This is a genomic window from Paenibacillus filicis (assembly GCF_038070315.1).
Classification (GTDB): domain Bacteria; phylum Bacillota; class Bacilli; order Paenibacillales; family NBRC-103111; genus Paenibacillus_G; species Paenibacillus_G filicis.
The window spans coordinates 57,672-115,342 of record NZ_JBBPCC010000023.1; the positions used below are offsets into that span (position 1 = coordinate 57,672).

At 50.3% G+C, this 57,671-nt stretch carries 52 protein-coding genes (2 of these 52 cut by a window edge); 47 read left to right on the top strand and 5 right to left on the bottom strand.

The window, feature by feature from the left end:
- The 35 genes from metK to argJ all read left to right on the top strand — a co-directional run.
- Window positions 1-356, top strand: partial view of a methionine adenosyltransferase gene (metK, locus tag WMW72_RS27835; RefSeq protein WP_341418857.1) — the 3' portion only. 850 nt of this gene lie to the left of the window's left edge; only the last 356 of its 1,206 coding nucleotides appear in the window; its start codon lies beyond the left edge, outside the window; the stop codon is at window positions 354-356.
- 216 nt (window positions 357-572) lie between these two features.
- Window positions 573-3,191: a stalk domain-containing protein gene (locus WMW72_RS27840; protein WP_341418858.1), complete on the top strand. Its 2,619-nt coding sequence runs from the start codon at window positions 573-575 to the stop codon at window positions 3,189-3,191.
- An 86-nt stretch (window positions 3,192-3,277) separates the two neighbouring features.
- Complete coding sequence (locus tag WMW72_RS27845) at window positions 3,278-4,432, top strand: sensor histidine kinase (RefSeq protein ID WP_341418859.1); 1,155 nt, start codon at window positions 3,278-3,280, stop codon at window positions 4,430-4,432.
- Between the two features lie 6 nt (window positions 4,433-4,438).
- The gene (locus WMW72_RS27850) at window positions 4,439-5,164 is read left to right on the top strand and encodes a response regulator (protein ID WP_341418860.1); all 726 of its coding nucleotides are present in this window, start codon (window positions 4,439-4,441) and stop codon (window positions 5,162-5,164) included.
- An 87-nt stretch (window positions 5,165-5,251) separates the two neighbouring features.
- On the top strand, window positions 5,252-5,650 hold the full coding sequence (locus WMW72_RS27855) for a hypothetical protein (RefSeq protein ID WP_341418861.1): 399 nt from the start codon (window positions 5,252-5,254) through the stop codon (window positions 5,648-5,650).
- Window positions 5,651-5,674: 24 nt separating this feature from the next.
- Window positions 5,675-7,690, top strand: coding sequence for an ATP-dependent helicase ComFA (locus WMW72_RS27860; RefSeq protein WP_341418862.1), 2,016 nt, complete (start codon window positions 5,675-5,677; stop codon window positions 7,688-7,690).
- Entirely contained in the window at window positions 7,663-8,505 is an 843-nt protein-coding gene (locus tag WMW72_RS27865) for a ComF family protein (protein WP_341418863.1), read from the top strand. Before WMW72_RS27860 ends, WMW72_RS27865 begins: the two co-directional genes overlap by 28 nt.
- A gap of 113 nt (window positions 8,506-8,618) precedes the next feature.
- Window positions 8,619-9,044: a flagellar protein gene (locus tag WMW72_RS27870; RefSeq protein ID WP_341418864.1), complete on the top strand. Its 426-nt coding sequence runs from the start codon at window positions 8,619-8,621 to the stop codon at window positions 9,042-9,044.
- A 103-nt stretch (window positions 9,045-9,147) separates the two neighbouring features.
- The gene (gene flgM / locus WMW72_RS27875; RefSeq protein ID WP_341418865.1) at window positions 9,148-9,417 is read left to right on the top strand and encodes a flagellar biosynthesis anti-sigma factor FlgM; all 270 of its coding nucleotides are present in this window, start codon (window positions 9,148-9,150) and stop codon (window positions 9,415-9,417) included.
- 25 nt (window positions 9,418-9,442) lie between these two features.
- A complete protein-coding gene (locus tag WMW72_RS27880; RefSeq protein ID WP_341418866.1) occupies window positions 9,443-9,943 on the top strand; it encodes a flagellar protein FlgN in 501 nt (166 codons plus the stop codon).
- Window positions 9,944-9,990: 47 nt separating this feature from the next.
- Window positions 9,991-11,595, top strand: a complete 1,605-nt coding sequence (flgK, locus tag WMW72_RS27885) for a flagellar hook-associated protein FlgK (RefSeq protein WP_341418867.1) — start codon at window positions 9,991-9,993, stop codon at window positions 11,593-11,595.
- A 45-nt stretch (window positions 11,596-11,640) separates the two neighbouring features.
- Complete coding sequence (gene flgL / locus WMW72_RS27890) at window positions 11,641-12,549, top strand: flagellar hook-associated protein FlgL (RefSeq protein WP_341418925.1); 909 nt, start codon at window positions 11,641-11,643, stop codon at window positions 12,547-12,549.
- A 17-nt stretch (window positions 12,550-12,566) separates the two neighbouring features.
- A complete protein-coding gene (locus tag WMW72_RS27895) occupies window positions 12,567-13,139 on the top strand; it encodes a DUF6470 family protein (protein WP_341418868.1) in 573 nt (190 codons plus the stop codon).
- A gap of 82 nt (window positions 13,140-13,221) precedes the next feature.
- The gene (gene fliW / locus WMW72_RS27900; protein WP_341418869.1) at window positions 13,222-13,686 is read left to right on the top strand and encodes a flagellar assembly protein FliW; all 465 of its coding nucleotides are present in this window, start codon (window positions 13,222-13,224) and stop codon (window positions 13,684-13,686) included.
- Between the two features lie 6 nt (window positions 13,687-13,692).
- Window positions 13,693-13,926 carry a carbon storage regulator CsrA gene (gene csrA / locus WMW72_RS27905; RefSeq protein WP_341418870.1) on the top strand — a complete coding sequence of 78 codons (234 nt, stop codon included), beginning with the start codon at window positions 13,693-13,695 and terminating at the stop codon, window positions 13,924-13,926.
- Window positions 13,927-14,082: 156 nt separating this feature from the next.
- Window positions 14,083-15,222, top strand: a complete 1,140-nt coding sequence (locus WMW72_RS27910) for a flagellin N-terminal helical domain-containing protein (RefSeq protein WP_341418871.1) — start codon at window positions 14,083-14,085, stop codon at window positions 15,220-15,222.
- 73 nt (window positions 15,223-15,295) lie between these two features.
- Entirely contained in the window at window positions 15,296-15,628 is a 333-nt protein-coding gene (locus tag WMW72_RS27915) for a hypothetical protein (protein ID WP_341418872.1), read from the top strand.
- Window positions 15,621-17,549: a glycosyltransferase gene (locus WMW72_RS27920; protein ID WP_341418873.1), complete on the top strand. Its 1,929-nt coding sequence runs from the start codon at window positions 15,621-15,623 to the stop codon at window positions 17,547-17,549. The genes WMW72_RS27915 and WMW72_RS27920 overlap by 8 nt, the downstream gene beginning before the upstream one ends.
- An 11-nt stretch (window positions 17,550-17,560) precedes the next feature.
- Window positions 17,561-19,546, top strand: coding sequence for an FkbM family methyltransferase (locus WMW72_RS27925; RefSeq protein ID WP_341418874.1), 1,986 nt, complete (start codon window positions 17,561-17,563; stop codon window positions 19,544-19,546).
- Window positions 19,547-19,732: 186 nt separating this feature from the next.
- The gene (locus WMW72_RS27930) at window positions 19,733-21,034 is read left to right on the top strand and encodes a nucleotide sugar dehydrogenase (RefSeq protein ID WP_341418875.1); all 1,302 of its coding nucleotides are present in this window, start codon (window positions 19,733-19,735) and stop codon (window positions 21,032-21,034) included.
- An 11-nt stretch (window positions 21,035-21,045) separates the two neighbouring features.
- Window positions 21,046-21,999, top strand: a complete 954-nt coding sequence (locus WMW72_RS27935; protein WP_341418876.1) for a Gfo/Idh/MocA family protein — start codon at window positions 21,046-21,048, stop codon at window positions 21,997-21,999.
- Window positions 21,992-22,570: an acyltransferase gene (locus WMW72_RS27940; RefSeq protein ID WP_341418877.1), complete on the top strand. Its 579-nt coding sequence runs from the start codon at window positions 21,992-21,994 to the stop codon at window positions 22,568-22,570. Before WMW72_RS27935 ends, WMW72_RS27940 begins: the two co-directional genes overlap by 8 nt.
- Window positions 22,571-22,586: 16 nt before the next feature.
- On the top strand, window positions 22,587-23,690 hold the full coding sequence (locus WMW72_RS27945) for a DegT/DnrJ/EryC1/StrS family aminotransferase (protein WP_423227611.1): 1,104 nt from the start codon (window positions 22,587-22,589) through the stop codon (window positions 23,688-23,690).
- A gap of 41 nt (window positions 23,691-23,731) precedes the next feature.
- Entirely contained in the window at window positions 23,732-25,354 is a 1,623-nt protein-coding gene (locus WMW72_RS27950) for a flagellinolysin (RefSeq protein ID WP_341418879.1), read from the top strand.
- Window positions 25,355-25,473: 119 nt separating this feature from the next.
- Window positions 25,474-25,887 carry a flagellar protein FlaG gene (locus WMW72_RS27955; protein WP_341418880.1) on the top strand — a complete coding sequence of 138 codons (414 nt, stop codon included), beginning with the start codon at window positions 25,474-25,476 and terminating at the stop codon, window positions 25,885-25,887.
- A 37-nt stretch (window positions 25,888-25,924) separates the two neighbouring features.
- Window positions 25,925-27,430, top strand: coding sequence for a flagellar filament capping protein FliD (gene fliD, locus WMW72_RS27960; RefSeq protein WP_341418881.1), 1,506 nt, complete (start codon window positions 25,925-25,927; stop codon window positions 27,428-27,430).
- Window positions 27,431-27,463: 33 nt separating this feature from the next.
- Window positions 27,464-27,853, top strand: a complete 390-nt coding sequence (fliS, locus tag WMW72_RS27965; protein WP_341418882.1) for a flagellar export chaperone FliS — start codon at window positions 27,464-27,466, stop codon at window positions 27,851-27,853.
- Entirely contained in the window at window positions 27,846-28,181 is a 336-nt protein-coding gene (gene fliT / locus WMW72_RS27970; RefSeq protein ID WP_341418883.1) for a flagellar protein FliT, read from the top strand. The genes fliS and fliT overlap by 8 nt, the downstream gene beginning before the upstream one ends.
- Window positions 28,182-28,540: 359 nt before the next feature.
- A complete protein-coding gene (locus WMW72_RS27975) occupies window positions 28,541-28,738 on the top strand; it encodes a cold shock domain-containing protein (RefSeq protein WP_010496818.1) in 198 nt (65 codons plus the stop codon).
- Window positions 28,739-28,955: 217 nt separating this feature from the next.
- The gene (gene hpf, locus WMW72_RS27980; RefSeq protein WP_341418884.1) at window positions 28,956-29,507 is read left to right on the top strand and encodes a ribosome hibernation-promoting factor, HPF/YfiA family; all 552 of its coding nucleotides are present in this window, start codon (window positions 28,956-28,958) and stop codon (window positions 29,505-29,507) included.
- 336 nt (window positions 29,508-29,843) lie between these two features.
- Window positions 29,844-32,351 carry a preprotein translocase subunit SecA gene (gene secA, locus WMW72_RS27985; protein ID WP_341418885.1) on the top strand — a complete coding sequence of 836 codons (2,508 nt, stop codon included), beginning with the start codon at window positions 29,844-29,846 and terminating at the stop codon, window positions 32,349-32,351.
- A 127-nt stretch (window positions 32,352-32,478) separates the two neighbouring features.
- A protein-coding gene (gene prfB / locus WMW72_RS27990; RefSeq protein ID WP_341418886.1) for a peptide chain release factor 2 occupies window positions 32,479-33,598 on the top strand; the annotation gives its coding sequence in 2 pieces (ribosomal slippage) (window positions 32,479-32,550 and window positions 32,552-33,598; 1,119 coding nt in all).
- A 585-nt stretch (window positions 33,599-34,183) separates the two neighbouring features.
- Window positions 34,184-35,008 carry a YitT family protein gene (locus WMW72_RS27995; RefSeq protein ID WP_341418926.1) on the top strand — a complete coding sequence of 275 codons (825 nt, stop codon included), beginning with the start codon at window positions 34,184-34,186 and terminating at the stop codon, window positions 35,006-35,008.
- A gap of 181 nt (window positions 35,009-35,189) precedes the next feature.
- Window positions 35,190-36,239, top strand: coding sequence for an N-acetyl-gamma-glutamyl-phosphate reductase (argC, locus tag WMW72_RS28000; RefSeq protein ID WP_341418887.1), 1,050 nt, complete (start codon window positions 35,190-35,192; stop codon window positions 36,237-36,239).
- A gap of 24 nt (window positions 36,240-36,263) precedes the next feature.
- Window positions 36,264-37,490 carry a bifunctional glutamate N-acetyltransferase/amino-acid acetyltransferase ArgJ gene (gene argJ / locus WMW72_RS28005; RefSeq protein WP_341418888.1) on the top strand — a complete coding sequence of 409 codons (1,227 nt, stop codon included), beginning with the start codon at window positions 36,264-36,266 and terminating at the stop codon, window positions 37,488-37,490.
- Here the strand turns inward: argJ and WMW72_RS28010 are convergent.
- The gene (locus WMW72_RS28010) at window positions 37,478-37,747 is read right to left on the bottom strand and encodes a hypothetical protein (RefSeq protein ID WP_341418889.1); all 270 of its coding nucleotides are present in this window, start codon (window positions 37,745-37,747) and stop codon (window positions 37,478-37,480) included. The two genes, argJ and WMW72_RS28010, sit on opposite strands and share 13 nt — an antisense overlap.
- Entirely contained in the window at window positions 37,744-37,956 is a 213-nt protein-coding gene (locus WMW72_RS28015; RefSeq protein WP_341418890.1) for a hypothetical protein, read from the bottom strand. The genes WMW72_RS28010 and WMW72_RS28015 overlap by 4 nt, the downstream gene beginning before the upstream one ends.
- Window positions 37,957-38,004: 48 nt before the next feature.
- Here WMW72_RS28015 and argB point away from each other — a divergent pair, with 48 nt between their 5' ends.
- From argB to argH, 5 genes are all read left to right on the top strand, one after another.
- Entirely contained in the window at window positions 38,005-38,787 is a 783-nt protein-coding gene (gene argB / locus WMW72_RS28020; protein WP_341418891.1) for an acetylglutamate kinase, read from the top strand.
- Window positions 38,788-38,841: 54 nt separating this feature from the next.
- Complete coding sequence (locus tag WMW72_RS28025) at window positions 38,842-40,035, top strand: aspartate aminotransferase family protein (RefSeq protein ID WP_341418892.1); 1,194 nt, start codon at window positions 38,842-38,844, stop codon at window positions 40,033-40,035.
- 147 nt (window positions 40,036-40,182) lie between these two features.
- Complete coding sequence (gene argF, locus WMW72_RS28030; protein WP_341418927.1) at window positions 40,183-41,139, top strand: ornithine carbamoyltransferase; 957 nt, start codon at window positions 40,183-40,185, stop codon at window positions 41,137-41,139.
- Between the two features lie 63 nt (window positions 41,140-41,202).
- A complete protein-coding gene (locus WMW72_RS28035; RefSeq protein WP_341418893.1) occupies window positions 41,203-42,441 on the top strand; it encodes an argininosuccinate synthase in 1,239 nt (412 codons plus the stop codon).
- Window positions 42,442-42,566: 125 nt separating this feature from the next.
- Window positions 42,567-43,982 carry an argininosuccinate lyase gene (gene argH / locus WMW72_RS28040; protein ID WP_341418894.1) on the top strand — a complete coding sequence of 472 codons (1,416 nt, stop codon included), beginning with the start codon at window positions 42,567-42,569 and terminating at the stop codon, window positions 43,980-43,982.
- Between the two features lie 246 nt (window positions 43,983-44,228).
- Here the strand turns inward: argH and WMW72_RS28045 are convergent, their stop codons facing one another.
- Window positions 44,229-45,704, bottom strand: a complete 1,476-nt coding sequence (locus WMW72_RS28045) for a VanW family protein (RefSeq protein ID WP_341418895.1) — start codon at window positions 45,702-45,704, stop codon at window positions 44,229-44,231.
- A gap of 526 nt (window positions 45,705-46,230) precedes the next feature.
- Here WMW72_RS28045 and ftsE point away from each other — a divergent pair.
- The 5 genes from ftsE to WMW72_RS28070 all read left to right on the top strand — a co-directional run bounded on the left by ftsE (window position 46,231) and on the right by WMW72_RS28070 (window position 52,163).
- Window positions 46,231-46,917, top strand: coding sequence for a cell division ATP-binding protein FtsE (gene ftsE, locus WMW72_RS28050; RefSeq protein WP_341418896.1), 687 nt, complete (start codon window positions 46,231-46,233; stop codon window positions 46,915-46,917).
- The gene (gene ftsX / locus WMW72_RS28055) at window positions 46,907-47,824 is read left to right on the top strand and encodes a permease-like cell division protein FtsX (protein ID WP_341418897.1); all 918 of its coding nucleotides are present in this window, start codon (window positions 46,907-46,909) and stop codon (window positions 47,822-47,824) included. Before ftsE ends, ftsX begins: the two co-directional genes overlap by 11 nt.
- 50 nt (window positions 47,825-47,874) lie before the next feature.
- On the top strand, window positions 47,875-49,098 hold the full coding sequence (locus WMW72_RS28060; RefSeq protein ID WP_341418898.1) for a murein hydrolase activator EnvC family protein: 1,224 nt from the start codon (window positions 47,875-47,877) through the stop codon (window positions 49,096-49,098).
- 156 nt (window positions 49,099-49,254) lie between these two features.
- Complete coding sequence (locus tag WMW72_RS28065) at window positions 49,255-50,706, top strand: S41 family peptidase (RefSeq protein WP_341418928.1); 1,452 nt, start codon at window positions 49,255-49,257, stop codon at window positions 50,704-50,706.
- A gap of 164 nt (window positions 50,707-50,870) precedes the next feature.
- Window positions 50,871-52,163: a PDZ domain-containing protein gene (locus WMW72_RS28070; RefSeq protein ID WP_341418899.1), complete on the top strand. Its 1,293-nt coding sequence runs from the start codon at window positions 50,871-50,873 to the stop codon at window positions 52,161-52,163.
- 91 nt (window positions 52,164-52,254) lie between these two features.
- Here the strand turns inward: WMW72_RS28070 and WMW72_RS28075 are convergent, their stop codons facing one another.
- Together WMW72_RS28075 and WMW72_RS28080 are read right to left on the bottom strand one after the other, a co-directional pair.
- Window positions 52,255-53,058, bottom strand: coding sequence for a flagellar motor protein MotB (locus WMW72_RS28075; RefSeq protein WP_341418900.1), 804 nt, complete (start codon window positions 53,056-53,058; stop codon window positions 52,255-52,257).
- On the bottom strand, window positions 53,000-53,794 hold the full coding sequence (locus WMW72_RS28080) for a flagellar motor protein (RefSeq protein ID WP_341418901.1): 795 nt from the start codon (window positions 53,792-53,794) through the stop codon (window positions 53,000-53,002). Before WMW72_RS28080 ends, WMW72_RS28075 begins: the two co-directional genes overlap by 59 nt.
- A gap of 225 nt (window positions 53,795-54,019) precedes the next feature.
- On the opposite strand from WMW72_RS28080, the gene uvrB reads away from it, so the two are divergent.
- Both uvrB and uvrA read left to right on the top strand, forming a co-directional pair.
- Complete coding sequence (uvrB, locus tag WMW72_RS28085; protein WP_341418902.1) at window positions 54,020-56,020, top strand: excinuclease ABC subunit UvrB; 2,001 nt, start codon at window positions 54,020-54,022, stop codon at window positions 56,018-56,020.
- A 21-nt stretch (window positions 56,021-56,041) separates the two neighbouring features.
- Window positions 56,042-57,671, top strand: the 5' portion of a protein-coding gene (uvrA, locus tag WMW72_RS28090) for an excinuclease ABC subunit UvrA (RefSeq protein ID WP_341418903.1). It continues 1,253 nt past the right edge of the window; only the first 1,630 of its 2,883 coding nucleotides appear in the window; its start codon is at window positions 56,042-56,044; its stop codon lies off the right edge, out of view.

Genomic DNA, 57,671 nt, shown 5'->3' on the forward strand with positions numbered 1-57,671 from the left:
CAACGAAGGTTGACCGTTCCGGTGCTTATGCAGCTCGTTATGTAGCTAAGAACATCGTAGCGGCGGGGCTGGCTGACAAGTGTGAAGTTCAGCTTGCATACGCTATCGGTGTAGCCAAACCGGTATCGATCGCTGTCGATACATTCGGTACTGGCAAAGTCAGCGAAGAGAAGCTTGTCGAAATCGTTCGCAGCAACTTTGATCTGCGTCCGGCTGGCATTATCAAGATGCTTGATCTTCGCCGCCCGATCTACAAGCAAACCGCGGCATACGGACACTTTGGCCGTACCGACATCGATTTGCCTTGGGAGCGTACGGATAAAGCTGACAAGCTGAAAGCCGACGCACAAGCTTAAGGGAGTAACAACTGCCTGCGACGTTGACGCAGTAGTAGAATAAATAATTCTGGCCTGCAAGCCGGTCACAGATCTGTCTAAGCAAGACGGTCCGAATGCTCTATTCGGGTCGTCTTCTTCATTTCGTTCATTTTTCCTATGAAACTCTCGTAACTTTTTAGGTAGAAAAAGAGTCTATAAATAAGGAGAGAGGAATTAGAGAGGAGCAATAGCTACGTGATCTTGCAGAAGAATTGGAGAAAACTGTCCTGCCTCGTACTTGCAGCATCGGTGTTTCTGTCCAGTTGGTCAATAGTGCCACCTGCGATAGCGGCCGATCAGCCCGTATTGACGAAGGTCAGTGAAGAAATTTTGACGTCAGGCGCTATTTTGAAGCGATATACTTGGGAGACCGTTAGAAGCAAGAAGGATGTTAAGGTTAATGCGAATGTGATTGAAGTGGACTTATCGAATCCTTATGTGAAGCTCGATGTGATGACCGGGACTAATAATCAATTTACAAAAAAGCAAACGGTTCTCGGCATGGCGAAGGAAACGAAAGCTGTCGGCGGCGTAAACGGTGACTTCTACAACACCCAGGCTGAAGGCGTTCCCATGGGACCGCAAATTTCCAATGGCGAGCTGATGGCGACCCCTCCGTACTTGCCGGGGTTTTATACATTTGCCTTGGACCAGAATAATAAACCTGTCGTGGACTTGTTTACCTTTCAGGGAAATATCATAGCTAAGGACGGGGCAGCCTATCCTTTAGGCGGGATTAATAAAACGTATTATTGGTCAGAGCCGGACGGGGTACATAGCCATATCGATGGCATGTTCATGTATACGAATGCCTGGGGCCAGGAAGACCGTTCCAATGACGGAGTAACGGTCCCTACGGAAATTTTGGTAGAAAACGGCATCATCAAGCAAATTGCTGACAATGGTATTATTCGTATGATCGCTCCTAAAGATGGCTATATTCTAAGGGCTTCCGGCAAGGCGGCCGATTATGTACGCACTCATTTGAAAGTAGGAGATCCGCTGAAGGCGGACTATAAAGTGACTGCCCAGGACCCTAATAAATCCTATGACGTGTCCAAGTTTAAGATGATGATCGGGGGACACACGATTCTGGTCGATGAGGGCCAGCCCGCTGCCTTCTCCCGAGAAGTGGCTAGTCTCTGCTGCACACGCTCCAGAACGGCTCTGGGCTACTCCAAAGACCAAAGGTACGCTTATATCATCACAGCCGATTACAGCGGCGAGAGCAAGGGTCTGACGATGACAGAGCTGCAGCAGTTCATGATTCAGGTAGGTGTGTGGAAGGGCCTCAACCTGGATGGTGGCGGCTCTACGCAGATGGTAGCCCGTCCACTCGGGTCATTTGACCCCGTGCTGGCCAATAAGACGGAAACCGGCATTCAACGCAAAGTTGTCAATGGGGTCGGGGTCTATTCCACTGCTCCGCAAGGACAGCCGAAATCTCTGTTTGTGCAGACTCCAAGTGTAGTCTTCATCGGCGAAGCGGCTGCACTGGGTACCGGCGGGTACGACGAGTTTTATAATCCGATTAAGTCGGGTACCGTTCAAGCGCAGTGGAGCGTAGCGGATGGCATGGGCACGTTCCAGGACAACGTATTCACAGCGAGTAAGGCAGGCACGGCCAAGATTACAGCAGCAGCCGGTGGCGCGAGCTATACGGCTAATCTCGAGGTGGCAGGGCGTAACCAGATTGCCAGCCTGAAGATTATGGCGGACAGCATGGCTTTGTCCGAAGGCGAGACCTATAAGATCCCTGTCGTGGCGACGACCGTCTCCGGCAAAACCAGAGAAGTGCCGCCTGAGCTGATTCAGTGGGAGCTGCTGGGTGTCCAAGGCAAGGCGGAGAATGGCAAGCTGACTGTGAACAGTCTGAAGGACAGCAAGGGCGCTCAGCTCATCGCCCGTTACGATGGATACAGCACGACGACAACAATTCCGGTAGGAATCGATAAAGTGTGGTATGATCTCGATACCAACGCAGTCATGACCTTGTCTGATCATAAGCCGGATGAAGTCACGGCGGCGGTGTACATCAAACCGTCGGAAACCGGGAATAAGTATCTTGAGCTGAAATATGACTTCACGCGCGGGACCGGCAATAAGTGGGCGTTTGCTACGTTCGATACCGGTATTCTTGTGGAAGGACAGCCTCAGATGCTGAAGCTGAGGGTCAATGGAGACGAGAGCCTGAACTGGCTTCGCGCTGAAATCATCGATAATAAGGGCGAGACGATCCGTGTCGATTTGGCTCGCAATGTGAACTGGAAGGGCTGGAAGCAGCTTTCGGCAGACTTGACCGAATATAACATTACGTATCCGATTCGCTTGAAAAGCGTGTATCTCGTCAATGAAGAAATCGGGCAGGACGAGCGTGCAGCCCAGGGCAGCATCGGCATCGACGATATCACTTTTACTTATCGGGGGTCCGTGCAGCAGCCTTCCTTGAACACGGTTGGGTTGACGGTGGACAAAAAGTCGGTTACCGTTAACGGCAAGGCCATGACGCTGGAGGAAGCGCCATATATTACGGAAGGCAATACGCTGCTTCCGATTCGTTTTGTAACCGATGCCCTCGGTGGAACCGTACGCTGGGACGACAAGGAACGCAAGGTCACCATCATCCGTGGGACCAAGCTAATCGACCTATGGATTGATCAGAAAGACTTAGTGGCGAATGGCCAGCGGGTAACAGCTGAAGTGGCTCCAGTCATCAAAAGCAACCTGACGATGGTACCATTGCGCATTTTATCCGAGAATTTAGGCTGGAAAGTGACTTGGGATGCGAAAACAAGACAAATTACGCTGCAATAATTAGTGCTACAAGCTCTCACATTCTTTCGTGAATATGGTACTATATTGCTAGTAATTGAGAAAAATGGCGAAGGAGCTCTGCCCGGATGCAAGTCGATGTCTTTGACCGCGTCATCAAGAATGCCATTGATGTAATGGAAAACAGCAAATACCAGGTCTTCGAGATATGCGAGAGTGTCCGGGCCGAACGGGAAGCGCTAAATAACGAGCTGCAGCTGGTCATTGAAGAAACGAAGCGAATGATCGACACGGTCGATCGGTTTGAAGTTGAATACAGGCGTTCCCGGGTCCGTCTGACCGAGGTTAGCCGGGATTTTAAGCGATTTAATGAAGAGGACATCCGGACAGCCTATGAGGCGGCGACACAGCTTCAGGCTCAGCTTGCCATTCATAGGGAAAAAGAACTACATCTGAAGCATCGCCGCGACGATCTTCAGAAACGGATCAAAAATGTGGACAGGCAGCTTGAGCGTGCGGAGACACTTGTATCCCAGTTCAATGTTGTGCTGGAGTATTTGTCTGGTGATCTCAATCAAGTGACCCGGCTGCTGGAGTCTGCTAAGAACCGGCAGCTGCTGGGTCTGAAGATTATTCTCGCGCAGGAAGAAGAGCGCAAGCGCATTGCCCGGGAAATTCACGATGGACTGGCTCAGAATATGGCCAACATGGTGCTGCGGACAGAGATTACGGAGCGTATGCTTGCCAAGGAAGCTTATTCGGCGGTGAAGGAAGAGCTGAATGATCTGAAGTTCAGCGTACGCAGCGGCATTGAAGAGGTCCGCAAGATTATCTTCAATCTTCGTCCTATGGCGCTGGATGACTTAGGGCTTGTTCCGACTTTGCGCAAGTTTGTTCAGGATTTCGAAGAGAAAGCGAAGATCAGCACACGGTTCGAGATGATCGGCAAAGAAATCCGGCTCCCCTCCGGGATGGAGGTCGCTGTGTACCGGCTTGTTCAAGAAACGTTCTCCAATGTGTTGAAGCATGCGCAAGCTACTCATGTTACGCTGGAGTTGACGTTTCAGCAGCAGATGATCAAGCTGACGGTCAGCGACAACGGAGTCGGGTTTGCTGCAGACACCATAGACAAGAAGATCACGAAGGGCAGTCATTACGGGATCATGGGGATGCGCGAGCGGGTAGAGCTGCTGGAAGGTAGACTCGAGTTTCAATCCGCAGTGGGAGCAGGCACGAAGTTTTCCATGGTCATCCCTATTAAATCCGATAACAAGGAGGAATAATTATTTATGGACATCATGGGCAATGTCAAACGTCCCATTAAGCTGGTGTTAGCAGATGATCACCAGTTATTTCGCGAAGGCGTCAAACGTATTCTGAATATGGAAAGCGATCTTGAGGTTGTCGGGGAATGCGGCGACGGTATTCAGGTGCTTGAACTCTGTAATACTCTCCATCCTGACATTGTCCTGATGGATATCAATATGCCGGTTGAAAACGGCGTTGTCGCAACGGAAAAGCTGAAGGATATTTTCCCGGACATCAAGGTTATTATTTTATCTATTCATGACGATGAAAGCTATGTGTTTGAGACGCTTCGCAAAGGCGCTTCAGGCTATTTGCTCAAGGACATGGAAGCCGAGTCGCTGATTAACGCTATTCGTTCCGTCGTCGCCGGACATGCCTATATTCACCCGAAAGTAACGGGTAAGCTGATCAATCAGCTTCGCCGGATGACTTATCTGGACGAGCAGGGCGTATCGGGAGCGGGTGCGGCAACGAAAGAAGCCGGCGTGAAATACGTACATATGGACAACAGTCCGCTGACTCGCCGCGAAGCTGAAGTGCTCAGACTGATGGCTGAGGGCAAAAGCAACAAGATGATCGGCGAATTCCTGTACATAAGTGAAAAAACCGTTAAAAACCACGTCAGCAGCATCCTTCAGAAAATGGAAGTTGACGACCGTACGCAAGCGGTTATTATAGCGATCAAAAACGGCTGGGTCACGCTTTAGTTCTGGAGCGGCTCCGCTTATTTTGAGATTCAAGAGGCACCATCCCGATGGGAGCGGCATATACTGCTCTTAAGGGAGGGAGCCTCTATGATACTAGGCTTGGTTTGGATCGTGGGATCTTATGCAGCGGGAATCGCGATCATACATGCACTCCATAGGCGCTGGAAGCGCCAAGGGCAGCCCCGGATTACCCATTATATTCTCCAGACGAGGAATAACGGCCATCAGGTGGAATGGTATCTTCGTTCCCTTCATTTTTTCTCCTGGATGAAGGGTCGGACGATCGCAGTAACCATAGCCGATGAGGGGTCTACTGACGATACGGTGGCCATTGCCAAGCGATTAAGCCAGGAGCATCACCTGACCATTTATACGCATGCGGTGGAAGACTCGGAGTTTTGGGCACGGCAGCATGAGAATGAGCAGCTTGTGATCGTTCGGCTTAATCAAGAACAAGATCTAGCAACCGCTTACAAATACATGTGAATCCATAGCGGTAAAAGGAGAACCATGAGAGCATTTGTATACGCCCTCGATACCTCGCAAGGCACTTCATGGCATGTATCTATACATCTGGAAGCAGACCGGGATCATTGGGTTCGGGTACACGGTGGGGCTTACCGACTGCGTGTACTGGAGCCGTCTTTGTCATTCGGACAAGCCTGCAGGCTAAAGCTGGCGTTGGAAGAGGGCAGCCTTGGGCGAGGTCCTCTGGATCGTCCTTCACTGCTGCAGGCGGCGAGCCGGGCAGGGGTGAGGAGATCCGAAGACAAGCCTTGGAGGCTATGGGACTGGTCCCCTGGGAGGGGGAGCTCGGATGGAAGCGGAGGACGTGTCGATATAGGCGCATTACTGCTTAAGGATCGGGAGAAGGCTCAGCTCTCCTCGCTACTTGAAGGAAGACGCTTGCTGATGGAAGAGCTGGATGCCATGTTAAGTGATAGGTCTCAGGATGGCGGCACACCAACACAAGCCGATCCCAACAGACTGAAATATGCCTTACAAAGAGAGTGGTTGTCCGGATTCGTTCGGCTGGAGCCTGGAATCCGTATCAGATCCGGCAGTGGACGAGGCTTGCTGAGAATTCCGGGAATAAGCGCAAGGGGCCAGACAGGCGGATCTGTTCATGCAGCTTGCGTGCGCTGTGGGGGCGAAGGGGAAGCAAGCGTACACCAGCGTGCCGGTGCATCAGGCCAGGGACAGTCATCCATCCGCTGGACGGAGTGCCCGCATTGCGGGGAGCTATGCCCGTACTGCGAGGATTGCTTGACGATGGGCCGGGTGCGGTATTGCAGTCCGCTGATCAGCCGTATGGCTCCGGAGCGTATACATAGTAGTCCAGATAACGGGACTGATTGGCAGCAATCGGATAGCAACACCCGGTATACGGGAGCCTGGGGGCTAAGTAACGTCCAGGAGGCGGCTTCCGACGAGGCATTGAATTTTTTGAAAGCAAATAACCCCCTTACAAAACAGAATAAGGACATCAGAAGATTTCTGATCTGGGCGGTAACCGGGGCCGGCAAAACGGAGATGATCTTTCCCATGATTCAATTCATGATCGAGGCTGGCAAGCGAGTGGCGGTCGTGACTCCCCGCAAGGACGTTGTCCTGGAGCTGCAGCCCCGTCTGGCTAAGGCATTTCCTGATGCGTCCAGAGTGACGCTCTATGGAGGAAGCGAACAGCGCTGGGAGCAGGGAATGCTGATGCTCGCTACGACTCATCAAATGCTTAGATTCCATCAGGCCTTCGATCTGGTGATCGTTGATGAGATTGATGCTTATCCGTATCATAATAATCCGATGCTGCTGTACGCTGTTGATCAGGTTTGTAAGCCTGGCGGTGCCTTCATCCTGCTCTCGGCAACACCGCCTCCTAAGCTTCAGCGTGAGGTGAGATTAGGCCGCTTGCCGCATGTACGCGTACCGGCGAGGTTCCATCGCCATCCGCTGCCGGAGCCGAGGATCGTGGACTGCCCTCAGCTGAAGAAGCTGCTCCAGACCGGCAGTCTGCCTGCTGCGTTGAAGGCTGCGATTCGACAATCGCTGGAGCGAGGAGCGCAGGTATTCATCTTCGTACCGAATATTAAGTCGGTGGACCCTTTTGTCCGCTTGCTAAGGGGCCAATTCGGCTCCTATCCGATAGAAGGCACTTCTTCCAAGGACGAGGAACGCTCGCAGAAGGTCGTCGATTTTCGTGCCGGCACCATTCGTCTGCTGGTGACCACCACGATACTTGAACGTGGAGTTACAATTCCCAAATCCGATGTGTACATCATAGAAGCAGGCTCAGTGATGTTTGATGCGGCGGCCCTTGTCCAGATGGCAGGCAGAGCAGGCAGGTCGGCTCAAGACCCCAATGGCTTCGTGTATTTTGCTTCTCCTGAGAAAACCCGCTCGCAGGCAGAGGCGATTCGTCAGATCAAGTCCATGAATAAGCTGGCTAGGCAGAAGGGATACATCGAGCTGGCACAGAGGAGGGAGCCGTTATTCAAGCAATGGCTAAACAACTGGAAGCGTGGATAACCGGTGTAATGAGCCGGCTCCGTGCAGGAGAGCGTCTATTGTCGAAGGTGGAGGCAAGCTGTCAGGTTTGCGGCGGACGGGCTATGTCCGGCAAGGGGCTGGGAACTCTCTGCTTGTGCCGGGATTGTACGGAGAGCATTCCGTGGATATTGGCTTCCGAGGTCACATGTCTCCGCTGCGGCCGGTATGAGCGATGCCCGGATTGTGAGGGGACAGAAAGCGGATTCTTCGTACAGAACCGCAGTGTCGTTCGTTATAACGAAAAAATGAAGGAATGGCTGGCTGCCTACAAGTACCAGCGGAAGGAATCCATGCGCAGCGTGATCGGGCCGATGCTGCTGCATGCGTATAATCTGCATCGAGTGGCTACGCACGGGACACACTCGGGCTCCTCTAATGCCTCAGGAGTAGGGGCTTTCAGAACTGCAGCGACTGTTCCGCCTCTGCAGGAGTTTGTTACGTTCGTGCCGCTCAGCGCTGAACGGTATGCCGAGCGCGGGTTCAATCAGGCCGAGCAGATGGCCACCGAGCTGGCTAGGCTGACGGGCGCCAGGCTATTGCCGTTGCTGCGGCGCAGCCGGCACACGGAGAAACAGAGCTCCAAGACCCGCTATGAGCGGATGGAGAATATGAAGGGGCTATTCAACCTGGACCGCTCCGGAGCGGTCCTGCTGGCACGAGCGGCCCAGTCAGGCCGAATACGGCTTTACCTGGTGGATGATGTGTACACAACCGGAAGCACGATGACGGAATGCGCCCGGGTGATCCGGCAGTCGCTGCCCGTAGAGGTCTATGGAATTACATGGGCCCGGTGAGGAAATGAGTCCTTTTTCCCGATTCGGGAAAAAAGCGTGTGCAAAGTCCCGGCGTATAAGCTAAACTAGGGATAAATCAATGGTCGCGGCATGGACTGAGGAGGAAGTTGCTGATGAGTTTGAATGTAGCGAATTGTAACCGGTGCGGGAAGGTATATATGATCAACAATTATGGGCTCTGTCCGGCTTGTATAAGGGCGTTGGAAGTGGAATATGAGAAATGCCTGAAGTTCCTCCGGGAGAATCGCCAGTGTACCATCCAGGAGCTAAGTGAAGAGACCGGCGTAGAGATGAAGCAGATCATGAAGTTTATCCGCGAAGGGCGAATTTCGATTAGGAATAACCCCAATATGTGGTATGAGTGTGACGTATGCTCTTCACCGATTCGCGAGGGGAATATTTGTGATCCCTGCAGGACAAGACTGCAGAAAGAAACGTCCGGCCTCATAGAGGACGAGCGGAAGAAGAGGGAGCGGGAACAGCAGCAGAAGGGTGTTACTTATAATATAAACGATCGTCTGCAGGATCGCCTCAATTAAGGATTTAAGAGATCGTCTAAACTTTCTATCTACTCTCACCGATAAAAGTAGTAATGCTTTTTCTGGTGGGAGTTTTTTGTTTTTACGATGCAAATGAGGTGAAATGATGAAAATTAACGGAAATGATCGGATAGGCTCAGTGAATCCTTATAAAAAAAGTCAAGATGTCCACCAAACGGCATCTCGTTCTAAGTTGGAGAAGAAAAAGGATCAAGTAGAAATCTCTAGCGAAGGTAAGGAATTATTGGAGACGCAAGTCACAAACAAAGCTTCTCAGGAAAAGCTCGAATCGCTAAAAAAGTCGGTTTCGACCGGTACGTATCACGTTAGTCCGCAGATTTTGGCTGAAAAGATATTTCCTTTCCTCAAATAAACAAATGAGTCTGAGGTGATAGGCATTGGCTTTCCAAGATTTAATACAGATTATGAACAGCTTGAACGACCAGCACGCTATCTTATTGGACTTGGCAGAGCGCAAGAAACAGGTGCTTATCCAAAACCAGGTCAATGAATTAACGGGTATCGTAAATAAGGAAGCTAAGCTGATCAGGCAGATCGGAGAGACGGACCAGCAGCGTGCGGAGGCTGTCCAGCAATTCATGATCGAGAAGGGATTCAAACCGAATCCGAGGGTCACGGTAAGCGATCTGACAAAAATTATTTTTGACATTGAAGATAAAAAGCAATTGCTTGAAGCCCAAAAGAGTTTGCTCTCTACGATACGGAGATTGAGAGAAATCAATACGATTAATCAGGATCTAATTAAGCATTCACTCGCTTTCATTGACTACTCGCTTGATCTGATTGTTGGCCCCTCTGAAGACGAAGCTGTCTATCATCATCCTCAACACCAAACTTCTGGCATTAAGCGACAGGGGCTTTTTGATACAAGAGCATAGCCTGGGTCATTTCTAAATTTTTCTTTCTACGAGAGGGGGAGAATTGCATGCGTTCTACATTTACCGGAATTGAGATATCGAAGAGGAGCCTTTTTACTCAACAGGCTGCATTAACAACTACGGGACATAACATTGCCAATGCTAATACCCGAGGTTATACCCGGCAAGTGGTGAATATGGTTGCTGCTAAGCCAATTGAGTATCCTGGGTTGATGCGAAGCAATGTACCTGGCCAGATGGGGCAAGGCGTTGAGTTTGATCATATCAAACGTATTCGTGAAAAGTTCCTAGACGATCAAATGCACAACGAGAATAAAAACCTTGGGGATTGGAGTATTCGCAAGGATACTATGGAAAAGCTGGAGGCCATTATCAATGAGCCGTCCGACACCGGGATTCGCCAGACCATCGAGGGCTTCTGGAACGCCTGGGAGGAGCTCAGCAAAAATCCTGAGAATACGACAGCTCGTGTTTTGGTAAAAGAACGTGCTCTGGCTATGACCGATGCATTCAATCAGACCTCGCGGCAGCTGTCTGACTTATCAAGAGATTTAACGGAAAACATTGGTGTGAAAGTAACGGACGCTAACCAGAAGGTATCTCAAATTGCTCAGTTAAATGAGGCTATCTATCGAATAGAGGGGCTTGGGAATAACGCGAACGATCTACGAGATCAACGTGACCTGCTGGTGGATGATCTCTCTAAAATCATCAATATCACCTATACAGAGGACGACAGAGGATACACGGTAAATATGGGGACAACCCCATTAGTTGCAGGTAATGCTGTTTCCACAGTTCTTACTCCAGATCTGGTACAGGACGCGGCTCAAGCGGGTATTTTGAACAGCGGTGAAATCTATGGAATGATTCAATCTCGCGACTTCTATGTCGCTAACTATCAATATCAGCTGGATTCCATGCTCAAAACGATGGTAACAGGCGATATGAAGACTACGCTTCCTCAAGGTATGGTTGTACCTGAAGGTACGCAGCTCACGCTGGTTAATGCCGATGGAACAACCGAAACGAGGTTATTTACCGGCGATATTCAAGCTAGAACCCTAACGGCCAATACAGATGCTATTGTAAAAGGATTCAATGGTTTGCATCAACTTGGATATTCAGCTTCAGAGCCGCTGAAATCAGGAGTTCCTTTCTTTTCGTTAAAGTCAGGGGCTACGGATTTTACAGCAGCCAGTGTCACTGTGAATCCGGATATCGTCAGCAGTGTCGCGAATATTTCCACTTCGACCAGAACCTATATGGACGGCACGACAGAGAAGATCGTTAAAGGAAATAACGATATGGCTCTTCTGCTGGCAGATGTGCGGAATAAGCGGGTAAGTTTTGATCCTGATTCGACTGGAAGACCGGTGCTGACAGACGGAACATTCGACGAATTTTTCCGTTCTATAGTTGGAGAATTAGGAGTTCAATCTCAAGAAGCTAAGCGCCAGGCTACCAATCAACAGATTCTAGTGGACCAGGTCGAATCACAAAGAAGTGCCGTCAGCGGGGTATCTTTGGATGAAGAGATGGCTAACATGATTAAGTTTCAGCATGCATATAACGCTGCAGCTAGGTCTTTGACGACCTTTGACGAGATGCTTGATAAGGTCATTAACAGCATGGGTGTTGTGGGCAGGTAAAATGAAAGGCATCTTGCTTAAATAGGAGGCTATGCTCTAATGTCTATGCGAGTGACGCAAGGGATGCTGAATAATCAGCTCCTGAGAAATGTTAATACGAACTTGACAAGAATGCAGGGTAACCAGGAACAATTGACAACAGGCAGAAGAATTAATAGGCCTTCTGATGATCCTGTAGGTATGGCGTTCTCTCTTCGCTATCGCAGTGAGCAGTCAGCGACGGACCAGTATAAAAGTAACCTTGATTCTGCTATATCCGCGTTGGATTATACGGATTCAATGATGGGACAAGCCAACACGGTCATTCAGCGAGTGCGTGAATTAGCGGTGTCGGGTGCTAATGGAACAAACCCTCAGCAAGCGTTGGATTCCATTAGAAGCGAAGTGGATCAGTTATACACGCAGATGGTCAGCATAGGCAACAGTCAATTCAACGGTAAATATATTTTTAACGGGCAAATGACGGATAAAGCTCCCTATACAGAAGCTACCGCTTCTACAGATAAAGTGGACTCAGGGGAACATTTGTTAAACATCGGGGTTGGTGTTCAAATAGCGTCCAATCAGACAGGGCATGCAGTTTTCGGGCCTGCTGATGATCCTGCTAATCCGGGAACTAAGGATAATATTTTTCGTGTAATGAAGGATTTGTCCGCTGCGCTTGGTGCTGGAGATACGAATGAAGTGAGTGTCTTGATCGCTCGTCTGGATAAGAGTAACGATCAGTTTCTGGAGGCTAGAGCAGACGTAGGGGCTAAGATGAATCGGATGGAGCTTGCTCAGTCGCGTCTGGAAGATGTGGGAGTAAACCTGAAGACACTGCAAACCAAGACTGAGGATGCGGATGTTTCCGAAGTTATTACCAATCTAAAGATGGATGAGAATGTGTACCAGTCTTCTCTATCTGTCGGAGCCAAGATTATCAGCGCTACATTAGTCGATTTTATTAGGTAATTTGGGGGGGAGACCACATGAATATTCCCCAAATCCAGATCAGACAGCAGCAGGGGCTGCTGGGCATAGATGCGGACCTTGGTCGGTATGATATCAAGCAGCCCCAGGCAACGTTTGAGATGCACACTACCCCCATAAGGCTTGATATTGAAACGATAAAGGGCCAGTTGTCTGTTGATAATACTCGTTGGCACGATGCTCTTGGTTACGGTCCTCATCTTGAGGCCATGAGTCGAATTTATTCGACCTGTAAAGAAATCGCCATACAAGGCATTGCCAAAAGAGTAGCCGATGGTAACCGTATGGCCGCAATCCATACGGGAGAAAATGCTATTGCCAGCTTGGCCAGGGAAAGCATGGATGATGTGGATAATTTCCAATTTATGTATATGGGAAATGCAGACTTCGACAACATTGATATTCGTTATGAACCCAGCAAAGTAAACATTGAAGTAGAAGAAGCCAGAGTTGAGTTCAATGTTCAAGTGAACCGTCCTGAAATCGAATATACCGTGGGAAAAAGAGATATTTATGTATCCCAATACCCTAAGGTGGAGATAATCCCTCCTGAAATCGACTTAAAAATATAATATAATCAATCATAAAGCTATAGATTAAAAATCTATAGCTTTAGTTATTTGGGATTGACTCGATAATTAAAGGAGCGTTTTTATGGTAACGATAAATACAGCAATAATGGGTGAGCTTAGCATCAACGAGGAACAGATCCTTACTTTTCCTGAAGGTATACCTGGTTTTGCTGATTATCGGAGATTCGTCATCCTTTCTATTGAGCCGGAGCTTCCGTTTGCCTACTTACAGTCTATGGATGAGGGGCTCATACATTTCGTGATTGCCAATCCGTTTCAAATCGTTCCGACATACGATATTCAGATTGATGAAGAGACCCAAAGAACTCTAGACATACAATCGGTAGAAGAGGTTGAGGTTTGGAATATCCTAACCATGCGGGACTCATTTGAGAATGTCACCGTAAATTTGCTCGCCCCGGTTATCCTCAATTCACGGAATGGAATCGGCAAGCAGGTCGTTCTTCACCAATCGGGTTACACAACTCGCCATCTGTTAAGTGATTTAATGAGTTCCATGGATGACCATACTGAGACGAAGGGGTGAAGCAAGATGCTGGTTCTATCCCGTAAAGTCGGAGAAAGCATTATGATTGGTGATCAAATTGAACTGGTCATCGTCAGCGTGGAGAAGGATACGGTTCGTGTAGGCATTAATGCTCCTAAGCAAATGCAGATCTATAGAAAAGAAATCTTCGAGCTTCTCAAGCAATCCAATGAGGAAGCTTCAAAAACAAGTATACAACCGGAGCAGTTAAAAAATCTGCTCCATAAAAAAAGGTCATAGTTTTAAGAAAATAGCTATAAACTTTTCTTCCTTCTCGGACGACATATATAGTAAAGGATTGCAAGGCCCAGGGCGGCCGACCTGACGGCCTCGCGATCTGAAAATCATAAGCCACATGGATGTGGCTTGTACCTAACTTCAGGGAGGAAGAATAAAATGAGAATTAACCACAATATCGCAGCAGTGAACACTCACCGTCAGCTGAACGCAGCAGCTGGTGCCCAATCCAAGTCCATGGAGAAACTGTCCTCCGGTCTTCGTATTAACCGTGCAGGCGATGACGCTGCTGGTCTGGCTATCTCCGAAAAAATGCGCGGTCAAATCCGCGGTCTGGACATGGCTTCCAAGAACTCTCAAGACGGTATCTCCTTGATCCAAACAGCTGAAGGCGCTTTGAACGAAACTCATTCCATTCTGCAACGTATGCGTGAGCTGGCTGTTCAATCTGCCAACGACACGAACACAGACACAGACCGTAATGAGCTTCAAAAAGAAGTAGACCAGCTGATTCAAGAAATCGACCGCATTGCGAATACTACTGAGTTCAATACCAAGAAGCTTCTGAACGGTAACCTGAGCGGTGTGAATACGGCTGCTCAAAGCACTACGTTCAATGAAGTTTCTGACAATGCTATCTTCAAGAGCATTGCTGTTGGTGCGAATGGTACAATTCTTTCTGATGCGACCTATAATGTTAAGATTACGGGAGCAAACTCGACAGCTAATACGTTCAAGGTAACGTATACGAAGCAAGATGGTACTGTGGCAAGCTTATCGGTTGGAAAAGCGGGTGGCGCGATCACCATTGGTAATTCCGCGATTCAGCTCGGAGGCTTGAAAACGACTGACATCGGCAAAGAAGCTACTTTCACACAGCGTAAAGAAGTAACTGACAATACAGATACTTCGCTGACTTATCAAATTGGTGCAAACTCGTCGCAAACGATGAAAGTATCGATCGAAGACATGAGCTCTACGGCACTGAAAGTTAGCGATATCAAAGTTACTTCCGCAAGTGCTTCTGAAGCATCCATCTCTGCTGTTAACAAAGCAATTGAGGATGTTTCTGCACAACGCGCTAAGCTGGGTGCTTTCCAAAACCGCTTGGAGCATACAATCAACAACTTGGGTGCATCTTCGGAAAACCTGACGGCTGCTGAGTCTCGTGTACGTGATGTAGATATGGCGAAAGAAATGATGGAATCCACGAAAAACGGAATCCTGTCCCAAGCTGCTCAAGCGATGCTTGCTCAAGCTAATCAACAACCACAGGGCGTTCTTCAACTGCTCCGTTAATTCAAGTTTGCATAAATATTATATTAAGGCCGGCTAATTTAATTAGTCGGCCTTTTTTAAAAGGGGAATTTTTATGAGCACTGAAATAATGGAACTTAAAGTAACATTCAAAGCATTGCTGCAAAACTTAGTTACTCGCATTGATCCTGTTTGTGTTGATTTAGAAGCAGGACAAGCTACTGAACGTTTGTCTTACTGGTTAGAGGACCTTTCTGTATTTACTGAAACTCTATTGGTTCTTAGTGAGAGTCATGTACTTGATTTGGATATCGATATATTCAATGAGAAGGCCGAAATTTTGTTAAATAAAATTGAACAAAAGGATGACTTGTTTATTTCTGATCTATTGAAATATGAAATAAAACCATTATTAACTTACTGGGATGGATGTATTACCAATGACTAAAAAATTAAGCATATGCATGATCGTAAAAGATGAGGAAAAGAATCTGCGTAGATGCTTGGACAGCCTCAAACCGTTGCTTGTCAGGAATGATACAGAGTTAATCGTTGTAGATACAGGTTCAACAGACGATACGGTTAATATTGCCAAGGAGTATACCGAACGAGTTTATTTTCATCTATGGAATGGCAATTTCTCTTCGATGAGAAATATTTCGATAAATTATGCTACCGGTAAGTGGATTTTCATCATGGATGCTGATGAAGAATTAGAGACGCCAGAAAAGCTTATTGGCTTGTTAAATAGTCAGGAACTTGAACGTTATAATACGGTGCAAATTAAGGAAAAGAATCTTGTATCAGTAGTTACTCAAAAAATAGTTACTCATATACAGGAAAGATTGTTCCGTAATGATGGCTCGTTTAAGTACGAAGGTTCTGTTCATAATCAACCTAAATTTAAAGAACCTGTGTTAGTAACCAATATTTGGCTTATGCACTATGGCTATGTGAATGAAGATACAGAGTTAATGAACAAAAAGTTCGAACGAACAGCCACCATATTGATGGAGGAATTAAAAAAGGATCCGGATAATATCTACTACCGCTTCCAGTTATCTAGGTCTTATGCAATGAAACATGACTTTTTGTCTGCATACGTTGAAATAAAAAAAGTATATAAAGCTATGGAAAATAACACAAATGCCATTCTGAGCTATTATTATGTATTAGGTGAATATGCTCGCATGTGCTACAACATCAACAAATATGAAGAAGCTATTGAAATTTGTAATATAGGTCTGGTACATAAGCCTCAATATTTAGATTTGCACTTTTTCAGAGGACATTCATATCTTTTTTTAAATCAGGTAGATAAAGGTATAGATGCAATAGATGAATATATAAAGCTAGCTTATAAATATTTGACTCATGAGACAGAATTAAGTAACCAAGATGCTATTGAGTTATATTCAATGGACTCTGTTTCTTTTGATTCGTCTTTGGAAAGAATGATTTCAAATGCATTTACGAGCCGCCAAAAACTTGATCCTAGTTCGAGCTTTACAGATGATTATCTAAGGTTCATTGATTTAATTGTCAATAAAAACTTAAAATATAATTTGATCGTGAAGTTGCTTTTAATCAACAAAAAATACAAAGATATTTTCAATAAATACCATGAATTGACTATGCAAGAGCAATATTTGTTCCTTGTTCAGTTAGAAACTTTAAAGAAAGATTTACATAAGGATATTCAATTGGAACTGGAAGTAATTTTCTCTCAAGCAGATACTAACTATGGACAGTTAAATAAAATTCGCTGCTCAGATGAAAAACATAAGCTTGTATTGGAGTTTTTAAATAACTGTAATTTAGAGTTTATTCCTGATACTTGTATCATTGAGCTTGCTCAGTATTTTATGGATTGCGGCTATTTAAAACGGTTGTTTAAAAAGCAAAGCAGTTCAGTTATCAAACTAATAGTAAAAGAAATCATAGATAAACATGAGAAAAAAGCATTTTTTGTTGAGCTTTTGAACGAATTGAAATTTAATGATTTTCAAAATAATAGATTATTTATAGCTATAGCGAATGTCATATTGTTAACAGCTGTTGAAGAAGCTGAAAATCGTGACAGTCTGTATGTTGAGTTAAAAGATACCTTTAAAGAGTATGTTGTAAAGGGCATGGATTATATAGCCTTTTTGTATAATGCTGAGCATTTACGTTTGATTTATGCGACGCTAGCTGATAAGGAAGAGAAGTTTCTGGCCATTTTGCTTCTTGCAAATAGAGCACTTGAGGCAAAAGATGTCGGAACTTATAACAAATATATGATGGAGGCAACTACGGAGTATCCCTATTTATCAAGTCTGTTGAAATCTTATGTATCCGCAAAGCTCGAGGGGATATTTCACGAATAAGGAGAAGCGCTATGGAAGCTAATACTAAAGAAAACGCAGAATTGAAGAAAAAAATAGAGGATTTGATCAATAAAGGTTTTGCTGCGGAAGCGCAACTTATGTTAAATCAATACGAGTCTCTTTTTGAGGATAGATGGTTACTATCGACTAAATCGGTCATTCACTTAATTAAGGGTGAATTTGATATCGCTGAACAGCTATTAACAAATGGCTTGTTAAAATACCCTTTCAATGCGGATCTTTTATTTAATTCAGGTTATCTGTATGAGTCAAAAAAAGATTTTCAGAGTGCATATGACTTTTACCTCGATGCAGAATTTATCTTAAATGAATCTGAAAAGGACTCTGCACGGAATGCAATCTTGAATATAAAAAGTCTATTCGCCTACTTAGTAGATAAAAAAAAGATCGTGTTTTTCGTTAAAGAAGGGCTAGATTCCTTTCTTAACGATATTATTGAAAGCTTGTCAAAACAATTTAAGGTCAAGAAAATTCTCGTTAGCGCTTATGACCAGATTGATCAGGGTATGGAATGGGCTGACATTTGTTGGTTTGAATGGTGTGATGAACTGATCGTATACGGTAGTAAATTGCAGTTAGCCAAAGAGAAAGTTTTGATCTGTAGGTTGCACAGTTATGAGGCATTTTCATCTTACATTGAAAATGTTTATTGGAATAACGTGGATAAAGTTATTTTTGTAGCCGAACATATAAAAAAAGTAGTTACAGAGCAAACCGGACTTTCTGAAGAGCAAACGGTAATTATTCCAAATGGAATAAATCTAGATAAGTTTGTTTTTAGAGAAAGAACACATGGCCATAAAATTGCGTATGTGGGGTATATCAATTATAAAAAGGGGCCTATGCTTCTTTTACAGACCTTCAAGCAAATTTCAGACCTAAATCATGAAATGGAGCTTCATATCGCCGGCGAGTTTCAGGATAAAAGGGATTACTTATACTTCCAGCAAATGCTAACTGAGCTAGGATTAAAGGAAAAAGTTTTTTTTCATGGATGGCAGGATGATGTGGATCAATGGTTAGACGATAAGGATTATATTGTCTCGACGAGTTTATTAGAGAGTCAGCATCTCGCTATTATGGAAGGAATGGCAAAAGGAATAAAGCCTTTAGTACATAATTTTGTAGGTGCTAAAAAAATCTATACAGATCGCTATGTTTGGAGCACGATTGGAGAAGCTGTAGCTTCCATTAATTCTACATACAGTTCGTCTGAGTATAGAAAATTCATTGAACAATACTATTCAGTGGAAAAACAAATAAATGAGATTAAAACTTTGCTAGAAGAAAAACCTAGACCCTCACAAGAAAAATCTTGCTTTACGTTTAATTACGGGGATAAGTTAATCCAGTTCAATCTTATAGATCTTAACGATCATATACAAAAAAATATATTATACAACCATAATTTTTATGAACTACCCATGCTCCAAGATATCCAAGCAAGATTAAAGCCCGGGAGTGTTGTGATTGATATTGGAGCTAACCTGGGAAATCATAGCGTATTTTTTGGAACTGTTTGTGGTAGTCATGTTTATTCATTTGAACCTCAGGAAGAGACCTTCAATTTACTTAAAAGTAATATCGAATTAAATAAACTCGAAGAGAGCGTAATTGCGTATAACATTGCTCTCGGTGCCAATCAAGGAAAAGGCCACATCATGATAGAGGATGAATTGAATAAAGGGTTAGCCCGAGTAATTCATCAAGAAAACGGGTCTGTACAAATAGAGTCGTTAGATTCCATATTATATGAAAAGTTAGATAGGGTAGACCTGATTAAGTTGGATGTTGAAGGTATGGAAATGGATGTGCTTCAAGGAGCACATGAAATATTGGAAAAGTTTAAGCCGCTTCTATATATTGAAGCAGCAACGGAAGAAGAGTTTAATACTCTATCATCTTATCTTTCTGCTTATAACTATGAACCCAGAGCAGTTTTTAATGCAACGCCCACATATCTTTTTAGCATATAAGAGAATTATAAGTGTGATGAAAAGTCTCTTTCCTTTTCACAATGTAAGTAAAATGAGCAGAATATCTTTGTAAGGGTCATTATTTTATAAAATAATGATCCTTTTACGTATTTACAGCTACAAAACAGGAGCGATTTTACCGATATTATATGTTAACATTCTCCCAAAGAAAGCGAACTGATCCTCATGAACCTCATTGAACAAATTCAATCCAAGCAAGCAAAAATCGGTGTCATCGGTCTCGGCTATGTCGGTCTTCCACTTGCTGTGGAGAAGGCTAAGGTTGGATTTCGCGTAATCGGCTTTGACGTTCAACAAAAACGTGTTGACCTTGTGAATCAAGGTATTAACTATATTGGCGATGTGGTTGAAGATGAATTAAGGACTCTTGTTAAAGAGGGACGCATTCAGGCCACGACCGACTACAGTCTGATGGATGAGGTCGATGTAGTCGCGATCTGCGTTCCTACTCCGCTTGACGATTATCAGCAGCCGGATATCAGCTATGTCCGATCTTCGGCAGAATCCATAGCCCGGTACTTGCGCCCAGGCATGCTGGTTGTTCTCGAGAGCACGACATATCCTGGCACGACAGAGGAAGTTGTACGTCCTATCCTGGAGAGCACAGGTTTGATATGTGGTCAGGATTTCCATCTGGCTTACTCCCCTGAGCGTGTAGATCCAGGTAATAAGCATTTTAATACCAAGAACACGCCTAAGGTCGTTGGAGGGATTACAGTTGGATGTACGGAGGTAGCAGCTGCGCTCTATGAGCAGGTGTTGGAGGGAAAGGTGCATAAGGTCACCAGCCCTGCTGTGGCCGAGATGGAGAAGATTCTTGAAAATACGTTTAGAAACATTAATATAGCTTTGGCGAATGAAATGGCTATCCTGTGTGATCGAATGGGGATCGATGTTTGGGAGGTCATTGATGCGGCGAAAACCAAACCTTACGGGTTCATGGCCTTTTACCCGGGTCCAGGCTTAGGAGGACATTGTATTCCAGTAGATCCATGGTATTTGACCTGGAAGGCCAGAGAGTACAATTATCATACCCGTCTAATTGAAACCGCTGGGGAAATTAATAACAGCATGCCAGAATTTGTAGTTGAACGTATCGGGCATCTGCTGAATGAAGAGGCCAAGCCGATCAGAAACACGAATATTCTTCTGCTTGGGGTCGCCTACAAAAAAGATATTGATGATTACAGGGAATCTCCTATACTAAATATTATGGCCAAGCTAGAGAAGATGGGCGCTTCGGTTCGTTTTAGCGATCCCTACATTCCGCACTTCTCATACCGTGGCCAAAGCTATGAAGGAATTGAGCTTACGGAAGAGGTCGTGTCTTCAGCAGATATTGTCGTGATCACGACGGATCATTCCACGTTTGATTACCATATGATCGGACACAATGCCAAGCTGATTTTTGACACCAGAAATGCTATGAAAAACATTCCGGTGCTGAATAAACTCTATCGATTATAGAAGGTGTGGAAATGAGAAAGGTAGCCGTAGTGGGGGCGGGTCAGTGGGGAAGGAATTTGGTTCGTACCTTCTTTGAGTTAGGTGTACTTGGTGTGGTCGTGGAAGCAAGTCCTCAGCTTAGGGAAGAAGTGTCACTGCAGTACCCAACCACCCCTGTGCATGATTCGATCCAGTTCGTTCTAGAAGATCCGTCTATACGTGGCGTAATCGTTGCTACTCCTGCCGCTACACATTACGATATAGCCAAGTCGTGCTTGATTTCCGGCAAGGATGTTTTCATAGAAAAACCCATGACTCTATCTAGTCAGGAAGGCGAAGGTTTAGTTAAACTTTCAGAAACGCATCAGCGAGTCCTCATGGTTGGGCATCTATTGTTATACCAGCCTGCTATTAGAGAAATGAAAAAAATAATGGATGCCGGAAGAGTTGGACGTGTGACTACCCTGCACCAACAGCGTCTGAAGCTGGGGAGAGTTCGGTCTGTCGAGAACGTATTGTGGAGCTTTGGGGTTCATGATCTGGCTGTATTCCTTTATTTGATTGGGGAAGAGCCCACAGATACGATTAGCGTAGGACAGCATGTGGTTCAGCCTCTTGTTGAAGACGACGTATTCTTACATCTAAGGTTCGCTAACGGGGTGAACGCACATTTACATAACTCTTGGCTGTATCCCGAGGTCGTGAGGAAGCTTACCGTGATCGGAACCGAGGGGATGCTGGTCTATGACGAGATCACACAGACTGTCACCCTTCATCATAAGAGCATTCGTTCAGATTTATCCAACCGGGATGAAGGCAGCGAAGTTATTTTTCAGGGCGATGCCCAGCCTTTGCGTATTGAGTGCGAGCATTTTCTAGAGTGTATGGAAACCAGGCAGGCACCAATTTCCGATGGCAGAAATGGAGTTGCCGTTGTGAGAATTTTAGAACGTGCTTCTATGAAAGAAGGAACAACCTATGCCTGATGAAGTATTTATTCATGAATCTTCCTATGTGGATCATGGAGCTCAACTTGGATCCGGAACAAAGATTTGGCATTTCTCTCATGTGATGCCTGGAGCCCGGATCGGGGAGCGCTGTAACCTCGGCCAAAATGTATTTATCGCTAATGGAGTCGTCATAGGGAATAATGTGAAAATCCAAAATAATGTGTCTGTCTATGAAGGTGTTGTCCTGGAGGATGATGTATTTTGTGGACCAAGTATGGTATTTACCAATGTGAAAACCCCGCGATCCGCTTTTCCGCGAAACACGAGCGATGATTATAAGGTAACTTTGGTGAAAAAAGGAGCTTCAATAGGAGCAAATGCTACGATCGTATGTGGAGTGACCATTGGGGAATGTGCTATGGTTGCAGCCGGTTCGGTCGTAACCCAAAATGTGCATCCGTATGCGTTGGTTGCTGGCGTACCGGCAAGGCGAATGGGATGGATCTGCGCATGCGGGGAACGATTGAGTTTGATAGAGGCTAGAGCGGAATGCGGCCACTGTCACCGTAAGTATGAGCTTAAAGTAGACCGCCTGCAGCCCGTATAAAGGAGTAACAATCATGATTAAGATTCCTATTTTTGATTCCTCTGCCGAAGTCGCAAGTATTAACGAGGAAGTGATGGCTTCCATTCAAGATGTATTGTTTTCCGGGCAGTTTATACTCGGACCGCAGGTCAAAGAGCTGGAGAAGGAAATCGCCGAGTATTTGGGCGTACGATATGCATTCGGTGTCAATTCCGGAACCGATGCACTGGTTATTGGACTGCGAGCGGCTGGGGTTGGGAACGGAGATCAAGTCATTACGACCCCTTTCACATTCTTCGCTACATCCGAAGCGATTCATCAAGTTGGAGCTGAACCGGTGTTCGTAGATATTGACCCTATCACCTTCAATATCGATGTGAAACAAGTCGAAAAGGCCATCACCGCGCAAACAAAGGCGATCATACCGGTTCATCTTTTCGGTCATGCGAGTGATATGAGTGCGATCGAACTGGTCGCGAAAAGGTATGGTTTGAAGATAATTGAAGATGTAGCGCAAGGCTTCGGCGGGGAGTTCCAGGGGAAGAAGCTAGGAAGCATTGGCGATGTAGGGTGCTTTTCCTTTTTTCCAACGAAGAATTTGGGAACTTATGGGGACGGCGGCTTACTTACTACCAATGATGAAGCAACGGCGCGTTTAATTCGAATGCTACGCGCGCATGGTTCCGAGAAGAAGTATCATAATGAAATGTTCGGTTACAACTCACGTCTCGATGAGATGCATGCGGCTATATTGCGAGTAAAATTGCCCAAACTTGATAAGTGGAACGAAATGAGAAGAAGAATTGCAGCGCGATACCAGAGAGAACTTTCTGACCTTCAAGCGGTCATCGTGCCAACCGAACAAGAAGGCGTCATGCATGTCTATCATCAGTTTACGATCCGGGTTCTGGGAGGGCATCGAGATTCATTGAAGCAGTTCTTAGCTGAGCAGGGTGTCGGATCCATGGTTTATTATCCGGTTCCTCTTCACCGATTGCCGGTTTACCATGACATGGAGGGGACGTTCCCGGAGTCCGAACAAGCAGCAGAAGAAGTGTTGAGTCTTCCCATGTGGCCGTTAATGTCAAGCGAGATTCAATCAATAGTCATTAAGGCGATTCAGGATTATTTTCTTAAGTAACGATAGTTGATGGCAGCGTCAGTATAAGGGGGAACTTACATATGCGTATTGGACATAATCTAATGGCTCTGAATTCAAACCATCAACTATCAGCCAATCATACTCAAGTTAATAAGACCACTGAAAAGCTATCCTCGGGTCTTAGAATTAACCGGGCCGGAGATGATGCTGCAGGTCTTGCTATCTCTGAGAAAATGCGCGCCCAAATTCGAGGATTTGACCAGGAAGCACGAAACATCCAAGATGGCATCTCTTTGATTCAAACGGCTGAGGGCGGAATGAACGAATTACACGCCTTGCTGCAGCGTGGGCGTGAACTCTCTGTTCAAGGAAAAAATGATACGTTCAATGTAGAAGATCGCAAGTATATCCAAAGTGAAATTAACGAGATAGTAAAAGAAGTCGATCGGATTGCGGGGACTACTCAGTATAACACCATCAATCTATTGAATGTGGCTTCAAGCAACGGGAATCAGGATCAAAGACTGGCCGTGGAAGCGCTCCAAAAGTATTGGTTGAAAAATAGTGAGGATCTCATTAAAACTTATTACAATTTGGAAGCTGACGGTGCGCCACTGGACATTCAATTTATCCAAAATTCCGGAGACGGAAGGGTGGCCTGGGTACAAGGTTCTTATAATATAACGGGTACGGACGGAAGATATTTCAATCAAAAACTCGTTTTGGATATGAGTGATTTTTCCCCTATTTCCATGCCTAACGGCGGGGGATCCTGGATATCTAATGATCGGATCATTGCTCATGAAATGACGCATGCTGTCATGGGCAGAACGACTAATATGAGGGATCTTCCTACCTGGTTTATTGAGGGAACGGCTGAATTCATCGCAGGAGCTGATGAGCGTCTAGCTGTTGATTCTAACAACGGTGCGGATTTCGCAATCTTAAAAAATGAAATCGATACATGGAATAGTACAAGTGCGGATTACTCCGCTGCCTATGCAGCCGTGAAGTTTCTACATGCTAAATTGGGGGCCCCTGGCATTGAATCTTTGTTCAATGAGATTAAAGTCGTAGGCGGAGGTGCAGGCAAGTCATTAGATCAGGCCTTAAACGACCTGCTGGGTTATTCCGGCGGACAGGCCGAGTTTTTAGCTGATTTCAAAGCCAATGCAACCCTAGCTAATTCCAATATCGATCTAACGGATTCGGATACAGGGGCGATCGGGGGCGGAGATGATGCCTCTACTGTTCCTGATACGGTGAATACGGATTTGGCCAATCCACTCTCCGGGTTTGTGGAGAAATGGCCTGATTTAGGCTCCGAAGGTAACTTACCATTAAGAGTTGGTCGGTTTATCAACGTAGGGCTATCCGATGTGACCAGCTCAACACTAGGGATTGATATGGTTAATATCCTGAGTGAGACCGATGATAATATTTCCATCTTCGATGGAGCCATCACTTATGTCTCTGGCGAGCGAGCCAGATTAGGCGCCTATCAGAATCGGCTTGAAAAGGCTATGTCTGTTACGCTCAACTCTCATGAGAACCTTAGCGCGGCAGAATCGCGTATTCGTGACGCAGACATCGCGAGTGAATTCATGTCTCAATCCAAGAGCTCAATCCTGACGCAAGCGGCTCAAGCCATGCTGGCTCAAGCTAATCAACTGCCTCAAGGGGTGCTTCAGCTTATTAGGTAGTTATTCATTCAAAAAGACCCTGGCTCAAGCTAGAGTCTTTTCGTGCTTCAAATAGGTCTAAAAGATCAGCATTAGCTTTCCGATATATACGGTAAGAATATCATGGTGGGGGAATTGATATGGACTTTCCTTCGATTGGAGCGAACTCAATAACGTCAGTAGACCGGCAAGGTAACGATCTTAATACGGGCAAAACAAGAGACAGTGTGCAACTAGAGTTAGACATGGTGGGAGTCTCTATTCTCCAATCCGTCCAAACGACGGATCAAATCAAACAACTGGAACTGCAGGGCGGCAAAGTAGATATCAGTGACCAGCATTTGATTAAGATGATTGAAAAAGCGGTTAAAGCTGTTCAAGGCCATAGCACAAGTTTGGATATTTCAGTCCATAAACAAACCAAGCAATTGATGGTTAAAGTAGTTGAACGTGATACAGGAAAAGTCATTCGGGAAGTACCACCGGAAAAATCGTTGGATTTTGTAGCTAGTATCTGGAAAACGATAGGGATCATTGTCGACGAAAAAGGTTGAGTGGTCAACTCAGCAAATTTGAGAGGAGTGCATAATCGTGGTTCAACGGATTACAGGAATGTCGAACTCAGGAATAGACATTGATGCTGCAGTCAAAGGTATGCTTATGGGCCAACAAAATAAGGTGGATAAGCTGGGGCAGAAGAAGCAAACCATTGAGTGGCAACGGCAGGCCTATTTGGATATGAACACCAAGCTTACGGATTTCCGCAATAATAAATTGTTTAACTTTAAGCTCGAAGGAACGCTTGCGGCTTCTAAAGTAGATATTTCCGGAAATCAGGATGCCATTAGCGTAAAAGCAACGGGAAATGCCATCCAAGGTAACCTAAATGTTAAAGTTAAAAGCTTGGCCACTTCAGCCAGCCTTACGAGCTCAGCGAGTGTAACTATTGATTTGACAAAAAAAAGCTTGAAAGAACAGTTTGGAAATGTCTCCATCTCCGACTCGATTACTATCAATGGAAAAAAGGTTACATTTGATCCCGAAAAGGATACGCTGGATAAAGTCATCACTAAGATTAATAAGGAGACCAATGTTACGGCTTTTTTTAACACTTCTAACAAGCAGCTTGTGCTTACCTCCAAGGATACCGGAGCTGACACCAAAATAGAAGTGGATATGAACGGGGAATTGGCTCAAGCCCTAAAACTACAAGCGACAGCAGGAGTTAACTATAAAACGGGGCAAGATGCCCAAGTATTCATTAATGATACATTGACAAGTCAAAAAAGCAACACCTTTCTGGTTAATGGTGTTGAGATCACATTAAAAAATCCGAGTCCAAATCCAGGCAACTCAGGATCAAACAATGCTAGTGACTATACAGGCTCTGTCATTCGAGTTTCGCGTGACGTAAATGCTATTGTAGATTCTATCAAAACCTTTATCACGGACTATAACTCGATTCTCAAAACGCTTCAAGATAAGGTTTCTGAGACTAAATATCGGGATTTTCCTCCATTGACCGCTGAGCAAAAAGAATCATTAAAGGAGAAGGAGATCGAGCAATGGGAAGAGAAGGCAAAAAGCGGCCTTCTTGCCAATGATTCTATCTTAACTTCGGTGATCAGCGGTTTTCGGTCGGTCATGTCCGGGAAAGTGGACAATGGCTCGAAGTATAATACTCTAGCAAACATTGGTATAGGAAGCATAGGTTACTTGGATAACGGTAAACTGACCTTGAATGACGAAAATAAGTTGAGAAAGGCCCTGGAGGAAGACCCAGAAGCTGTCTTGAATCTCTTCACTGCCGATGGAACCGGAAAAAAAGACCGTTCGGATATGGGACTTGCCGAACGCATGTATGCAGATCTTAAATCAACACTGGATCAAGTCAAGAAAAAGACAGGGTTGTCCGCCATAAGTTTGGATGACACAGTACTAGGTAAACAAATGAAGGATCTTACAAGTCGGATCAAGGCAGGAAATAACCGGCTTGCTGATCTTGAAACCCGTTACTATAAACAATTCAGTGCGATGGAACAGGCCATGCAAAAATATAACTCACAATCCAACAGTTTGGCTGGGTACTTTAAGTAAGGAAAATATAGGTTTGATCATGGAGGAATAGGCGTGCTACAAACTCAGCTCAATAAGTATTTAGAGAACTCGGTGCAAACCGCCACCCCCGCGCAGCTGTTGATTATGCTATGTGATGGAGCCATTCGATTCTGTAAGCAAGGTATTGCTGCGATTAATCAGCAGAACTTTGAAGAAGCCAATTTGAATTTAACGAAAACACAAGATATAATCTCGGAATTCATTATTACTTTAGATAAAAACTCCTCAATTGCCGAACCGTTGTTGAAGTTGTATGAGTACTTTAATTACCGATTAATTGAAGCAAATATTCAAAAGAAAGTGGATTCTGCAGAAGAAGTGTTAGGTTATTTAATCGACTTAAAACAAACGTGGGTAGAGGCTGCTAAGTCCTCCGGCGCTAATCATGTCAAGCTTGGATAAAATTATTGAACAATTAGAATCCATGACTGAAAATATCCTCGAGGTATTAACGGAAACAGAGACAGAGGATTTGGAGGAGTTTGTCTTACAGAGAGATGAATTAATCAACCAGATGATGGATATGCCTAGAACGCCTGAGGATAAAGCCTTGTTTGGGAATCGAATTGAAGCTTTACTGCAAGCTGACCCTTTTATAGTCGAAAGGATGAGGCAACTGCAGCAAGAAGCACAGGATGGATTAAAAAAAATAAATTTAGTCAAGATGCAAAGGGGAGCTTATGAATCGGTGTATTCCCCAGACAGTATCTACTTTGATCGAAAGAAATAGTATGATCAGAGTTATCAGAGTTTGTGCTAATAGGGTGGTTCAGAAGTTCCAACTTCTGAGGTGCTCTTTTTTTATAGTATTCTTTCTATAAGGCTTATCCGAATTGTTTTTTCATCATTCACACTCACCTGTGGACAATGTGCATAACTCTGTTGATAACTTTGCGGAAAATGTCGGAAAACCGCGACGGGACAGGCTTTTCGGATGTGAATAGGTTATTAACGTCATGTTAATACTCGAATTTTCTAAATATTTAGCTAACACGGTGGATGTTGGATTGACAGCGGTTTCGGCGGGTGATATATTCGAAAGGTAGGCAAATGCTTACAGTTATTTGACGACGAAGGGAATGTTATTGCATGCAAGGTAAAGTGAAATGGTTCAACGCAGAAAAAGGCTATGGTTTCATCGAGCGTGAAGACGGTGGCGACGTATTCGTTCACTTCTCCGCGATTCAAACCGATGGTTTCAAGACATTGGAAGAAGGCCAATCCGTTGAGTTTGATATCGTAGAGGGCGCGCGCGGTCCTCAAGCAGCTAACGTCGTCAAGTTGTAATCATCCCGCCGTCTATGGCGGCCCGTATAGATGGTTATGGTTTTGAGTGAATGTAGCAGCGATAACGCCCTGGAGCGATCCGGGGTGTTTTTTTGTTTGCTCCGGCTCGGCCTTAAATTGTTCAAATATTTTGTGAATTTAATTTGTCGATTATGAAGGATTTTTGAAGGCGAAGGGGGAATATAGTATACTGTAGGTATGAAAGGAGGAGTTGTACATGAAATTCAATATCCGTGGCGAGAACATCGAAGTAACCGAGGCTTTGAGAGACCATGTTGAGAAGAAGCTGAGTAAGCTGGAAAGGTACATCGAAGCTCCCCCTACATCTGAAGTACATGTAACGCTTAGTGTCCTGAAGGGTCTACAGACCGTTGAGGTCACCATTCCGCTTCCAGCCTTCATGCTGCGTGCGGAAGAGAAGCACTCCGATCTCTATGCAGCCGTCGACCTGGTGGTAGACAAGCTGGAGCGTCAGATCCGCAAGGCGAAGACCAAGGCCAACCGCAAGGTGCGCCAGGAGGGCAGCTTGAAGGATTTGTTCCGGACAGAGTCCAATGTGGCTTACGCTTATGATGAAGACGAAGATGAGTTTGAGCTTGTGCGTACGAAGAAATTCACCTTGAAGCCGATGGATATCGATGAGGCTATTCTGCAGATGAATATGGTCGGCCATAACTTCTTCGTGTTTGCCAACTCCGATACGTCTCAAGTGAATGTCGTGTATAAGCGCGACGACGGGAAATACGGCTTGATCGAGCCAGCCCGTTAATCCTCCCCTCAAATAAACATTTGGAAATTTAGAGCTTGTCTGCGGCGCTGTATGCGTCCCAGGCAAGCTCTTTTAGCATAATGCGGAATTAGCCGCGCAAGTTGTGAAACTTTTTCAAGCTACGTGCGTCTGTATGAATAATAAAAAATGCCTGGCGGAAGGCGATTGGAAGCGTCGGGTAACCGAGCAGGAGCGCCTAAACCTCATGAAATAAACATGAGGTGGAATACTAAAAGAAATGGTCTCTGATTCCAGCCTTTGGTTGCGGGATATGTCGCAAAAATGCTACAATTTAAGTTAGGGATTATCGTTCGATAAAGGAAGGGGTTTAGCAGCATGCTAGGACTCGTTAAGAAGCTTTTTGGCGATCAGAATGAGCGTGAACTGAAGCGGATGTGGAAGGCCGTTGAGTATATCAATTCTTTGGAACCGGGCATTGAGGTGCTGTCGGATGAAGAGTTGAAAGGGAAGACGGCGGAATTCCGCGGACGGGTGGAGAACGGCGAGGATCTCGACGATCTGCTGCCGGAGGCATTCGCCGTCGTACGGGAAGCCTCCAAGCGTGTGCTGGGCAAGCGGCATTACGATGTACAGCTCATCGGGGGAATGACGCTCCATGAAGGCCGGATCGCAGAGATGCGGACAGGGGAAGGTAAAACGCTCGTCGGTACGCTTCCGGTATACCTGAACGCACTGACAGGCAAGGGCGTGCATGTAGTTACCGTCAATGATTATCTGGCATCACGCGACAGCGGCGAGATGGGAAGAATTTACGAGTTCTTGGGAATGACCGTCGGGGTCAATCTTCCGAACCTGTCTCATCCGGACAAGCAGGCGGCTTATGCCTGCGATATTACGTACGGCACGAACAACGAGTTCGGGTTCGACTATCTGCGTGATAACATGGTTGTATATAAGGAACAAATGGTACAGAAGCCGCTTTATTTTGCGGTTATTGACGAAGTGGACTCCATCCTGGTCGATGAGGCACGGACGCCGCTTATTATCTCCGGACAAGCTGCCAAGTCTACGGACATGTATTATATGGCCGATCACTTTGTGAGCAAGCTGAAGGAAGAAGAAGATTACACGATCGACGTGAAGCTTCGCAGCGTAGCCTTGTCGGAAGAAGGGGTAGCGAAGGCGGAGAAAGCATTTGGCGTGGAGAACTTGTTTGACCATGAGAATGTAACGTTGAACCACCATATCCAGCAAGCGCTGAAGGCTCATGTCATCATGCGTCTGGATGTGGACTATGTCGTGCAGGAAGGTGAGATCGTCATCGTCGACGAATTCACCGGACGTCTGATGGTCGGCCGCCGCTACAGCGAAGGACTCCACCAGGCTATTGAGGCGAAGGAAAAGCTGCAGGTTCAGAATGAGTCGATGACGCTTGCGACTATTACCCTGCAGAACTACTTCCGGATGTACCGCAAGCTGTCCGGGATGACCGGTACGGCCAAGACGGAAGAGGAAGAGCTGAAGAAGATCTACGGGCTGGAAGTTATCGTCGTTCCGACGAACCGTCCGATGGTCCGTAAGGATATTCCAGACGTGGTATACAAGTCGGTCGGAAGCAAGTTCCGTGCCGTTGTTAATGAGATCGTAGAACGTCACGCCAAGAACCAGCCGGTGTTGGTCGGTACGGTGTCCATCGAGAACTCGGAGCGCTTGTCCGAGATGCTGAAGAAGAAGGGCGTCACGCACAAGGTTCTTAACGCCAAGTACCATGCGGAAGAGGCCGAGATCGTCTCGCGCGCAGGCCAAGCCGGTGCGGTTACGATCGCAACCAACATGGCAGGCCGTGGTACGGATATTATGCTCGGCGACGGAGTCGCGGAAAGCGGCGGGCTGCATATTATAGGTACGGAGCGGCATGAAAGCCGCCGGATCGATAATCAGCTGCGCGGTCGTGCTGGCCGTCAGGGTGACCCGGGTTCGTCCCAATTCTATTTGTCCCTAGAGGACGAATTGATGCGCCGGTTCGGCGCTGAGAATATCATGGGCATGATGGACCGCCTCGGCTTCGAGGAGGATCAGCCGATCGAGAGCAAGCTGATTTCCCGAGCGATTGAATCCGCTCAGAAGCGTGTAGAAGGCAATAACTTCGACGTACGTAAAGTCGTCCTTCAATATGATGACGTGATGAACCAGCAGCGTGAGATTATTTACAAGCAGCGCCGCGAGGTCATCGAGTCCGATAACATCCGCGACATCGTGCTGGGTATGATCTTGCCGGTGGTAGACCGTATTGTCGAAGCTCATTGTTCGGCTGACTTGGTGCCGGAGGAGTGGGATCTGCAGGCGATTATCGATTACGCTAATGGTACATTCCTGCACGAAGGCCAGTTGACGGCAGATGAGCTATGGGGCAAGGAGAAGGAAGAGGTTACCCTGCTGATCAAGGATTTGCTCACCCGTCTGTACGAAGAGCGTGAGCTGCAGATCGGGGAGGAGTTCTTCCGCGAGTTCGAGAAGGTTGTCGTTCTGCGTGCGGTAGACAGCAAGTGGATGGACCATATCGATGCGATGGACCAATTGCGTCAAGGGATCCATCTTCGCGCCTATGGCGGTACCGATCCGCTGCGTGAATACCAATTCGAAGGCTATGAGATGTTCCAGGAGATGATTCAGAGCATTCAGGAGGAAGTTTCCACGTATGTCATGAAGGCGCATGTGGAGACGAATCTAGTGCGTGAAGCCGTCGTCGATGAGCATGAGATGGCCACGAACGCGGAGCCTGCCGTGAAGAAGCCTGCCGTGAACAAGCAGGATATTATCGGTCGTAACGATCTATGTCCTTGCGGCAGCGGCAAGAAATACAAGCAATGCCACGGCGCATAAGGGCCGGAGCCTTATTTTAGAAGAAACGGATAGCAAGAGGGGGATCGGGGCGCTGCTCCGGTCTCCTTTTTCCACGAATAGACAGGGGATTCCCTACAGAAACTACTCCACTAAAGAGGTGCTAGGTATGTTGGAAGCAGATGTAAAGCGAGACTTGCAAGAAACGGCAAAGCGTTTGGCCGAGTTTAGGGGGTCTCTTTGACTTAGATCTCAAGCTTGAGCAGATCGCGGATTTTGAAGAGAAGATGTCGGCACCTGATTTCTGGGATGACAATGAGAAGGCGCAGAAGCTGATTGCGGATATGAATGCAGTGAAGGGCGGCGTTGACCAGTTTCAGAAGCTTGTAGCGGAGTTTGAGGATCTGGAAGTGCTGGTTGAGCTGATGGCTGAGGAGCAGGATGACGGTATGGCTGCTGATATTGAATCCGGCCTCGCTGTACTGATCCGGAAGCTGGAAGCGTTCGAGCTGCAATTGCTGTTGAATCAGCCGTATGACCGTCTGGACGCGATACTGGAGCTTCATCCCGGAGCTGGAGGCACGGAGTCACAGGACTGGGCTGAGATGCTGCTTCGCATGTACCGCCGCTGGGCTGAGAAGCGGGATTTCAAGGTAGAGGTGCTGGATTATCTGCCTGGGGACGAAGCGGGAGTGAAAAGTGTGACGCTCTCGATCAAGGGTCACAACGCTTATGGCTATTTGAAGGCGGAAAAGGGAGTTCATCGCTTGGTGCGGATCTCGCCCTTCGACGCTTCGGGACGTCGCCATACTTCCTTCGTCTCCTGCGACGTGATGCCGGAAATTGATGACGATGTCGAGATCGAGATTCGTACGGAGGACTTGAAGATTGATACGTACCGGTCGTCTGGAGCGGGTGGACAGCATATCAATACGACGGATTCGGCCGTGCGGATTACGCACTTGCCAAGCGGCGTTGTCGTCAGCTGTCAAACACAGCGCTCGCAGATCAAAAACCGCGAACAGGCGATGAAGATGCTGCGTTCCAAGTTGTATGAGAGGAAGATTGAGGAGCAGCAGAAGCATCTGGCCGAGATCCGCGGCGAAGTGTCCGATATTGCCTGGGGCAGCCAGATTCGTTCGTATGTATTCCATCCGTACAGCATGGTGAAGGATCATCGGACGCTGGAGGAGACGGGCAATGTAGGAGCGGTCATGGACGGCGATCTCGATCCGTTTATCGATGCATACCTGCGTCAGCAGATTAACAAGCCATCCAAGGAAGAATAGACCATACTATAGAAGTTGGATACCTGGCCAGTACCTACACGAACGGCAAATTACGCTCCATCGGCATCCTGTCCCCTCCGGGTAAGGTGGCGGGATGTGATAGGCTGCCGTGTAGGTTTTTGGCTTGGAGACGGGGTGAACGCCTTGGAAAGTCGGAGTGAACGGAACAAGGGAAAGAAGCAGAAGCGTGAGCGTGAACGCGATCCGGCGTCTGCAGCGGAGTGGGGGAAAGGCAGGGCATCTTCTCGCTCCTCATATGAAGAGGGACGGAGAGAGCGGCCGGTACAGCAGCCAGAACGGCTGTCGGACGAGCGGGATGAGAGCAGACACACGGTGGAGCGATCGGATCGGCAGGAGGAAGCCTCATCTGCGCAGCTGAGCAGGACAAGTCTTACCAGGCAGGAGAGCAACCGCCTAGCAGCCGGGGATGATTACGGGCAGGAGGATGCTTTGGCTCCGAAGAGTGGCCGTTCCAGGTCACGGAATGGCCGCCACCCTGGAGATTCGCCGCAGGAGGATTCGGCCAGAACGAAGCGCAACCGCCGGCGTGCCAAGGGCGGCCTCGACAGTACCTGGCATCGCGTGATGGAATATATCCTGCTGGTGATCGGCTCGCTGCTGATTGCGCTTAGTTTTAATTTGTTTTTTTATCCGAATCAGCTGGCCTCTGGCGGAATTTCAGGGATTAGCATCATTATAGACACCTTGTTCGGATTCGAGCCTGCCCTTACCCAATGGGCGCTCAATATCCCGCTGTTTTTCGCCGGGACCTTCCTGATTGGCAGACACTTCGGAGTCAAGACGGCTGTCGGCTCTGTATTATTGCCCCTGCTCGTCTTGTTGACCCGGGACATGCCCAGCTTAACTACGAATATATTGCTGGCAAGTATATATGGCGGCATTCTGCTGGGAATCGGGATCGGACTTGTTTACCGGGGGCGGGGTTCGACAGGCGGGTTTTCGGTAGCGGCACAAATTTTGCACAAATATACCGGCATCGGCTTCGGTCTATGTGTGGCCCTGCTCGATGGCATGGTAATTCTGACTGCAGGGATCTTTATCTCTCCGGAGAAGGCGATGTATGCGCTAATCGGACTGTTCGTGACGAGTAAAACGATTAATGTCGTTCAGATCGGTCTTAGCTACTCCAAGGTAGCTTTCATCATCTCCGACTCGGTAGAGGAGATTCGTGAGGCTATCCTATTCGAGCTGGACCGGGGCTTGACCAAGCTACAGGCAACCGGCGGGTACACAGGGGAAGACCGTACGGTCCTGATGGTGGTGGTCGGACAGACCGAGGTGACACGTCTTAAGGAGATCGTCCGTTCGGTTGATCCGGGGGCATTTGTTATCTTAAGCGATACGAATGAGGTGCTCGGAGAAGGCTTCAAGCTGTCCGGGCCTTCCTGAAAAAAGGCATAGTCATGAACGTCCTCAGGATAGTCTTGCTTGATAACGGCCCCTGAGTTACGATGGACAAGGCAAGCCTAGGTGAGAGCGGGTTCATGTAAAGTTCGGGGAAATTATTGATTGAATTATTATACCTAGGAATGTATAATAATACATAGTTTTCATGTGGGGGGACGGAGCCATGTCTATGAAATTAAGAGCTGCCATCGTAGGATCGACCGGATACGGCGGCGTGGAGCTGATTCGGCTGCTGCTGACGCATCCGAACGTAGAAATCACCTCGGTGATTTCGTCGTCTACGGCTGGTGTACCTATAGCGGATGGATATCCGCATTTGAATCAAATTTTGACCGAAAACCTGGACGGCATCGACATTGAGCAAATTGCGGCGAAAGCCGATGTTGTGTTTCTGGCAACCCCGCATGGCGTCAGTATCGACTTGTCGCCCAAGCTGCTGGATGCCGGTCTGAAGGTTATCGACCTGTCCGGTGATTTCCGGCTGAAGGACACGGCGGCGTATGAGCAATGGTATAAGCACAAGCCGGCTGATCCTGCTTATCTGGAGAAGGCGGTATACGGGCTGTGCGAATTGTTCGGCGATGAAGTGCCGGGCGCTCAATTTATCTCCAATCCGGGCTGCTACCCGACAGCTTCCATTCTGGGTCTCGCACCGCTTGCGGCCAAGCGATGGATCGATCTCAAATCGATTATTATCGACGCCAAATCCGGTGTATCCGGCGCAGGACGAGGTCTCAGCCAGACGGTGCACTATGCGGAGATCAATGAGAACCTCCTGGCCTACAAGGTAAACCGTCATCAGCACACACCTGAGATTGAGCAGGCGATCAGCCGTCTGGCGGATGAAGAAGTGACCGTTACGTTCACGACACACCTGGTGCCGATGACACGCGGCATCATGTCTACTATATATGTAAACTTGAATCAAACACGCAGCGAGCAGGAGATTCATGACCTGTTCAGCAGCTATTATGAAGGAAGAGCGTTCGTTCGCGTTCGTAAGTTGGGCAAATACCCAGGGACGAAAGAAGTGACCGGCTCGAACTATTGCGATATCGGGTTGTCGCTGGACGCTCGCACGGGACGTCTGACGATTGTATCTGTGATCGACAACATGGTTAAGGGTGCGGCCGGGCAGGCTGTACAGAATTTGAATATCATGATGGGCTGGGATGAGTCGACAGGACTTGCGTTCACCCCGGTTTATCCATAAGGCGAGGACGGGGGAACAATCAACATGTCGAATCAACAATCGTTTACGGTGGTAGCGGGCGGTTCGGTGACAACACCGAAGGGCTTTCGGGCAGGCGGCTTGCACTGCGGCTTGAAAAAAACGGAGCGCCACGATCTGGGCGCGATCTATTGCGAGGTGCCGGCGAATGCAGCTGGCGTCTACACGCTCAATCAATTTCAAGCTGCTCCGCTGCGCGTGACGCAGGAGAGCATCGCGCAAGGCGGCAAGCTGCAGGCGATGCTGGTCAACAGCGGCAATGCGAATGCCTGCACGGGCCAGCAAGGAGAAGACGATGCGCGCGCGATGCGGGCTGCAGGAGCCAAGGCCTTTGGCGTTGCCGAGCATCTGGTCGGCGTAACGTCCACGGGCGTGATCGGCGAGCTGCTGCCGATGGGCAAAGTGCTCGGGGGTATCGAGAGGCTGCATGCCCAAGTCAAGGTGGACGGTGGCGATGATTTCTGCCAGGCGATCCTGACGACGGACCTGGTGAAAAAAGAAATCTGCGTACGCGTCACCGTAGGCGGTCAAACCGTGCATATCGCCGGCGCAGCCAAGGGCTCAGGCATGATTCATCCGAACATGGCGACGATGCTCGGGTTCATGACGACGGACGCCAACATCGAGAGCGTTCATCTCCAGAAGCTGCTGAACGACATCACCGATTCGACCTTCAACATGATTACCGTTGACGGCGACACCAGCACGAACGACATGGTCGTCGTGATGGCCAGCGGCCTGGCCGAAAATGATGCCCTCACGCCGGATCACCCGGACTGGGCAGCTTTCGCCGCCGGCTTCAACTATGTCGGCGAAGTGCTCGCCAAAGCCATCGCCCGCGACGGCGAAGGCGCGACCAAGCTGATCGAAGTAACCGTGGCGCATGCCGACTCACGCGATGCCGCACGCGCCATCGCGAAGACGGTCATCGGCTCGAGCCTGGTGAAATCCGCCTGCTTTGGCGCCGACGCCAACTGGGGTCGTATCATCGCCGCCGTCGGCCGTGCCGGACACCCGGTACAGACCGAAACCGTAGACATCAGCCTCGGCGACATCCCGGTATTGGTCCAATCCCGTCCTGTCCGCTTCGACGAAGAGCGCGCCGCCGAATACCTGAAGGGCGAACTCGTCCAAATCTTCGTTGATCTGCACATGGGCGACGCCACCGCAACCGCCTGGGGCTGCGACCTGACGTACGACTACGTCCGCATCAACGCCGCTTACCGTACGTAATGAAGGGGTTTTGTTGAGCCCTCACCCAGCTTGTCACGGGCAACGCAGGAGCCCAACGACAAGCCCCATCTGCACGAAGTAAGGGAAAGCGAGAAACCCTTGGCTGGCATCGCGGCCCTATAACAAACTAAACTAAGCTTGTCGCGGGCGACATAGGAGCCCCATGACAAGCCCCACATAGCCTGCGAGCCGGACAGATAGCCATCGGCCTGTCCGGCTCGCAGCGGTGTTCCGCTCTGCTCGAAGAAAAGCTTCATGACGCAGTCATGTGGCGGCACCTTCCACGCAGCGGCTCCACCAACGCACCAACGGCGCTCATAAGCCCCAGGCCCACGTAGCGGAAGAACGCCGTCTGCAAGCGGACGCCCGGTACGGGCGGGAAAAGCGGTCCCACAGCCATAGCGGCTTCAACGACGGCCCCGCAGCAGGCACGCTCCGTTTCGGGGTCTTGGGGCGAAGCGCCCAAGTCCTCCCCCCTTGTGACAAGGGGGGAAAGAGGGGGGATCCGATCCACATGTTCGTCATGAAATGCGGCGGCAGCACGCTGGCAGCGCTGCCCGATGCTTTTTTCGAAGATTTGAAGCAATTGCAGGAAGCGGGAGAGATTCCCGTGATCGTCCACGGCGGAGGTCCGGCCATCTCCGACACGCTGAGCAAGCTGGGGATCGAGACCGAATTCGTGAACGGCCTGCGTAAAACCAACGAAGACGTACTGGATGTTGTCGAGATGGTGCTGGCTGGGAAGATTAACAAGGAGATTGTCCGCAAGATCCAATTCTCCGGAGCCAGGGCCGTAGGCTTGGCCGGTGTGGACGGCAACCTCATCCAAGTACAGCCAGTGGCGAACGCCCATGAGGTCGGATTGGTCGGTGATGTGACGCATGTCAACGCCGAGCTGATCCATGGAGTCGTGGCCTTGGGTTATATCCCGGTCATTGCGCCTGTAGGTATCGGTGCCGACGGCAGACAGCGGTATAACATCAATGCGGACACAGCGGCAGGAGCGGTAGCTTCGCATCTCGGCGTTGAGCGGATGATCGTCGTCACGGACGTTCCCGGCATTCTGAAGACGGTGGACGGCGAGAAGCGCGTGCTCCCTTCGGTAACGGTGCAGGAGATTGACGAGATGATCGCCAGCGGGGAAATTTACGGCGGGATGATTCCCAAAGTAAAGGCAGCCGTCCAGTGCATCCAAGGCGTGGTAAAGGAAGTCGTGATCGTCAACGGCTCCGAGCCGCAGGTGCTGAGCAAGGCACTTAAGGAAGGCGGCATCGGCACGCGGATAGTGAAGGCTTAATTCATCCGCGATAAGCGGTTGATCATACAAAAACTTGATAAAGGAGTGAACGACATGGGAGAGACTCAAAGCGCATTGTTTCCGAACTACGCTAGATATCCTTTTACGTTTGTGAAGGGGGAAGGCAGCCGATTGTGGGATGAGAACGGCAAGGAGTACCTGGACTTGATGTGCGGCTTGGCCGTTACGGGTCTGGGGCATGCCCCCAAGCAGGTGACGGAGCGTCTGAAGGAGCAGGTAGACACGCTTTGGCACACGAGCAATCTGTTTCATAATCCCGGACAGGAGAAGTTGGCTCAGATTCTCGTAGCCAATAGCTGCGCGGATGCCGTCTTCTTCTGCAACAGCGGTGCGGAAGCCAATGAAGCGGCGATCAAAATCGCCCGCCGGTATTTCTCCAAAGTTTTGGAGCAGCCGGAGCGTAATGAGATCATCACCTTCGACATGTCGTTTCACGGACGGACACTGGCGACACTGACGGCGACTGGTCAGCAGAAAGTACAGGATGGCTTCGCCCCACTGCCTCCAGGCTTCGTCTATGCGCCTTATAATGATGCGGAAGCGGTCGAAAAGCTGATTTCCCCGCGTACATGCGCGATTATGCTGGAGCTCGTCCAAGGTGAGGGCGGCGTAAATCCGGCGGATCCTGACTTCGTCAAGGCAGTCGCTGAGCTCTGCGAGCGTCATGGCTTACTGCTCATTCTCGACGAGATCCAGACGGGGATCGGACGTACCGGCAAGCTGTTCGCTTATGAACACTACGGCATCGAGCCGGACGTGATCACGCTGGCCAAGGGCCTGGGCAACGGCTTCCCGATTGGCGCCATGCTGGGTAAGGAGAAGCTGCGTAACGCACTGTCGGCAGGCTCGCACGGCACGACTTACGGTGGCAACTATCTGGCTACAGCAACGGGCATTGCGACGATGGAGACGATTCTGGCGGAGGATGCTTCAGGCAAAGCGGCGGCGATGGGCGACTACATCATGAGCGAGCTCAAGACGAGACTGGCTAGCAATCCGCTCGTCGGTCAAATCCGCGGGCTCGGCCTGCTGATCGGTCTCGGGCTGACCGTGCCTGGAGCGGACATCATCAAGTCCATCCACGAGCAGGGCGTGCTCGTCGTGCCGGCTGGACCTAATGTGATCCGGCTCGCGCCAAGCTTGCTGATCAGCAAGGAAGATGTTGACCGTGGCCTGGACGTCATCTGCGAGACACTGGCTAAGGCAGCGGCAGCAGCGGCGGTATAACAAGCGTATGAGCTAAGCAGCGTAGAGGGGCTCCTTTGCACTGCAAGCAAGCAGCAGCTTGTGAGCCCCGTACGGCGCTTGCTCTTCGATAGCGATACGATCAAGAGAACAACCAAATACAAGCATCATGGAAGGGAGCTGCATGAATTGGCTGAAACGGCAGAACAGGATTTGGCGTTGCAACTGAAAGGCCGGGATTTTATCGGTCTTGTCGATTATACATCGGAGGAGATCCGGTACCTGATTGATCTTGCGATCGACTTGAAGAAGAAGCAGAAGGCGGGCGAGATTTACCAGCCGCTGAAGGGCAAGACACTGGGAATGATTTTTGAAAAGTCCTCGACGCGTACGCGCGTATCCTTCGAAGTGGGGATGTACCAATTGGGCGGCCACGCGCTGTTCCTGAGCAAGAATGATCTGCAGATCGGACGGGGAGAGACGATTGCCGATACGGCGCAGACGATGTCTCGTTACCTGGATGGGATTATGATTCGTACGTACGCACACCGTACGGTGATCGAGCTGGCGCGCAACGCGACAGTCCCGGTCATCAACGGGCTGACCGACCTGTCTCACCCTTGCCAGGCGCTGGCTGACTACCAGACGGTGCTGGAGAAGAAGGGGCGTCTGGAAGGATTGAAGGTTGCGTACATCGGGGACGGCAACAATATGGTGCATTCTCTGCTGATGGGGGCTTCCAAGCTGGGAATCAACTTCGCGGTAGCGACGCCGCAGGGCTATGAGCCGGACAATGAAGTGCTTCAGCAATCGCGGGATGCGGCTGCGAAGACAGGTGCATCCGTGTTGTTCACGAACGATCCGAAGGAAGCAATCGCGGATGCCGACGTCGTGTACACCGATGTGTGGGCGAGCATGGGCTTCGAGGCGGAGCAGAAGGAGCGGGAGATCGCGTTCAAGCAATTCCAGGTGAACGAGGAGCTCGTGAAATACGCAAAATCCGACTATTTGTTCATGCACTGCCTGCCGGCGCATCGCGGGGAAGAAGTGAGCGAAGGCGTGATCGACGGAGGAAATTCCGTTATTTTCGATCAGGCGGAGAACCGTCTGCATGCCCAGAAGGCCGTTATGGCCGCGATCATGTAGGCTTTTGCACCCGAGCGCACGCGCGCAGACGACGTTATACCACAGAAGGAGAGCGGGAACGACATGGCAAAGCAAAAAATCGTATTGGCTTATTCGGGCGGCTTGGACACGTCCATTATCTTGAAATGGTTAAAGGAAACCTATGATGCGGAGATCATCGCTTTCACAGCGGATATCGGTCAGAAGGATGAGCTGGATGGCCTCGAAGAGAAAGCGCTGAACACCGGCGCTTCCAAAGTATATATCGATGACCTGCGCGAGGAATTCGCGCGCGACTTCATCTTCCCGATGTTCCAGGCTGGTGCGCTGTATGAAGGCCAGTACCTGCTCGGCACGAGCATCGCGCGTCCGCTGATCGCTAAGCGGATGGTCGAGATCGCCCTTGCAGAGGGAGCAACGGCTATTGCGCACGGCGCAACCGGCAAAGGTAATGACCAGGTTCGCTTCGAGCTGACGGCTGCGGCTCTGACACCGGATGTGGATGTCATCGCGCCTTGGCGTCTGGAGACGTTCCGTGAAGAATTCCCGGGACGCGCAGAAATGATCGCGTTCGCCGAGAAGCACGGCATCAACGTCACGGCTTCTGCGGCTAAGCCGTACTCGATGGACCGCAACCTGCTGCACATCAGCTATGAGAGCGGTGTGCTGGAGGACCCTTGGTTCGATCCGAGCGCCAAGGAAAACAAAGAAATGTTCCTGCTGAGCGTAGATCCTGAGGACGCTCCTAACGAAGCGGAATACATCGAGCTTGAGTTTGAGCAAGGCAACTGCGTTGCCATCAACGGCGAGCGCATGATTCCGCTGCACATCATGGAGAAGCTCAATGAGCTCGGCGGCAAGCACGGCATCGGCCGTGTCGACATGGTCGAGAACCGCTTCGTCGGCATGAAGAGCCGCGGTGTCTATGAGACGCCGGGCGGTACGATCCTGTTCACCGCTCACCGCAAGATCGAGTCGATCACGATGGACCGCGAAGTGATGCACTTGCGCGATTCTCTGATTCCGAAATACGCACAGCTCGTGTACAACGGCTTCTGGTATGCACCGGAGCGTCTGGCGATCCAGGCCCTCGTGACCGAGAGCCAGAAAAACGTCAGCGGTACGGTTCGCCTCAAGCTGTACAAAGGCAATGTCATCGGTGCCGGCGTGCAAAGCCCGGTCAGCCTGTACAACCCGCATATCGCGACGATGGAAGCCGATCCGACCAAAGCTTACGACCAAGGCGATGCGACAGGCTTTATCCGCCTGAATGCCCTTCGTCTGCGCGTAGCGGCCGGCGTGAACAAGAACAAAGGCAATTAATACGGTCTGCTGCCCGCAGTTGGCAAGTCCGGCAGAGGGCAACAGGAATCGAATAAGGTCGGCGCAGGGTTTTCCGCCAAGGGAAGCCCTGTGCCTGTGTCAGAGGAAGAAAGGGGCCATGCATCGTGTCTAAGCTTTGGGGCGGACGCTTTACGAAGAAAACGGACCAATTGGTCGAGGAATATACGGCATCGATTCTGTTTGACAAGGAACTGGCTGAAGAGGATGTACAGGGCAGCATCGCGCATGTATCCATGCTGGGCAAGTGCGGCATCCTGCCGGCAGCCGACGTGGAGACGATCAAGGACGGCTTGCTGAAGGTTCAGGGCATGATCCGCCGCGGCGAGCTGGAGTTCTCGGTCAGCGACGAGGACATCCACATGAACGTCGAGAAGGCACTGATCGACGAAGTAGGCCCGGTCGGCGGCAAGCTGCATACCGGACGGAGCCGCAACGATCAGGTAGCAACTGATATGCACCTGTGGCTGCGCAAGCGCGTCGTGGAGTTCGTAGGCCTCTTGAACAAGGTTCAGGAAGCGCTGATCGAGCAGGCGAAGCAGAACCTGGATACGATCGTGCCGGGCTATACGCATCTGCAGCGGGCGCAGCCGATCCTGTTCGCTCATCATCTGCTTGCTTATGTCTCGATGTTCCAGCGTGACGCAGAGCGTTTGCAGGATAGCTATAAACGGGTCAACCTACTGCCGCTCGGCGCTGGCGCGCTGGCAGGAACGACATTCCCGATCGACCGTCACTTTGTGGCGGAGCAGCTTGGATTTGACCGCGTGTACGAGAATTCCCTGGATGCGGTAAGCGACCGCGACTTCATCCTGGAGTTCCTGTCGAACGCTTCGATGATCATGATGCATCTATCGCGCCTGAGCGAGGAATTCGTCATGTGGTCGAGCACGGAGTTCCGCTTCGTGGAGCTGGACGATGCGTTCTGTACGGGCAGCAGCATCATGCCGCAGAAGAAGAACCCGGATGTGGCCGAGCTCGTGCGCGGCAAGACGGGCCGGGTGTACGGCAACCTGTTCGGGCTGCTCACCGTGCTGAAGTCGCTTCCGCTGGCCTACAATAAGGACATGCAGGAAGACAAGGAAGGTATGTTCGACACGGTTCGTACGCTTCAGGGCGCCTTACAGTTGTATGCGCCGATGATCGCAACGATGAAGGTTAACAAGGACCGGATGAGACAAGCGGTCAACCAAGACTTCTCCAATGCGACGGACATCGCCGACTATTTGGTCAACAAAGGCATGCCTTTCCGCCAGGCGCATGAGGTAATCGGGAAGACGGTACTGTACTGCATCCAGCAGAACAAATACCTGCTCGACCTGAAGCTGGAGGAGTACCATCAATTCTCCGAGCTGTTCGGCGATGACATCTACCAGGTGCTCCAGCCGGAGACGGTTGTCAATGCGCGTAATGTATACGGCGGCACGGCGACAGCACAGGTCAGCGCAGCTGTAGAACGTGCGGAAGCAGCATTGGCCGGATCGGCTGCTTGGTTCGACGAGTTTTACACGAAGAGCAGATAAGCTCTCTTACCGCAAGGTATGAGCTCAAGCCCCCGATGCTTGAGCGCAATAAATAAGCCCCTTGCAGCTCATGCCTGGTCCGCGATTACGAAGCGGAACACATGAGCCTGTAGAGGGGTTTATTTGTCTTTTCGCCAGAACCTCCATAAGTTCATGAGCAGGAGAGAAACCAATCAGCAACGCCGCTGATCCCCTATGAAATCACCCCTCTAAGTTCTTTCCTGCTCGTGCTAGCTCTCCTCTTACTTATCTGAACGTCGGCCCCTTCACGCCGTCCTCGACCAGAGGAGTACCGCCTTCTGGGGCCGGAGAGCTGCGGTCTAACCCGGCTCCATTGCTGGAGTTGGTCGCAACCACGTTGGGCTGCGCCGAATACGTATCGCGGGATACCCGTTCTCTGCTGATCTCGAGGCCGTTCTGCTTCTTAATCCGGTAGGTTTCCACGATATATCCAGGCTTGCCGCGGGAGATGGATACCTGCTTGCCCCGGGGCAAGGTCGGATTATGCACGTATTTGGTTGGAGGCTCGAGCTTCTCCACGGTGCTCGATATGACATCATAGGTCACATCTGGCGGTGTTTGGCCGAATAGTTTGACGGTCAGTCCCCGGCTGTCGGTGATCGTGCGGATCAGCAGATGGTGGGCTGTATTGTTGCGGAATTTGAAGTTAATGAATCCGCTGGCGAATGTGGCGTCCTGACCGAGCGCTACATAGCTGACCGGCAGCGAATGATTACGCCGTTCGACAACCTCCAGACCGGCTCTCAGCACTGCGTTGTATAAGGTGGAGGATACTTGGCAGATCCCGCCGCCGACGCCTGGTACCAGCTTGCCGTTGACAATGACGGGGGCTTCGCGGTAGCCTGCGTTTTTTTCCGTCTGCTCGATGTAGGGAGCATAATCGAATACCGTTCCGGGAGCCAGCAGTACATCCTGCAGCGAAGCGGCTGTGGACTGTACATTATGCAGCCGGCCTGCTCCGCTATCTGCCGCTCCGGGAGGCGCGGGGGGATAGACGGTCTGAAACTCCCCGAGCTTGCGGACGATCCCTTGCGCCCGCAGTGTCTCCACTGTGACCTCCGGCTTCCATGGGCGCAGGGGCACCACCAGCTCCGGCGTGGCGGGCTGTGGCTGCTCCCAAGCAGGCAGCGAGGCAATCAGCCGTTCTGCCAACGCAGCCTCATCCGGCTGCACGGTGGGCTGCTCAGCCGCATAGCCGATCGAATCATCCGGACCGATGATCCGTGCAGCATTTTTCGGCGGATTGCGGTAGATCTGAGGATACGCTAGCCTCAGCGATGCTGCCAGCTTGTCTGCCGCGATCCCAGGCTGCGCGTTCCACACCTGGCCTCGCAGGCTCCAGCGCGCCCGTGCCCGCTGGAAGAGGGAGCCCTGCCGCAACGGGAGCGTCGCCTCCATTAGGGCATCCGTGTGCAGTTCTACGCCGAGCTCGCCCAGCGGCCGCTCTGCGGTCGAGCCTGCAGCAGCGCTTCCGTTGTCCAGACGCAGCACAGCCTTGGTGGCGAGGAATGCCGTCCGCCTCTCCGCCAGCTGCTGTTCGAACTCCTGGAGCGTCAGCCCTCCGACCTCCCATGTTCCGATATGCAGACGGGCCGGCAGGCGCTGGGAGGAGCCGTACAGGGCTGCAGCCGAACACCCGGCTACAGCTATCGACAGAGCCGTTATCAGCAGCGGCCCGATGAATCTGGGTAAGGGTGGCATGGTGGATCGAATCTCCTTTGCTAGGAAGGCTCGTACAGAACCTGCTCTTACCGAAGTGTATGCGTGTGTCCCTGGAAACTTTCCGAATCGGCACCTTTTCAAGGGAAACGCTGGTAGCTGGGCCTGGTCCGCTGAACTGATCCAAGCACGGCCTGCCTACTAGAGCCGAAGGGAGAGTCCCCTGCCGATAGCGGGTGACAAGTCCAACTAAAACAGATATCCAAGATGACCGCCTACTCGACAAAACAGCCGCCCAAGGGTTTGTTTCTGCCAAGATGAGTGTTAAAACGCTCTTCGGAACGAAAAGCCGACGCGAAGACCCGGAAATTGCGCACGAAATGGGGTAATCTGTAGAAATTCATTTTGCGTTAAAGGAATTTGAGAATTCATGTCGAACTTATAAAGGCTAGTGCCGGTTTTCCATATGGTGGGACTGGACATGCAAGCTACATCGTAACCTGCCGCATAAGCAGTCAAGAAGGTTACTTACTACAAGCAACCGCTACTAAATTCAGGATGTGATACCGTGATCGAAATGCACGACGTTTGGAAAACGTATCCTGACGGGAGTCATGCGCTCAAAGGCATCAGCGTCAAGGTAGACCAAAGTGAATTCGTCTATGTCGTAGGCCCGTCAGGAGCGGGGAAGTCGACTTTTATGAAAATGATCTATAGAGAAGAGCGTCCGACCAAGGGGACGATCTTTGTGAACGGCTTCAATCTGGAGAAGCTGAAGCAGCGCAAGATCCCGTACGTCCGGAGAAATATCGGCGTTGTATTCCAGGATTTCCGGCTGCTGCCCAAGCTGACGGTATACGAGAATGTTGCGTATGCGATGGAAGTGATTGAGGCACCTAAGAAGGTAATTCGCAAGCGGACACTCGAGGTGCTCGAACTGGTCCGCCTGAAAGATAAGATCGGCTCGCTGCCTACGCAGCTCTCCGGAGGGGAGCAGCAGCGCGTAGCTATTGCCCGGGCAATAGTAAATAACCCTTCGGTTATCATCGCCGATGAGCCTACAGGGAATCTCGACCCCGAAACCTCATGGGGGATTATGAAGCTGATGGAAGAGATCAACTTCCGGGGAACCACCATTGTGATGGCTACGCACAACAAAGAAATCGTGAATACGATGCGCAAACGGGTCATCGCCATCGAGGCAGGTAAAATCGCCCGCGACGAAGCGAGAGGTGAGTACGGCTATGAAGATTAGCACAGCCGGGCGGCATCTCCGTGAAGGGACGAAAAGCGTGCTTCGCAACGGCTGGATGTCCTTTGCTTCGATCAGCTCGATTTCCATTTCGCTGTTTATTCTCGGTGTTTTTCTGCTGCTTACGCTGAATGTCAATTTTCTATCCAAACAAATCGAGCAGCAGGTGGAAATACGCGTGTATCTGGAGGTCAATACGCCTCAGGAACAGGTGGGTATGCTGCAGAACGAGATTGGCTCCATTCCCCAGGTAAGCAAGGTCACCTTCATATCGAAGGATGAGGGCCTCGTTTTCTTGCGTGAAAAGCTGGGTGAAAGCGGCAAGCAATTGTTGGAGGGCTTCGATGGGCAGGACAATCCGCTCAATGACTCCTTTACCGTCGAGGTAACGCAGCCGCGTGAAGTGGCCGCTGTTGCCGAGCAGATCAGCAAGCTCAACAACGACAAAACGACCAAGCCGATTTATCGGGTAAGCTACGGCCAAGGCACCGTGGAGACTATGTTTAAGGTGACGACTATTGTGCGGTATGTAGGTCTGGCGCTGGTTGCCGCTCTTGCCTTGACTGCCATGTTCCTGATTTCAAATACGATTAAAATTACGATTGTCGCCAGGCGCCGGGAAATTTCGATTATGAAGCTGGTTGGTGCGACAAACTCGTTTATCCGCTGGCCGTTTTTTATCGAAGGTGCGCTGCTCGGTATCATCGGCTCGGCGATCCCCGTCGGCATTCTCTTGTACGGGTACTATGAATTGATGAACTCTATCCAGGTGGATCTTAATTTGCTGCTCATCAAGATGCTGTCCTTCGAGGAAGTTGCGGTGCAAACGGCAGGCCTGCTGCTCGGCATCGGTGTTCTCATCGGCATCTGGGGCAGCGTGTTGTCGGTACGTAAATTTTTGCGTGTATAGCGGCCGGAGAATGAAGGTCGAACGAACAATTGCTCAAGGAGGAACGGGTATTGAAAAAGTCTTTTCTGCCGTTGGTCTTGTCCGTTGGTCTCGTAGGTACGCTGGTCGTGCCTCAATCCGGGTTTGCCTTAACCGCTTCACAGCGTATTGAGCAGGAGCTCAAGCAGTTGAAACAGACGAAAGCCGCCGTTGAACAGAAGGGCACTGATGCCGAGAAGCAGCTCGATCAAGTAGCGAAGGAGAAGCAGCAGACGGAGAACGATATCGAAGCGCTGCTCGCTCAGATTGACAAAACCAATCAAAACCTCAACCAATTGAATAATCAGGTAGAAGAGGTCTCTATATCGCTGGAAAAGAATGGCGTGCAGCTTGAAGAGGCCGAAGGGCGTGTCGAGTCGCGCGATCATATGCTGCGTTCCAGGGTAAGGCTGATGTACATGAATGGCGTCGTGTCTTATGCGGATGTGCTCCTCAGTTCGACAAGCTTCAGCGACTTCCTGGACAGGCTGGAGGCGCTGCGCTCGATCGTGAACCAAGATAAGGAAATTTTAGAGGCGAACAAACGGGACCGGGATACGATCACCGTCAAAAAAGCCGAGATTGAAACGCAGCTGGTTGAGGTTAAAAAGCTGTATGCCAAGACCAATGCCATCAAGGCGGATCTCGTCGTCAAGGAGAAGGAAAAGGAAGTCCGTATCGCCTCTCTCTCGACCAAGGAGAAGGAGCTTCACGAAATTAGCGAGGAAGCCGAGAAACAGCTGATGAAGGTGGCAAGCCAGGAGGCTGCGAAGCTTAAAGCGCTGAAAGAAGCGAAGGCGGCGGAAGCCGCCAAGAAAACAGGCAAGCCTGCAGCTCCTCCAGCCACTGCTTTCACCGGGGGCAAGTTCGGGTTTCCTCTGCCCAATACGGTTGCCATGTCTTCGGATTTCGGTACACGCAAGGACCCGTTCACGGGAAGGTCAACGACGCATAACGGGATTGATTTTCCGTCTCCGGCAGGAACCAGTATCCTCGCAGCTGAGGATGGGGATGTTATTGTCGCATCCTGGGTGAACGGCTACGGCAACACGGTGATGATCGATCATGGCGGCGGGGTCTGGACCTTATACGGGCATATCCGCAACGACGGAATCGTCGTTAAGGTAGGCGACTCGGTCAAGCGCGGACAGAAGATTGCAGAAGTTGGTTCTACGGGCCGATCGACGGGCAATCACGTGCATTTTGAGGTGCGCCGCAACGAAGTGGCCATAGACCCCAAGCCTTTTTTGAGATAGAGCTGTATGGATGATAACAACGGCTGTTCATAAATCCGGAGAGCTTGTCATAAACTAGAAAGACAAGTTGTTCGACGAGTGACAGGTCCAACCGGCTTGGAAAGCTTCGAGGAGCCGGAAGGAACCGGGAACAGCAAAGGCGGTGTGGAGAGGCATATGGTATTTAGAGGACGTACGGTAGTGGCTTTTATTCTATTATCGATGTTTGCCAGCAGCATCATGACGCTGACGATCGTGAATCCGTCTATTTTCGCGGCAGCGAAGAAAGAGGGCGGAGCAGCCACAGCCGAAGGCAAGGGCTTAAACAACAAGGATCTGAATAAGATCGCGACGACCTATCAACTGATCGAGAATAAATTTCTCAGCCAGATCGATCACGATAAGATCGTTAACGGGGCGATCAATGGCATGCTGGCTACGCTGGAGGATCCGTTCACGGTATATATGGATCAGACGGAAGCCAAGCAATTCGACGAGAACATCACGTCCTCGTTCCAGGGAATCGGTGCGGAAGTTGCCCTGGAAGACGGCAAGGTTATGATCGTAGCACCAATCAAGGGGACGCCGGCTGAGAAAGCGGGCCTGCATGCCAATGACATCCTGTTGTCGGTCAATGGAGAAAAGCTGGAGAACGTGACGCTGAACCAAGCGATTATGAAAATTCGCGGGCCTAAGGGTACGCAGGCTAAGCTTGAGGTGATGCGCCCGGGAGTCTCTGATGTGATCCAACTGATCGTGGTTCGGGACGATATCGATGTGGAAACGGTCTACTCCGAAATGCTGCCAGGCAATATCGGCAAGATCGAAATCCGGCAATTTTCCAGCAACACGGCGCCGCGCTTTAAGGAAGAGCTCGCCGCGCTCGAGGGTAAGGGCATGAAGGGTCTGATCATCGACGTTCGCAATGATCCAGGCGGTCTGCTGCAGTCCGTGGTTCAGATCGTCGAGCCGTTCGTACCGAAGGGGAAGACGATCCTGCAGATCGAAAACCGCAAGGGAACAAGGGAAGAGACGAAATCCGAGAACGGGTCGGGTAAAACTTATCCGGTTACCGTTTTGATCAATAAAGGAAGCGCCAGTGCGTCCGAAATATTAGCCGGTGCTCTTCACGACTCGGTCGGCAGTGATCTTGTCGGCGATACAACCTACGGCAAGGGAACCGTGCAGGTCACGTTCCAGGATGAGATGGGCGATGGCAGCAACATCAAGATGACGGTCTACAAGTGGCTGACGCCAAACGGCACCTGGATTCACAAGAAAGGTATCGCGCCTACCATTCCGGTGGAGCAACCGGCGTATTTCAAGGTAGCTCCGCTTAGCAAGAAAGAAACGCTGAAGCTGGATTCAAATAACGAAGACGTGAAGAATCTGCAAGTGATGCTGCAGGGTCTTGGATTGAATCCGGAGCGGACGGACGGGTATTACAGCGAAAAAACCGCTCAGGCCGTAAAATCGTTCCAGCGGGCAAATGGACTGACGACGACCGGTGAGGTTGATGTGGAAACCGCCAACAAGCTGGAGAGAGCGATCCTGGCCGCGATTCGTGATCCGAAGAACGATCTGCAGCTCAAAACTGCCATCGAAACGGTACAGAAATCGATCAAGTAGAAGATACTCCCAAATTCAGAACGCATGCAGGAAATGACCGCTGATGCGTCGAAATTAGGAAGAAGGCGATTCCCGTCTTAAAGCGGGAACCGACCTTCTTTTTTCTTAGGCTTCGCTGGATATTGCTGCCAAGATCGGATATTTGATGGATAAAGGAGCGGGCTATGGACTGGATACAGGCTTTCGGGTGGCAATCGCTTCATGCGTTGGCTCAGCTCTTCCTGCAGCCCTTTTATTATGTGGGCATTCTTTTTATTGTCTTGCAATACCGCAGACAGATCGCACTGGAGCGCAGGCTGTTTGCGACCAAGCTTCACGGGCTGCTCTCGGAGACGTGGCGTACGGTACTGTGGGGCTGGATCGGGGGATTGGGCGCTTCTGTGCTGATGGCCGGGGTAGGAGCCACGATCAGTCCGGATGCGGTCGTACTGCTGTGGGTACTGTCTCTGCTGCTGATGCTTGTACGTGTCCGGTTCTTGTGCTGGGCTTATGCGGTAGGTGCTATCGGGCTTCTGCAATCGGTAGCAGGAGCTGTCCCGGGACTTCGCACGTCTGCGGATTGGGCTTGGTTGATCAAACCGCTGTTGGCGCTCGATATTTCGGCTATGTTGGCGCTTGTAGCCGTCCTGCATGTGGCTGAGGCCGTTTTCGTCCGTTTGCAGGGTGCGCGCTTCGGCATGCCTCTATTCGTGGAGACGAAGCGTGGGAAAATCGTCGGGGGTTACCGGCTGCAGGGCTTCTGGCCGATGGCGCTGTTTCTGCTCGTCCCGCTGCAGCAGGCAGGGGGAGGCACGGCCTTACCCTGGACGCCTTTGCTCGGAGGAGAGGCATGGCTGAATGGCTGGACGATTGTCGGGTTCCCTGTCATGATCGGGTTCAGCGAGATGACGATGACCCGCCTTCCCCAGATGAAAGCGAGGGCAACGTCAGGTCTGCTGTTCATCTATGCCGCCGCGGTGTTGGGTCTGGCTGCTCTGACCGCCTGGCTGCCCTTCATTACTATTCCTGCCTGCTTGCTGGCTATTGCGCTGCATGAGGGTATGGTGTGGTACAGCCGCTGGGACGAGAGCAAGCGCACACCGATTTTCGTTCACGACGAGAAGGGGTTGAAGATATTGGCCGTTCTTCCAGGGAGCCCGGCCGAAGAGCTGGGACTGAAGAGCGGAGAGATCATCAGTAAGGTGAATGGCGTGCTCGTCAAGAACAAGCAGGAGCTGCATCAGGCGTTTCAGATCAATCCGGCTTTCTGCCGGCTGGAGGTGCTGGATGAGGCGCTGGAGAAGCGTTTGCTGAAGCGCGGAATTTTCGCGGGGGAGCATCATCAGCTCGGGATCGTGCTTGTGCCCGATCATGAGGTTATGTATTATGTCGAGGAGAAGCAGGACTCGATCTGGGCGTATATGAGCCGCAAGCTTGTCGGTATATTGCGCAATGAGAAGCGGTCAAAGGGCATGTGAACGGGCTCTGCGCCGCAGGAACTGAATAGTAGATAGAGAAAGAGAAAGGACCTGACGGCCGACCGTCAGGTCCTTCTTCTATCCAAGAGGCTCAGCGCAGGACGACAATTTCAACCCGGCGGTTCTTGGCACGATTCTCTTCACTGGTATTGTCGGCCACAGGCCGCGTATCGGCATACGCGGTCGATACGAATTTCTTGGCATCCATCTGCGCGTCATAGAGAAAGTAGCGAAGCACGGACAAGGAGCGGGCTTGGGACAGTCCCCAGTTGTCCTTGTAGAGTGACCCTGTAGACAATGGCAGATCATCGGTATGTCCCTCGATGCTGACGGTGGAATTCAGCGTCTGGAACAGGCTGGCCAGCTGTGTCAGAATCGGGACGGCTCCGGGCTTCAGATCGGCCTTCCCGAGGTCGAACAGAAACAGGTCGTTCAACGTGACGGCGACGCCGCGCGGGGTGTTGGCAGCCGATACTTGAGCCTGCAGGTTATTGTCCTGGACATAGGTCTGTACCTTCTGCAGCAGATCTTCGAGCTGTTTCTCTTTCTTCTCCCGCTGAAGCTCGGCTTCCTTCTGCTCGTTATCCTTCGCCTCCGTCTCAGGGGCGGGGGGATTGGGCGGGCTCATGGAACCGGTAATGCCTTGACCCTGTGGAACGATAGAGTCGGATTTAGTAAATTCGAACTTCAAGGCCTGCGCCAGCACCTCGTATTTCTGAACGTCGATCTTGCTCATCGCATACATGATGATGAAGAAGATCAGCAGCAGGGTGATCAGATCGGAGTAAGTAATCAGCCAGCGTTCGTGATTCTCCGGGGCTTTTTTCTGTTTTCGCTTAGTTCTCCTCGCCACGGGCCCCACCTGCGCTCTCGGCTTTACTGTTGTGACGTTCATGGATGAAGGAGTACAGCTTCTTCCTGATCAGCTGCGGGTTTTCGCCGGCTTGCAGCGCGAGAATACCCTCAAGCAGGAGCTCCATCTTGGCAATCTGAATCTGGCTGCGGATTTTAATCTTGCTGGCTATGGGTAAGTAAATGACGTTGGCGGATGCGACTCCGTACAGCGTTGCGGCGAACGCGACAGCGATGGCTGGACCCAGGTTGCCGGGATCGGACAGGTTGCCAAGTACATGAATCAGCCCCATGACGGTTCCGATGATACCCATTGTAGGAGCAAAGCCGCCTGCAGCCTCAAACATCTTGGCCCAACCCTCGTGATGATGCTCCAGCGCGTCGATCTCCAGCTCTAGAATTTGCCGCGTCAGGTCCGGATCGGTGCCGTCGACGACCATCATCAAGGCATCGCGCAGGAATGGATTATCATGCTCATGGGCTCGATTCTCCAAGGCCAGCACACCTTCCCGGCGGGCGACAGTGGCCATATCCACCAGTTCCTCGATGGATTCGCGAGAGTCCTCAGGGGTTTCGCGGAATGCCATGGAGAGCGCCTTGCCGATTTGACGAAGCTGCGACATAGGAAAACTGACAATAACGGCGCCGATCGTGCCTCCGAATACGATCAGCATCGCGCTGGGCACGAGCAGTGCGTCGAGATGGCCGCCATCCCATAAATACCCGCCGACAAGCGCGGCCAGACCGACTAGCAGCCCGATTAATGTGGTGATATCCACGATAATTCCACCTCTGGATTCTTATGAAATAGTAGATGTTCGTTCCGGGAATAGGCAACGAGTACCGATTGCAACACGTTCAGAAAACAGGTATAATATATGGGAACAAATATTCCTATACAGTGAAAAAGACGAACAAAGACGAATAGATGCATACTTTTTTATCGGATACCGGAAGCACAAAGTTTAGAGAACGACCACTCTTTTTCATGAACGGGTGATGAGATGAAGAATGATGTAATCGTAAGTGACAAGAAGTTTCAGCTGGTTTCTGATTTCACGCCTCAGGGTGACCAGCCCGCTGCGATCGAGCAGCTGCTGGCCAGCATTCGCTCGGGACAGCGCCATCAGACACTTCTGGGGGCAACGGGAACGGGTAAGACCTTCACCGCTGCTCAGGTGATAGCCGAGCTCAACAGACCGACTTTGCTGATTGCTCATAACAAAACCTTGGCCGCGCAGCTGTGCAGTGAGCTGAAGGAGTTTTTCCCGCATAATGCGGTGGAATATTTCGTCAGCTATTACGACTATTACCAGCCGGAAGCGTACATTCCTTCCTCCGACACGTTCATTGAGAAGGATTCGAGCATCAACGATGAGATCGACAAGCTGCGCCACTCTGCGACCAGTTCTCTGTTCGAGCGCCGTGATGTCATCATCGTGGCGAGCGTGTCGTGCATCTACGGTCTCGGTTCGCCGATCGAGTACGGCAGCCTGGTCATGTCGCTTCGGGTGGGGATGGAGCGCTCGCGCAATGACATTCTACACCGTCTGATCGACATCCAGTACCAGCGCAACGATATGAACTTTATCCGGGGTACGTTCCGTGTGCGCGGGGACGTCGTCGAGATTTTCCCGGCCTCACATTCGGAGCATGCGGTCCGCGTAGAGCTGTTCGGCGATGAGATTGAGCGGATCACCGAGATCAACGTATTGACCGGCGAGATTATCGCCGAGCGCGATCATATCGCTATCTTCCCGGCCTCTCACTTCGTGACCCAGGAGGAGACGATGAAGGTTGCGCTCGTCAATATCGAGCGGGAGCTGGAGGAGCGACTGGCCTCGCTGCGCGAGCAAGGCAAGCTGGTGGAGGCGCAGCGGCTGGAGCAGCGCACCCGGTACGATATCGAAATGATGCAGGAGATGGGCTTCTGCTCCGGCATCGAGAACTATTCGGGACCGCTTACGTTCCGCGAACGGGGAGCAACACCTTATACGCTGTTCGACTATTTCCCGGATGATATGCTTGTGGTCATCGATGAGTCGCACGTGACGCTGCCTCAGATCCGCGCGATGTACAACGGGGACCGGGCGCGCAAGGAAGTGCTGGTCGACCACGGCTTCCGCCTGCCGTCGGCGATGGATAACCGGCCGCTCCGCTTCGAGGAGTTCGAAGGCAAGGTAAGCCAGCTGGTGTATGTATCGGCTACGCCGGGCCCGTATGAGCTGGAGCATTGCCCGCAGATGGTTCAGCAGATCATCCGGCCGACCGGGCTGCTCGATCCGATTATTGAAGTGCGTCCGACGAAGGGGCAGATCGACGATCTCCTGGGCGAGATTCAAGACAGGATCAAGAAAGATGAACGGGTGTTGGTTACGACACTGACGAAGAAGATGTCCGAGGATTTGACCGATTACTTCAAGGAAATCGGCATCAAGGTGCGCTATCTCCACTCGGATATCAAGACGCTGGAGCGGATGCAGATTTTGCGCGATCTCCGTCTTGGTGTGTTCCATGTGCTAGTTGGCATCAACTTGCTGAGGGAAGGTCTTGACCTTCCGGAGGTATCGCTGGTGGCCATCCTGGACGCCGACAAGGAGGGCTTCCTGAGGGCGGAGCGCTCGCTGATCCAGACGATAGGGCGGGCTGCACGGAACTCGGGCGGACGCGTTCTGATGTACGGGGACAAGGTTACCGACTCTATGAACAAGGCGATTACAGAGACGGCGCGCCGCCGTACCATTCAGATCGCCTATAATGAACAACACGGCATTACGCCGCAGACCATACAGAAGAAAGTACGCGATGTGATTGAGGCGACCAAGGTTGCCGAACAGAAGGCCGATTATTTGACCGACGTCAAGCAGGCGAAGATGTCCAAGAAAGACCGTCTGGCGCTGATCGAGCGCCTCGAGCAGGAAATGAAGGAAGCCGCCAAAAATCTGCAGTTCGAACGCGCCGCCGAGCTTCGCGATGCCGTTCTGGAGATGAAGGCCGAGCTGTAGAGGAAAGGTAGGAACTTACGCGTGGCTAGAGACAATATTGTCATCAAGGGCGCTAGAGCCCACAATCTCAAGAACATCGACGTTACGATTCCCCGCGATAAGTTCGTCGTATTGACGGGGCTTAGCGGCTCGGGCAAGTCGTCCTTGGCGTTCGACACAATCTATGCAGAAGGACAACGCCGGTATGTCGAATCCCTGTCCGCTTACGCCAGGCAGTTCCTGGGCCAGATGGATAAGCCCGATGTGGACTCTATCGAAGGACTGTCCCCGGCGATCTCGATCGACCAGAAGACGACCAGCCGCAATCCGCGGTCCACGGTAGGGACCGTGACGGAGATCTACGACTACCTGCGGCTGTTGTTCGCGCGTGTCGGCCGGCCTCATTGCCCGACGCATGGCATTGAGATCACCTCGCAAACCGTCGAGCAGATGGTGGACCGGATTATGGAATATCCGGAGCGGACGAAGCTGCAGATCCTGGCTCCGCTTATCTCTGGACGCAAGGGCGAGCATACCAAGCTGTTCACCGATATTCAGAAGCAGGGATTCGTGCGTGTACGGGTGAACGGTGAAATCCGCGACCTGTCCGAGACGATCGAGCTGGAGAAAAACAAAAAGCATACCATCGAAGTCGTCGTCGACAGGATTGTCGTCAAGGAGGACGTTCAGTCCCGCTTGGCAGATTCGCTGGAGACAGCACTCAAGCTCGCTGACGGCCGTGTTATCGTAGACGTGATGGAGAAGGAAGAACTGCTGTTCAGCCAGAACCTGGCTTGCCCGGAGTGCGGCTTCAGCATCGAGGAGCTGGCTCCGCGGATGTTCTCCTTCAACAGTCCGTTCGGGGCATGTCCGGATTGTGACGGTCTTGGCCAGAAGATGATTGTGGACCCGGATCTGCTCGTACCGGATGCCAAGCTGACGATTGAGAATGGCGCCTTCGAGGCATGGGCGGGCAGCACGTCCAACTACTATCCGCAGTTCCTCGCGGCTGTATGCGAGCACTACGGAATCCCGCGTGACATTCCGGTCTCCGAACTGACCAAGGAGCAGATGAACAAGCTGCTGAATGGTACCGGCGGAGAGAAAGTAAAGTTCAAATACGAGAACGACTTTGGCCATAAGAAGGAAGCGATGGTTGCCTTCGAGGGGATCATCAATAACCTGGAGCGCCGCTACCGGGACACGTTCTCGGAGGGAATCCGTGAGCATATCGAGCAGTATATGAGTGCCAAGCCCTGCTCCAAGTGCAAAGGACACCGGCTGAAGCCCGAATCGCTCGCGGTGACGATCAATCAGCGCAATATTGCCCATGTGACTTCGCTGTCCATCGGAGAGGCCCACGAGTGGTTCGACTCCCTGAATTTGTCGGAACGCGAGCTGCAGATTGCGCATCTGATTATGAAGGAAATCAAGGCAAGACTTGGCTTCCTCGTGAACGTAGGCCTTGATTATCTGACGATGCACCGGGCGGCTGGAACATTGTCCGGCGGCGAGGCGCAGCGGATTCGACTTGCTACGCAAATCGGCTCCAGCCTGATGGGCGTTCTGTATATTCTGGATGAGCCGAGCATTGGTCTTCATCAGCGGGATAACGACCGGCTCATCCAGACGCTGGTGCATATGCGTAATCTCGGCAATACGCTAATCGTCG

Excerpts from the sequence above, each read along its gene's own strand:
- WMW72_RS27845 (WP_341418859.1), top strand. The coding sequence starts at position 3,278 with ATGCAAGTCGATGTCTTTGACCGCGTCATCAAGAATGCCATTGATGTA.
- WMW72_RS27850 (WP_341418860.1), top strand. The coding sequence starts at position 4,439 with ATGGACATCATGGGCAATGTCAAACGTCCCATTAAGCTGGTGTTAGCA.
- WMW72_RS27855 (WP_341418861.1), top strand. The coding sequence starts at position 5,252 with ATGATACTAGGCTTGGTTTGGATCGTGGGATCTTATGCAGCGGGAATC.
- WMW72_RS27860 (WP_341418862.1), top strand. The coding sequence starts at position 5,675 with ATGAGAGCATTTGTATACGCCCTCGATACCTCGCAAGGCACTTCATGG.
- WMW72_RS27865 (WP_341418863.1), top strand. The coding sequence starts at position 7,663 with ATGGCTAAACAACTGGAAGCGTGGATAACCGGTGTAATGAGCCGGCTC.
- WMW72_RS27870 (WP_341418864.1), top strand. The coding sequence starts at position 8,619 with ATGAGTTTGAATGTAGCGAATTGTAACCGGTGCGGGAAGGTATATATG.
- flgM (WP_341418865.1), top strand. The coding sequence starts at position 9,148 with ATGATGAAAATTAACGGAAATGATCGGATAGGCTCAGTGAATCCTTAT.
- flgK (WP_341418867.1), top strand. The coding sequence starts at position 9,991 with ATGCGTTCTACATTTACCGGAATTGAGATATCGAAGAGGAGCCTTTTT.
- flgL (WP_341418925.1), top strand. The coding sequence starts at position 11,641 with ATGCGAGTGACGCAAGGGATGCTGAATAATCAGCTCCTGAGAAATGTT.
- WMW72_RS27895 (WP_341418868.1), top strand. The coding sequence starts at position 12,567 with ATGAATATTCCCCAAATCCAGATCAGACAGCAGCAGGGGCTGCTGGGC.
- fliW (WP_341418869.1), top strand. The coding sequence starts at position 13,222 with ATGGTAACGATAAATACAGCAATAATGGGTGAGCTTAGCATCAACGAG.
- csrA (WP_341418870.1), top strand. The coding sequence starts at position 13,693 with ATGCTGGTTCTATCCCGTAAAGTCGGAGAAAGCATTATGATTGGTGAT.
- WMW72_RS27910 (WP_341418871.1), top strand. The coding sequence starts at position 14,083 with ATGAGAATTAACCACAATATCGCAGCAGTGAACACTCACCGTCAGCTG.
- WMW72_RS27915 (WP_341418872.1), top strand. The coding sequence starts at position 15,296 with ATGAGCACTGAAATAATGGAACTTAAAGTAACATTCAAAGCATTGCTG.
- WMW72_RS27920 (WP_341418873.1), top strand. The coding sequence starts at position 15,621 with ATGACTAAAAAATTAAGCATATGCATGATCGTAAAAGATGAGGAAAAG.
- WMW72_RS27925 (WP_341418874.1), top strand. The coding sequence starts at position 17,561 with ATGGAAGCTAATACTAAAGAAAACGCAGAATTGAAGAAAAAAATAGAG.
- WMW72_RS27930 (WP_341418875.1), top strand. The coding sequence starts at position 19,733 with ATGAACCTCATTGAACAAATTCAATCCAAGCAAGCAAAAATCGGTGTC.
- WMW72_RS27935 (WP_341418876.1), top strand. The coding sequence starts at position 21,046 with ATGAGAAAGGTAGCCGTAGTGGGGGCGGGTCAGTGGGGAAGGAATTTG.
- WMW72_RS27940 (WP_341418877.1), top strand. The coding sequence starts at position 21,992 with ATGCCTGATGAAGTATTTATTCATGAATCTTCCTATGTGGATCATGGA.
- WMW72_RS27950 (WP_341418879.1), top strand. The coding sequence starts at position 23,732 with ATGCGTATTGGACATAATCTAATGGCTCTGAATTCAAACCATCAACTA.
- WMW72_RS27955 (WP_341418880.1), top strand. The coding sequence starts at position 25,474 with ATGGACTTTCCTTCGATTGGAGCGAACTCAATAACGTCAGTAGACCGG.
- WMW72_RS27975 (WP_010496818.1), top strand. The coding sequence starts at position 28,541 with ATGCAAGGTAAAGTGAAATGGTTCAACGCAGAAAAAGGCTATGGTTTC.
- hpf (WP_341418884.1), top strand. The coding sequence starts at position 28,956 with ATGAAATTCAATATCCGTGGCGAGAACATCGAAGTAACCGAGGCTTTG.
- secA (WP_341418885.1), top strand. The coding sequence starts at position 29,844 with ATGCTAGGACTCGTTAAGAAGCTTTTTGGCGATCAGAATGAGCGTGAA.
- WMW72_RS27995 (WP_341418926.1), top strand. The coding sequence starts at position 34,184 with ATGGAATATATCCTGCTGGTGATCGGCTCGCTGCTGATTGCGCTTAGT.
- argC (WP_341418887.1), top strand. The coding sequence starts at position 35,190 with ATGTCTATGAAATTAAGAGCTGCCATCGTAGGATCGACCGGATACGGC.
- argJ (WP_341418888.1), top strand. The coding sequence starts at position 36,264 with ATGTCGAATCAACAATCGTTTACGGTGGTAGCGGGCGGTTCGGTGACA.
- WMW72_RS28010 (WP_341418889.1), bottom strand. The coding sequence starts at position 37,747 with ATGAAGCTTTTCTTCGAGCAGAGCGGAACACCGCTGCGAGCCGGACAG.
- argB (WP_341418891.1), top strand. The coding sequence starts at position 38,005 with ATGTTCGTCATGAAATGCGGCGGCAGCACGCTGGCAGCGCTGCCCGAT.
- WMW72_RS28025 (WP_341418892.1), top strand. The coding sequence starts at position 38,842 with ATGGGAGAGACTCAAAGCGCATTGTTTCCGAACTACGCTAGATATCCT.
- WMW72_RS28035 (WP_341418893.1), top strand. The coding sequence starts at position 41,203 with ATGGCAAAGCAAAAAATCGTATTGGCTTATTCGGGCGGCTTGGACACG.
- WMW72_RS28045 (WP_341418895.1), bottom strand. The coding sequence starts at position 45,704 with ATGCCACCCTTACCCAGATTCATCGGGCCGCTGCTGATAACGGCTCTG.
- ftsX (WP_341418897.1), top strand. The coding sequence starts at position 46,907 with ATGAAGATTAGCACAGCCGGGCGGCATCTCCGTGAAGGGACGAAAAGC.
- WMW72_RS28065 (WP_341418928.1), top strand. The coding sequence starts at position 49,255 with ATGGTATTTAGAGGACGTACGGTAGTGGCTTTTATTCTATTATCGATG.
- WMW72_RS28070 (WP_341418899.1), top strand. The coding sequence starts at position 50,871 with ATGGACTGGATACAGGCTTTCGGGTGGCAATCGCTTCATGCGTTGGCT.
- WMW72_RS28075 (WP_341418900.1), bottom strand. The coding sequence starts at position 53,058 with ATGAACGTCACAACAGTAAAGCCGAGAGCGCAGGTGGGGCCCGTGGCG.
- uvrB (WP_341418902.1), top strand. The coding sequence starts at position 54,020 with ATGAAGAATGATGTAATCGTAAGTGACAAGAAGTTTCAGCTGGTTTCT.